Here is a 54,931-nt window from a genome sequence, read left to right as displayed (position 1 = left end):
CGCGGCGAGGGCCACGACGACCGGCACGAGCTCGCCGGCCTCGTGCAGGTCGACGTCGACGCCGTAGAGGTCGCCGCCGCGCACGACGAGGCCCTCGCGGTCGAGGGAGACCTCGGCCCCCATCTCGTCGAGGAGGTCGCGCAGGACGTCCCCCGCCTGCGTCGTGTGCTGCGGCCACCCGAGCACCCGCACGCGGCCGCCGGTGACCGCCGCCGCCGCGAGGAAGGGCGCGGCGCTGGACAGGTCGGGCTCGACCTGCACGTCGAGGGCGGAGATCGGGCCGGGCGAGACGGCCCACGTGTCCGGCTCGGAGTCGTCGACGACGACGCCGACGTCGCGCAGGTTCTCCACGGTCATGGCGACGTGGGGCTGGCTCGGCAGCGGCGGACCGACGTGGCGCACGACCAGCCCCTCGGCGAAGCGCGGCGCGGCCAGGAGCAGACCGGAGACGAACTGGCTCGAGGCCGCCGCGTCGATCGTCACCGAGCCGCCGCGGACGGCCCCCCGCCCGCGCACGACGAGTGGCAGGGCGCCCCGACCGGCGTCGTCGACGTCGACGCCCAAGGCGCGCAGGGCGTCGACGACGGGAGCCATGGGGCGCTCGCGGGCCCGGGGGTCCCCGTCCAGCCGCACGTCGCCGTCCGCCAGCGCGGCGACCGGAGGGACGAAGCGCATGACCGTCCCGGCCAGGCCGACGTCGACCGCCCCGCCGCGGAGCACCTCGGCGGGGGTGACGTGCCAGTCCGGCTCCGGGCCTGCGCCGTCGACGTCCTCGACGCGCGCCCCGAGGGCCTCCAGCGCCGCCGCCATCAGCCGCGTGTCGCGCGAGCGCAGCGGGGCGCGCAGCCGGGACGGGCGGTCGGCGAGGGCTGCCAGGACGAGGTAGCGGTTGGTCAGCGACTTCGACCCGGGCAGCGAGACGACGGCGTCGACGGGTGCGGACGCCGTCGGCGCGGGCCACCGGGAGAGCTCCATGCCTCCAGCGTAGGCAGCGCGCGCCCCCGGCGGTCGAGCCGCCGCGCGCCGGTGCGGTCGCCGGCGGCCGCGCGCGGGCCCGGGACGACGACGGCCCGGCCCCCTGCAGGGGGCCGGGCCGCGCGGAGCCGGTGGTGCGGGGGAGCTGTCAGGCGCCGACCTTGCTGCCCACGCGGTGGCCGGCGAGGCGCGCCTCGCGCCCGACCGAGTGCGCGGCGTGCTGGGCCTCGCGGCGCGCGAGGCGCGCGGCGCGCGAGGCGTCCTTGGCGGCGCGGCGCCCGCGCCAGGTGAGGCCGGGGCGCCCCTCGGTGTCGACCACGGAGACCAGCGCCGCGCCGACCAGCCCGAGGTCCTTGAGGAAGAGGGTGCGCTGGGTCTTGCGCTCCTCGCCCTGGACCTTCCAGAAGGCGTGCTCGGCCACCGTGGAGGGGGCCATGCTGAGGGCCATCACGAGCGCGGAGGCGCGGGGCAGGCGGCCGAGGCCGAAGAGGAGGCCGGAGACGGCCATCGCGGCGCCGTCGACGCGCACGAGCTGGGCGGCGTCGCGGTCGCCGAGGCTGAGGGGCTCGCGCACCTTGTCCAGGACCGGGGTCCACGCCTGGGCGTGGTCGGGAGCGCGCCGGGCGAGCTGGACCCCCTGGTCGACGAAGGCGGCGGCGAGCAGCGGGCGGGCGAGTCGTCGCATGATCGTCATGGCGATGGTCTACCGCATCGGGGCTCTCGTGGCCACGCGGGAGCAGGGGGCCGGAGAGCGGCCGGGACGCGGGGCGGGGGCGCCGTCGCAGCCGGTCGGCGGGAACACTCCCGGCGCTGCCGCGTGTTGACGCCCGTGACACCGAGGGGCCCGGGCCCGCGCACCGACGCGGGAGACCGAGAGGCCCCCGAGGTCGCCGACGAGGAGGGACATGCTGGTCGTCCTGGAGATCCAGAGCAGCCGCGAGGCGCCGCTGCGCGCCGCCGCGGCGGGCGCTGCGACGCGACGCGGACTAGGCTCGCGCGCGATGGCAGACGAGAGCACCGCACCGACCGCCGGGGTCGTCCCCGGCCAGATCGACGACGCCCCCGAGGTCGAGGTCGGCGAGGGCACCGGCGAGGACTCCTCCCGGGTGCCCGAGGAGGAGACGCAGCAGCAGCGCGTGGCCCGCTTCGAGGCCGAGGCGCTGCAGCACCTGGACCAGCTCTACTCGGCGGCCATGCGCATGACGCGCAACCCCGCGGACGCCGAGGACCTGGTGCAGGAGGCCTTCACCAAGGCCTTCGCGTCGTTCCACCAGTACCGCCCGGGCACGAACCTCAAGGCCTGGCTGTACCGGATCCTCACCAACACCTACATCAACACCTACCGCAAGAAGCAGCGGCAGCCGCAGCAGTCCCACTCCGAGGACGTCGAGGACTGGCAGCTCGCGCGGGCGGAGTCGCACACCTCGAGCGGACTGCGCTCCGCGGAGACGGACGCCCTGGACCACCTGCCGGACTCCGACGTGAAGGAGGCCCTCCAGCAGATCCCGGAGGACTTCCGCATCGCGGTGTACCTCGCGGACGTGGAGGGCTTCGCCTACAAGGAGATCGCCGAGATCATGGGCACGCCCATCGGCACCGTGATGTCGCGGCTGCACCGGGGCCGCCGCCAGCTGCGGGAGCTCCTCTCCGACTACGCCCGCGACCGCGGCGTCTCCGCGGCGCGGCAGGGGGCCGACGCATGAGCGCGCCGGGCCGCGACGCGGCGGGCCGCAGCGGCGGGCGCGAGACGGACTGCGAGGACGTCGTGGACCGCCTCTACGCGTTCCTCGACCACGAGCTCTCGACGGCCGACGACATCGACGTCGGCCGCATCCAGCGGCACCTGGACGAGTGCGCCCCGTGCCTGCGGGAGCGCGACGTGGAGGTCGTCGTCCGCGAGGTGGTGCGGCGGGCCTGCGCCAGCGACTCCGCCCCCGACACGCTGCGCGTGCGCATCCTCACGCAGATCACGCAGGTGCGCTCCTGACCCGGAGCCTCCCGCACGACGACGGGCCCCGCACCACCTGAGGTGGTGCGGGGCCCGTCGTCGCGAACGGCTGCTCGGGGCTCCGGAGCCCTGAGGTCAGCTGTTCGGGCGGTTGCCGTGGTTGGCGCTGCTCTTCTTGCGCGAGCGGCGCTTGCGGGCGCGCTTGCTCATGCCGCCTCCTCGTCGTCGTCCGTCCCCGCGGGGTCGCGGGCCGCTCGATGGTCCCACAGCCCCCGCGGCGCGGTCCGCGCGTCCGCGGCGGGGAACCGGGACCGCGTCTCGGGGCCACCGGAGACCGGGCCACCGGAGACCGGGCCACCGCGGACCGGGCGACCGGAGCGGGCACCGGGCGAGGTGCGGCCCGTCGCCGTCCGGTCGGGCGCGCGCGTGGTTCGATCAGCGGCGTGGAGAGCGTCCGGGCGGAGATGGTGGCAGGGGTGCTCAGCCTCGCGGTGGGGGTCGGCGACGACGTCGAGGCGGGGCAGACCCTCCTCCTGCTCGAGTCGATGAAGATGGAGATCCCCGTGGTCCCCGAGGGGCCCGGACGCGTCGTGCGCATCGCGGTGGGTCCCGGGGACGTCGTGCAGGAGGGTGACCTCCTCGTGGTCCTCGGGGAGGCGTAGCGCGCCGCAGCCCCTCCGCGCCGGCCCTCCAGGCGGGGCGCTCCCGTGCCGATGCTGCGGGCGTGACGATCTCCGCCGAGACCCCGGAGACCGCGGCCGAGGACCTCTCCGTGTGGCCCTTCCTGCGTGCGCTGTGCGACCTGCAGGGGTCGGACCTGCACTGCAAGGTCGGGTCGCCGCCGAGGGTTCGCATCGACGGGCGCCTGCGCCGGCTGCAGTTCCGCGACCTCACCTTCGCGGACATGGAGGGGCTGCTGCGCCAGGTGATGCGCGAGGACGCCCGGGAGCGCTTCGCGCAGGCCCTCGAGTCGGACTTCGCCTACTCGGTGCCCGGCCTGGGGCGCTTCCGGGTCAACGCCTTCCGCGCGCGCGGCTCCGTGGGGCTCGTCATCCGGCGGGTCTCGGTCGGCGCCGTGCCGCTCGCCGACCTCGGGCTCCCCGCGGTCGTGGGCACCCTGGCGCTCGAGCCGCGCGGCCTCGTGCTCGTCACCGGTCCCACCGGGTCCGGCAAGACCACCACGCTGGCCGGGATGGTCGACCACGTCAACACCCACCGCGAGGTGCACCTGCTGACGATCGAGGACCCCATCGAGGTCCTCCACCAGGACAAGCTCGCGATGATCAACCAGCGCGAGCTCGGCCTGGACACGCCCAGCTTCGCCAGCGCGCTGCGCGCCGCGATGCGCCAGGACCCCGACGTCGTGCTCGTCGGCGAGATGCGCGACGCCGACACGGTCCGCGCGGCGCTGGCGGCCGCCGAGACGGGGCACTTCGTCCTGAGCACCCTGCACACGACGGACGCCACCGAGACGGTCGCCCGCATCATCGACTTCTTCCCCCACCACGAGCAGCAGCAGGTGCGCCTGTCGCTCGCCGGCTCGCTGCGCGGCATCGTCTGCCAGCGGCTCGTGCCGCGCGCCGACGGGCAGGGCCGCGCCGTCACCGTCGAGGTCTGCGTGGGGACCGGCCGGGTGGCCGACGCCGTCGCCGACCCGGAGAAGACGGCGACGATCGCGGACCTCGTCTCGGACGGGGGCTTCTACGGCATGCAGTCCTTCGACCAGCACCTCGTGCAGCTCTACCGCGAGGGCGTCGTCGGGCTCGAGGACGCCATGGCCGCGGCGACCCGGCCGCACGACCTCACGGTCGAGCTCCGCCGCCTCGGCCTCGTGGCCTGAGGCCGGCCGGCCCGGGAGTGACGGGGGAGGTCCTGCGGCGCGCTCCCGCCGTGACAGGCTCCTGGCCGTGAGCGCAGCCGCCGACCGTCGCCCGGGCGGCGAGCTCGCCCGCCGGGAGGTCCTGCGACGCCTGCCCCGGCGCACGCGCTCGCTCCTGCGGCGCCGCGAGCTCCCGCTGACGGCGGCGGGCCTGACCTTCTACGGAGCGCTCGCCGCGGTGCCGTCGGTGCTCATCGCCGTCCGCGTGGCCGGCTGGCTCGTCGGCGACCAGCGCGTGCTCGGGCTGGGGGACTCCCTCGAGGCCGCCCTGCCCTCCGCGATGTCGGCCGACGTGGTCGCCCGCTCGGTCGTCGTCTACGGCCTGGGCGTCTCGTGGCCGGTCGTCCTCTTCAGCCTCTTCCCGGCGAGCCTCTACGGCGAGGGCCTGCGCCGCGCCTACCAGGCGCTCGGCGACGGCGCCCCCGCCGGCGGGGCTCGCGCGGAGGACGGCGAGCGGGAGCCGGCGGGACGTCAGGACGGACGGCCCAGGCGGTGGCTGCGCCGGCTGGGTCCGGGCTGGCGCGCGCGGGGAGCGGTGCTGCCGGTGCTCGCCGCGGCCCCCCTGCTGCTGCTCGTGGTCCTCGGGGTGAGCCCCCTCGTGGCCGACCTCTTCGCCCGCGGCGCCGGGGGCACGGCGCTCGGGGTCTACGTGTCCCTCAACGTCGACTGGGTCGTCATCTCGCTGCCGCTGGCCTGGTCCTTCCGCACGGTCGCGACCCAGCACCTGTCGTGGCGGGCCGCCCTCGCCGGAGGGTTCGCCACCGGGGCCTTCGTCGCCGGCTTCGTCCAGGGCATCGTCCTGTTCGTCGCCCTGCCCGTGGACATCGGCGCGCCCTTCGGGGGGTCGCAGGCGGTCGGCGGCGTCGTGGCGGCCCTGCTCTGGCTGTGGCTGCTGCACGTGGTGGTGCTCGTCGGCTTCGCCGCGACGCTCTCCGCCGTGCGCCTGCGCCACGGGCTCTGACCCGGCCCGTCCCTCCTCGGCGCCGCCGCCGGGCGCGTCAGCTCCCGGGGCGGGTCAGCTCCCGGGGCGGGTCAGCGGGCGGGGCGGGTCAGCGGGCGGGGCGGGTCAGCGGGCGGGGCGGGTCAGCGGGCGTCGGTGGGCGGAGCCGCTGCGCTGCTCGGCCGCCGGGGAGCGGGCACGGGCACCCGCCCCTCCACCCAGCCGAGCATGCGGTCGGGGCGGTTGGTGATGATCCCGTCGACGCCCTCTGCCTCCAGCCGCGCCCAGCGGGCGGCGTCGTCCACGGTCCAGACCCAGACCGCCGCGCCGAGCCGGTGGAGCCGCTCCACCAGGGACGGGTCCGCCAGGACCTCGTCGACGCCGGGGTTGACGGCCGACAGGCCGAGGTCGCGGACGAGCCGGGTCACCTCGGCGGTGTCCGCGGGGTCGACGGCGCCCCGCGCGCGGAGCAGGAGCCCCAGCGCGAGGTCGGGGGCGACGGCGGCGCAGGCGGCGACCGTCAGGGGGTCGAAGGACTGCAGGACGACGCGCTCGCCGAGGGCGAGGTCGCGCACCGCCGCGGCGACGTCCCCGGCCTCCGCAGCCGACCAGCGCCCCTTCAGCTCCAGCAGCAGGTGGGTCTCGGGGTGGGTGGCCGCCCACTCCAGGAGCTCGCCCAGCCGCGGCACGCGGGCTCCGCAGAAGCCGGGGGAGAACCAGGAGCCCGCGTCGAGGGCGGCGACGTCGGCGGCCGAGGAGACGGCGAGCGCCCCGGCGCCGTCGGTGGTGCGCTCGAGCCCCTCGTCGTGCAGGACGACGGCCACCCCGTCGCGGGTGCGCCGCAGGTCCGTCTCGATCCAGGGGGCGCCGGCGCGGCGCGCGGCCTCGAAGGCGGCGAGCGTGTTCTCCGGCGCGGTGGAGGAGCTGCCGCGGTGGGCCACGACGGCCGGCGGCGCCCCGGGAGCCCTGCGCAGCAGCGGGAGCGGGCCCCGGGCGGCGCGGCCGCCGGACGCCCCCGGGAGGGCGGTCGGCGGGAGGCCGACCTCGGCCGGCACCACGTCGAGGCCGCCCGGTGCGCGGCTGTCCTGCTCGCGCGTCGGGTCGGGCGCGTCGAGGCTGGCGGTGAGTGGTGCGGGACTGCGACGTCGCGTCGTCATCCTCAGGCTCCCGGCCGGGGTCGCCCGCCGGAGCGGACGCTGTCGGAGCACGACGGTAGGCGCTCATCCCGGCCGCGCCCAGCCGACATCCCGTCCAGCGCCAGTCCTCCCAGGACCTTCACCGGAACGCCACCGGCAGGACGCCCCCCGGTCGTCGGGGCAGCGGCTGGGGCCCTCGCGCGGCGGCCGTCGCGGCAGGATGTCCGCGCCGGGTCCCCGCGCCGCGCGTCCGACCGGACGCCCGCCGCCCGGTGCCGCAGGAGGAGGTGCGCATGACCGTCGCACGACCGGACCGCGAGGACGTCTCGGCGCAGGAGGAGGCGCTGGCGGGTGCCCGAGCAGCGCTCGCGTCCGCGGTCGAGCACCTGGCCGCCGTCTCGCGCACCGAGGCGCGGGGCCGCGCCGACGACCGCCTCGACGCCGTCGCGGCGGAGGCCGACGCGCTGCGCCGGACCCTGCGCTCCCGGGCGCGCCGCCCGCCGGCGCCGGACACGGCGCCCCTCGCCGGGGCGGTCTCCTCGGCCGAGAGGCGGGCCGCGCGCTCGGACGAGTGGGACGACGCCGTGCGCGCCGTGCGCGGGGCCGAGGCGGACCTGGACGTCGCCGCCGTGGACCTCGCCGCGGCCCGGGGCGAGGACGTCTGACCGCACCGGGCGGCGGCCGGCACCTCGCCGGAGGCGGTGCGGTGGGAGCTCGGTGGGCCTAGCGTGCGGACGTGCTGGCCGCCTTCGTGACGCAGACGTCCCCGACCGACCCCCTGTCCTGCCTGCAGGTGGGGGAGCGGCCCCGCCCCGAGGCGCCCGAGGGGTGGGTGCGCGTGCGGCTGGAGGCCGCGAGCCTGAACCACCACGACCTCTGGAGCCTGCGCGGCGTCGGCCTGCCCGACGAGCGGCTCCCCATGGTCCTCGGCTGCGACGGCGCCGGCGTCGACGAGGACGGCCGCGACGTGCTCGTGCACGCGGTCGTCACGACGCCGGGCTGGACGGGCGACGAGACGCTCGACCCGGGGCGCTCGCTGCTGTCCGAGCGGTACGCCGGGACGCTCGCCGAGGAGGTGGTCGTGCCGGCGCGCAACGTGGTGCCGCGCCCGCCCGAGCTGTCCGCCGTCGAGGCCGCGTGCCTGCCCACCGCGTGGCTGACCGCCTACCGCATGCTCGTCACGCAGTCCGGCGCCGCCCCCGGGTCGACGGTGCTGGTGCAGGGCGCCGGCGGAGGGGTCGCCACGGCCCTGGTCGTGCTCGGTCGTGCCGCGGGCTACCGCGTGTGGGTGACCAGCCGCAGCGAGGCCAAGCGCGAGCGCGCCCTCGCGCTCGGGGCGCACGCCGCCTTCGCGGCGGGGGAGCGGCTGCCGGGCAAGGTCGACGCGGTGATGGAGACGGTCGGCGAGGCCACCTGGGCGCACTCCCTGCGGGCGCTGCGCCCGGGCGGCACGGTCGTCGTGGCCGGCGCGACGTCCGGCCCGGCCCCGAGCGCCGAGCTCCAGCGCGTCTTCTTCCTCGGCCTGCGCGTCGTCGGCACGACCATGGGCACCCGGGACGAGCTCGTCCGCCTCCTGGACCTGCTCGTGGCCACCGGCGCGCGCCCGGTCGTGGACCGGGAGCTGCCGCTGGAGCGGGCGGCCGAGGGCCTGGCCGCCATGGAGGCGGGCGAGCTGTTCGGCAAGGTCGTCCTGCGCCCGGCGGGCTGACACCGCTCCTCGCGCCGAGCGGACCCACCACCAGGTTCGGCCCTGCCCCTCCTCGAGCAGGGGCAGGGCCGTCCGTCGTCCGGGGCGACCGGGCGCCGCGGGTCAGCTCTCGTCGGGCAGGCCGAGCCAGGGGCGCCAGCCCCCGTGCAGCACCAGCCACGCGAGCAGGCCGTAGCCGGCCTGGCCCGGGTGCACGCCGTCCCCGGCGGCGAGGTCGGCGTGCCACTGCTCGTGCTGCACCAGCGGGTCGAAGCAGTCGACGTAGCGCACGGCTCGGCGGGAGCAGACGTCGGCGAAGGCGTCGGCGAGCTCGGCGACGTCGTCGTTGCGCGCGGAGTCGAGCCCCGGGGGCGGTCCGACGACGAGGACGGGCAGGCCCCGGGAGGCGGCCTCGTCGACCACGTTGGCGAGGTTGAGGCGGCTGCGCGCCATCGTGAGCCCCGCCTCGAGGTCCGCGCTGCCGAGGCCGACGACGAGGCGGTTCTCCGCGCCGGGGGCGAAGCGCCGCGAGCTCTCCGCGACCCAGCGCTCGAGCAGCCCCGAGGTGCCCTCGTCGGGCACGCCGAGGGGGAAGACGGTGGTGGGCCCGTCGTCGTCGGGCGTGCGGGCGGCGACGCGACCCGTCCAGCCCATGGCGCGGGGGTCGCCGACCCCGGCGACGAGCGCGTCTCCGAGGACGCAGACGCGGCGACCCGGCGGCAGGCCCTGGTGCTCGGGGGGTGCGGTGCTCACGCGTCCTCGCTGTCGTCGGTCTCGTCGCGGTCGTGGTCGAGGCGCGCCGGCCGGGTGGCCGGGCGCTCGACCGGGGTCTCGTGCTCGGGGTGGACGTCCGCGGACGTCCGGAGCTGCTCGGCGGGCCGGGCGAGGCCAGTCCGCTCCTCGTCCCGCCGCCCCACCGGCTGCTGGGTGCCGCGGTCGGTGGGGTGCATCCCCCCATCGAAGTGCATGCGGGGACCTCCGCGCACCAGCCCCCACCGCGCGGGCGGCGGCTGGTGCGCGGGCGTCGTCAGCGCGCGAAGGCGCGCTCGACGAGGTCGGCCTGCTCGGCCGCGTGCTTGCGGCTCGAGCCGGTGGAGGGGGCGGCCGACGCGGGCCGGGTCACCGGCCGGATGCTCCGGCTCAGCTTCGGCGCCACGTCGAGGGCCACGAAGGGCCACGCACCCTGGTTGGCGGGCTCCTCCTGGACCCACACGACCTCCGCGTCGCCGAAGGGCTCCAGCGCGGCGCGGTAGGCGTCCACGTCCACGGGGTGGAGCTGCTCGACCCGCACGATCGCGACCCGGGCGTCCTCGCGCTTGGCGCGGGCGGCCTCCAGGTCCCAGGAGACCTTGCCGCTGCACAGCAGCACGCGGTCCACCTGCTCGGGCGAGCCGAGCAGGCCGCCGTCGGGGACCACGGGCAGGAACGAGCCCTGCGTGAAGTCCTCCACCGAGCTGGCCGCCGCCTTGAGCCGCAGCATCGACTTCGGGGTGAAGACGACGAGCGGCCGCCGGGGGCGGGCGTAGGCCTGCCGGCGCAGCAGGTGGAAGTAGGACGCCGGCGACGACGGGACGGCGACCGTCATGTTGTCCTGCGCGCACATCTGCAGGAAGCGCTCGATGCGACCGGAGGAGTGGTCCGGCCCCTGGCCCTCGTAGCCGTGGGGGAGCAGCAGCACGACCGACGAGCGCTGGCCCCACTTCTGCTCGGAGCAGGAGATGAACTCGTCGACGATCGACTGCGCCCCGTTCGCGAAGTCGCCGAACTGCGCCTCCCACAGCACCAGGGCGTCCGGGCGCTCGACGGAGTACCCGTACTCGAAGCCCATCGCCGCGAACTCGCTGAGCAGGGAGTCGTAGACCCAGAACCGCGCCTGGTCCTCCGTGAGGTTGGACAGCGGCGTCCACTCGCGACCGGTCTCCCGGTCGTGGAGGACGGCGTGGCGCTGGGTGAACGTGCCGCGGCGGGAGTCCTGGCCGGCCAGGCGGACGGGGACGCCCTCCATCAGCAGGGAGCCGAAGGCGAGCAGCTCGCCGTAGCCCCAGTCGACGCCGCCCTCGCGGGACATCTGCTCGCGCTTGTCGAGCAGCGCGCGCAGCTTCGGGTGGACGGTGAAGCCCTCGGGCGGGCTGGTGTGGACCGCGCCGATGTGCGCCAGCACGGAGGCGTCCACGGCGGTGGAGTCGGCCGTGACCACCCGGTCGTCCTGCTGGGCGGCGGGACGCTCGAGGCCGCCCGGGCCGTCGTGGCCGTCGTCGGCGCGGCTGCCGCCCTCGGACGGCGTCTCCTTGGTCTCGGCGAACGCCCGCTCGAGCTCGCCCTGGTAGTCCCGCGCGGCCTGGTCGACGTCCTCGACCGTGATGTCGCCGCGACCGATCAGGCCCTCGGTGTACAGCTTGCGGACGCTGCGCTTGGCCTCGATCAGGCTGTACATCAGCGGCTGCGTCATCGAGGGGTCGTCGCCCTCGTTGTGACCGCGACGCCGGTAGCAGACCAGGTCGATGACGACGTCCTTCTCGAACTCCTCCCGGAAGGCGAAGGCCAGCCGGGCGGCGCGCACGCACGCCTCGGGGTCGTCGCCGTTCACGTGCAGGATCGGCGCCTGGATCATGCGCCCGACGTCGGTCGAGTAGTACGAGGAGCGCGAGCTCGCCGGCGCCGTGGTGAAGCCGACCTGGTTGTTGATGACGACGTGGACGGTGCCGCCCGTCCGGTAGCCCCGCAGCTGCGAGAGGTTGAGCGTCTCGGCGACGACGCCCTGGCCCGCGAACGCCGCGTCGCCGTGCAGGAGCACGGGCAGGACGGGGAAGGCCTTGCCGCCCAGGTCGATCCGGTCCTGCTTGGCGCGGGCGATGCCCTCCAGGACGGGGTCGACGGCCTCCAGGTGCGAGGGGTTCGCCGCGAGGTAGACCTTCGTCGAGGCGCCCGTGGCCGCGGTGAAGCGCCCCTCGGTGCCCAGGTGGTACTTCACGTCGCCCGAGCCCTGCACGCTGCCCGGGACGGCGCTGCCCTCGAACTCCCGGAACACCTGCCCGTAGCTCTTGCCGGCGATGTTGGTCAGCACGTTGAGCCGGCCGCGGTGGGACATGCCGATGCACACCTCGTCGTGGCCGGCCTCGGCGGCGTCCGACAGCAGCGCGTCGAGCAGCGGGATGACCGACTCACCGCCCTCGAGGCTGAAGCGCTTCTGGCCGACGAACTTCGTCTGCAGGAAGGTCTCGAAGGCCTCGGCGGCGTTGAGGCGGCCGAGGATGCGCAGCTGCACCTCGCGGTCGGGCTTGGCGTACGGCTTCTCGACGTGGTCCTGGATCCAGGCCCGCTGCTCGGGGTCCTGGATGTGCATGTACTCGATGCCCGTGGTGCGGCAGTAGGAGTCGCGCAGGACGCCGAGGATGTTGCGCAGCTTCATGGGCTGGCCGTCGCCGAAGCCCCCCGTGGGGAACTCGCGGTCCAGGTCCCACAGCGTCAGGCCGTGCGTCTGCACGTCCAGGTCCGGGTGCCGGCGCTGGCGGTACTCCAGCGGGTCGGTGTCGGCCATGAGGTGGCCGCGCACGCGGTAGGCGTGGATGAGCTCGACGACCCGGCTGACGCGCCCGACGTCGTCCTGGCCCCGGATCGAGGTGTCCTGGACCCAGCGGACGGGCTCGTAGGGGATGTGCAGCGCGGAGAAGACGCGGTCGTAGAAGCCGTCCAGCCCGAGCAGCTTCTGGTGGACCACGCGGAGGAACTCCCCGGACTGCGCGCCCTGGATGATCCGGTGGTCGTAGGTCGAGGTCAGCGTCATGACCTTGCTGACGCCGAGCCGGGCGATCGTGTCCTCCGAGGCGCCCTGGTACTCGGCCGGGTAGTCCATCGCGCCGACGCCGATGATGGCGCCCTGGCCCTTGACCAGCCGGGGCACCGAGTGGACGGTCCCGATGGTGCCGGGGTTGGTGAGCGTCATGGTGACCCCGGCGAAGTCCTTGACGCCCAGCTTCCCCTGGCGCGCGCGGCGGACGACGTCCTCGTAGGCGGCCCAGAACTGCGCGAAGTCCATGGTCTCGGCCGGGGCGACCGCGGGGACCATGAGCTGGCGCGTGCCGTCGTCCTTGGGCAGGTCGATGGCGATGCCCAGGCCCACGTGCGCGGGGCTGACGACGGCCGGCTTGCCGTCCTCGACGGTGTAGGCGGCGTTCATCGCCGGCATCTCGGCCAGCGCCTCGACGAGCGCGTAGCCGATGAGGTGGGTGAAGGAGACCTTGCCGCCGCGGGCGCGGGCGAGGTTGGAGTTGATGACGATGCGGTTGTCGATGAGCGCCTTGGCGGGCACGGCGCGCACGCTCGTGGCCGTGGGGACCTCGAGGCTGGCCTCCATGTTGGCGACCACGCGCGCGGCCGGGCCGCGCAGCCGAACGACCTCGTCCTCGCGCTCGGCGTCCGCGGCGGGGCTCAGGGGCTTCGTCGCGGGCGCGCCGCGGCCGTCGCGCGTCTCGCGCGAGGACGGCGTCGTGCCCGGCTCGGAGGCGGGGGTCGCGCGCCGGCGCGCAGGAGCCGACCCCTCGGCGGGGGCCTGCTCGGCGGCGCGCTCGGGGGCGGCGGGCGCCGAGGCCGACGGGCGGTGGCGCTCGGGGGAGCGGGTCGAGGGCTCCTCGGCGGAGGCGCCCGGCGTCGCGGGGGCGGGCCCGGGGGCGTCGGCGCCCGCCGCCTCCTCGGCGGCCGAGGGAGCCGCGGACGGGGAGGGGGCCGGGGCGGAGGACGGGCCGGCGTCCTCGCCGCGGTCGGCCCCCTGGGCCCCACCGGCTGCCGCGCCGTCGCTCCGGGCGCCGTCGCCCCCGGTCGCCCCGTCGGGCTCCGGGGAGGCGCCGGGGGTGTAGTCCTCGAAGAAGTCCCGCCAGGCCGGGTCCACGGACTCGCGGTCCTCCAGGTAGCGCTCGTGCAGCTCGTCGACCAGCCAGGCGTTGGGGCCGAAGCCGGAGGCGCTGCCCGGGATGGCGTCGGGGCCCTCGTCGCCGGGCCCTGCGGAGCCTCGTCCTGCGCTGGTCGTCTCCTGCTGGGACACGGTCGGGATCGCCCTCTTCCACGGGTGGGTGCGCGGGTGTCGCGCGCAGCGCCGGGACCCCCGGTGCCGCGCGGACCTGCGCGTGCGTCGGCAGGGGAAGCGTAGTGCCTGCCCCCTGCGCCGCCGCTCGTCGGCGCGGGCCCGGCGCGGCCCGTGAGACCTGCGTCACACGGCTGGCGGGCGGCCGTCGCGGGCTGCGCGCGGGCGTCGGCGCGGCGCGGCGCGGCGCCGTAGGCTCGCCGCCCGTGCGCTTCCTCGACGGCTCGGCTCCCGGTCACGACCTGACCTACAACGACGTCTTCCTCGTCCCGGCCCGGTCGGGGGTGGCCTCGCGGACCGAGGTCGACCTGCGCACCGACGACGGCGTCGGGACGACGATCCCGGTCGTCGTGGCCAACATGACGGCCGTCTCCGGCCGCCGCATGGCCGAGACGGTGGCTCGGCGCGGCGGCCTGTCCGTCATCCCCCAGGACGTGCCGCTCGACGTCGTGGCGGACGTCGTCTCCTGGGTGAAGGCGCGCAGCACCGTGCTCGAGACGCCCATCGTCGCGGCACCGGGGGACCGGGTCGTCGACGCGCTGCACCTGCTGCCCAAGCGCGCGCACGGCGCCCTCGTCGTGGTCGACGCCGAGCGCCGCCCGGTCGGCGTGGTGACCGCCTCCGACTGCGAGGGCGTCGACCGGTTCACCTCGCTGTCCGCGGTGATGACGACCTCCCCGCTGGTGCTCGACGCCGACGAGGTCGAGGCCCCGGGCGGCCTGGACCGCGCCTTCGAGGTGCTCGACGGCGCGCGCCGCTGGTTCGCGCCCGTGGTGCGCGACGGCGTCCTCGCCGGGGCGATGACCCGCCTGGGGTGCATCCGCTCGGCCCTCTACGCGCCGGCGGTCGACGACGGCGGCCGGCTGCGCGTCGGCGCCGCCGTGGGCGTCACCGGGGACGTCGCGGGCAGCGCCGCGTCGCTGCTGGCCGCGGGCGTCGACGTCCTCGTCGTCGACACCGCGCACGGGCACCAGGAGCGGATGGTCGACGCGCTGCGGGCCGTGCGGGCGCTCGACCCCCGGGTGCCGGTCGTCGCGGGCAACGTGGTCACCGCCGAGGGCGTGCGCGACCTCGTCGAGGCGGGCGCCGACGTCGTCAAGGTGGGCGTCGGGCCGGGCGCCATGTGCACGACGCGGATGATGACCGGCGTCGGCCGGCCCCAGTTCTCCGCCGTCCTGGAGTGCGCGGCGGCGGCCCGCGAGCTCGGGGCCTCGGTGTGGGCCGACGGCGGCGTGCGCCACCCGCGCGACCTCGCCCTGGCGCTCGCCGCCGGCGCCAGCTCGGTGATGGTCGGCTCCTGGTTCGCGGGGACGCACGAGAGCCCCGGCGACCTGCTCGTCGACGAGCGGGGACGCAGCTACAAGGAGAGCTTCGGCATGGCCTCCAAGCGCGCCGTCGCCCACCGGACCCGCGAGGAGTCCTCGCTGGACCGCGCGCGCAAGGCCCTGTTCGAGGAGGGCATCTCCAGCTCGCGGATGCTGCTGGACCCCGCGCGCCCGGGCGTGGAGGACCTGCTCGACTCGATCACGTCGGGCATCCGCAGCGCGTGCACCTACGCGGGGGCCCGCACCCTGCCCGAGCTGCACGAGCGGGCCGTGGTCGGCGTCCAGTCGCCGTCCGGCTACGAGGAGGGCCGCCCGCTGCCGTCGGGCTGGTGATGCGCCCCCCGGGGGCGGCGGCGTCCGCCCCGCCGCCCCGGGTGGGGTAGTCTCGCCGCCGTTCCCAGGGTCCACGAGGCCCCCGTAGCTCAGGGGATAGAGCACCGCCCTCCGGAGGCGGGGGCGCAGGTTCGAATCCTGCCGGGGGCACCACGCCAGAGCCGCACCTGCACCTGCAGGTGCGGCTCTCGTCGTCCCGCCCCCTGGCCGTGCGGGAGTCCCGCTCCTCGGGCGCCGTCCGGCCGCCGGGGCGGGGACGGACCGACGGGCCCGGCTCTCCTAGACTCCTCCGCCGTGACTCCCGCCGAGCTGTCCGCCGCGATCCGCCGCTGCCTCGTCGAGGCGGTCGAGTCCGGTGAGCCGGCGCTGGGCTCGCTGGGCGTCGCCGACCTCCCCGACGACGTGCGCGTCGAGCGCCCCCGCAGCCGCGAGCACGGGGACTGGGCGACCAACGTGGCGCTGCAGCTGGCGAAGCCCGCCGGTGCGCGCCCCCGCGACCTCGCCACCGCTCTCGCCGCCCGCCTGGGTCGGGTCGACGGCGTCAGCGCGGTCGACGTGGCGGGTCCGGGCTTCCTCAACGTGACCCTGGACGCCTCGGCGGCGGGCGTGCTCGCCCGCACCGTGGTCGAGGCCGGCGCCGCATACGGCACGAGCGACCGGCGGGCCGGCCAGCGCGTCAACCTGGAGTTCGTCTCGGCCAACCCGACCGGGCCCATCCACCTCGGCGGCACGCGCTGGGCCGCCGTCGGCGACGCGCTGGCCCGGGTGCTGCAGGCGACGGGCGCCGAGGTCGTGCGCGAGTACTACTTCAACGACCACGGCGCCCAGATCGACCGCTTCGCCCGCAGCCTGATGGCCCGCGCGGCCGGCCGGCCGGCGCCGGAGGACGGCTACGGCGGCGCGTACGTCGGGGAGATCGCCGAGCGCGTCCTCGCCGACGCCGCGGCCCGGGGCCAGGACGTCATGGCGCTGCCCGAGGCGCAGGCGCAGGAGGTCTTCCGCCACGACGGCGTCGAGCTGATGTTCGCCGAGATCCGCCGGGACCTGCAGGAGTTCGGCGTCGAGTTCGACGTCTGGTTCCACGAGGACTCCCTGCACGCCTCCGGCGCCGTGACGGCGGCCGTGGAGGAGCTGCGCGCCTCGGGGAGCCTCTACGAGGCCGACGGCGCCTGGTGGCTGCGCTCGACCGACCACGGCGACGACAAGGACCGCGTGGTCATCAAGTCGGACGGCCAGCCGGCCTACATCGCCGGCGACCTCGCCTACTTCAAGGACAAGCGCGCCCGCGGCGCGGACCTGTGCGTCTACATGCTCGGCGCCGACCACCACGGCTACGTCGCGCGCCTGAAGGCGGCGGCGGCGGCGTTCGGCGACGACCCGGCGTCCGTCGAGGTGCTCATCGGGCAGATGGTGAACCTCGTCCGCGACGGCCAGCCGCTGCGCATGAGCAAGCGCAACGGCACGGTCGTGACCATGCAGGACCTGGTGGAGGCCGTGGGCGTGGACGCCGCGCGGTACTCGCTGAGCCGCAGCCCGATCGACTCGATGATCGACATCGACCTCGACGTGCTGACCCGGCGCACCACCGAGAACCCGGTCTTCTACGTGCAGTACGCCCACGCCCGCACGTGCGGCGTCGCCCGCAACGCCGAGGCGGCCGGGGTGCGCCGCGAGGACGGCTTCGACCCCTCGCTGCTGACCCACCCGACCGAGTCGGCGGTCCTCGCCGCGCTGGGGGAGCACCCGCGGGTGGTCGAGCAGGCCGCCGAGCTGCGCGAGCCGCACCGGGTGGCCCGCCACCTGGAGGTCCTCGCCGGCACCTTCCACAAGTGGTACGACGAGTGCCGCGTGGCGCCGCTGGGCGAGGAGCCGGTGGAGGACGTCCACCGCACGCGCCTGTGGCTGGCCGAGGCCGTCCGCACCGTCCTGGCGTCGGGTCTCGACCTGGTGGGCGTGAGCGCCCCGGAGCGGATGTGAGCCCCCGGCTGCACGCCCACGAGGCCGGCTCGCTGCACGCGGAGGGCTACGGCGGCCCGGGGTGGCTGGCGGTGCCCGAGGACGTCAACGACCTCGTGGAGCCGCTGTGGGCCCGCACGGTCCGCCGCGACGACGACGGCGTCCTCGAGGTCGGCGGCGTCTCGGTGACGCAGCTGGCCGCCCAGCACGGCACGCCCGCCTACGTCGTCGACGAGGCCGACCTGCGCGCGCGGGCCCGCGAGTGGGTCGCCGCCTTCGACGAGGCCTTCGCCGACCTGTGCGGCGGGGCGGACGTCTACTACGCCGGCAAGGCCTTCCTCTGCACGGCGGTCGCCCGCTGGACGGCCGAGGAGGGGATGCTGCTGGAGACCTGCACCGGCGGCGAGATGGCCGTCGGCCTGCGCGCGGGCGTGGAGCCGGCCCGGATGGCGCTGCACGGCAACAACAAGTCCGACGCCGAGCTCGAGCGCGCCCTGCGAGAGGGCCTCGGGCGCGTCGTCGTGGACTCCCTCCAGGAGGTGGACCGGCTCGCCGACGTCGCGGGCCGTCTCGGCGTGCGCGCCCCCGTGCTCGTGCGCGTGACCGTCGGCGTCGAGGCGCACACGCACTCCTACATCGCCACGGCCCACGAGGACCAGAAGTTCGGGGTGCCGCTCAGCACGGGCGAGGCGGCGCGCGCCGCCGCCGCGGTGCTGGCGCGGCCCGAGCTCGAGCTGCGGGGCCTGCACTCCCACATCGGGTCGCAGATCTTCGACGTCGAGGGCTTCGAGGTCGCCGCGCGGCGCCTGGTGGGGCTGCACGCGCAGGTCCAGCGCGAGCACGGCGTCGTGCTGCCCGAGATGGACCTCGGCGGGGGCTTCGGCATCGCCTACACCACGCAGCACGACCCGATGCCGCCGCGGGAGCTGGCCCGGGGGATGGCGCGCGTCGTGGCCGCGGCCTGCGCGGGCGAGGGCGTCGACGTCCCGCGCATCTCCGTGGAGCCCGGGCGCGCGGTCGTCGGGCCGAGCACCTTCACCCTGTACACCGCCGGGACGACCAAGGACGTCGTGCTCGACGGCGGGGGGGCGCGCCGGTACGTGGCCGTCGACGGCGGCATGAGCGACAACGTGCGCACGGCCCTGTACTCGGCCGACTACTCCGCGACGCTGGCCTCGCGACGGTCCGACGCCACGCCCCTGCTGACCCGAGTGGTCGGGAAGCACTGCGAGAGCGGGGACATCGTCGTGATGGACGAGTTCATGCCCGGCGACCTCGGCTTCGGCGACCTCGTGGCCGTGCCGGGCACGGGCGCGTACTGCCGGTCGCTGGCGAGCCAGTACAACCACGTCCCCCGGCCGCCCGTCGTAGCCGTGGCGGGCGGCGCCTCGCGCCTCCTGCTGCGCCGCGAGACCGAGGACGACCTGCTGGCCCTCGACCTCGGCTGAGACCGCGGCCGCAGGGCAGCCGCGACCGCGGCGGACGACGAGCGACAACCGGACGACCGGACGACCAGGAGCCATGACCGCCGACCCGAGCCCCGCCCAGACCCGCCCCGGCGACGAGCCGGCCCCCGCGCCGGACGCGACGGACGCCCGCGCGCAGCAGGTCGCGGCCGAGCAGGACGCCGCCGACGAGCGCTACGACCGCCTGGACGACCTCCGGCGCCGCACGGCCGCCGAGCTCGCCGCGGTGCGGCGCTCGGAGACCACCGGCACCCACCAGAACCGCTCGGAGCGCGACTCCTTCGCCGCCCTGCACGAGGGGCGCCTGGCGCAGCTGGACGCCGTGGAGGACCGGCTCGTCTTCGGCCGGCTCGACCTGCGGGACGGCGAGACCCGCTACGTCGGCCGCCTCGGCCTGGCCGACGAGGCCCAGCGCCGGCTGCTGGTGGACTGGCGCGCGCCGGCCTCCGAGCCCTTCTACCAGGCGACCGCGGCCCGGCCGGCCGGCGTGGTCCGGCGCCGGCACCTGTCCCTGCGCGGGCGGACGGTGGCGGGCCTGGAGGACGACGTGCTCGACGTCGACGGGCTCGCCGAGCAGATGCTCGTGGCCCTCGGCGGCGAGGGCGCGCTGATGGCCGCCCTCGGCGCCCAGCGCACGGGGCGGATGGGCGACATCGTCGCGACCATCCAGGCCGAGCAGGACGCCGTCATCCGCTCGGACGCCCGCGGCGTCCTCGTCGTCCAGGGGGGACCGGGCACGGGCAAGACGGCGGTGGCCCTGCACCGCGCCGCCTACCTGCTCTACGCCCACCGCGAGAGGCTCGCCCGCAGCGGCGTCCTCGTCGTCGGGCCGAGCCCCGTCTTCCTGCGCTACATCGAGCAGGTGCTCCCCTCGCTGGGCGAGAACGGCGTCCTCACGGCGACGGCGGGCCAGCTCTACCCGGGCGTGGACGCCCGCGAGGCGGACCGGCCGGCCGTCGCCCGGCTCAAGGGGGACGCGCGCTGGCTCGAGGTGCTCGCCCGCGCCGTCGCCGCCCGGCAGCGGGTCCCCGCCGAGCCGCAGCGCCTCGACGTCGAGGGGACGACGGTCGTGCTGGCGCCGCGCGCCGTCGAGCGGGCCCGCGCGCGGGCCCGGGCCACCGGCCAGGCGCACAACGACGCGCGCGAGGGCTTCGTGCGCGAGCTGCTGCTGCACCTGGCCGACCTCGTCGGCCGGGCGCAGGGCAACCGCCTCGAGCCCGAGGACCGCCCCGCCGTGGTGGCCGACCTGCGGGCCTCCCGCGACGTGCGGGTGGCGCTCAACCTCGCCTGGATGCCGATGTCGCCGCAGAAGCTGCTCGGGGACCTTCTCACCCGGCCCCACCGGCTCGCGGAGGCCGCCGAGGGCCTCTTCGACGCGCGCGAGCAGGCGCTGCTGCAGCGCGCCGCCGACGCGCCGTGGACGGTGGACGACGTGCCGCTGCTCGACGAGGCCGCCGAGCTGCTCGGCGCCGACGAGGGCGCCGAGGCCGCGCACGCGCGGCGCGACGCCGAGCGCCGCCGCGCCGAGGAGGTGGCCTTCGCCCGGGACGTGCTCGACTCGGGAGCCGGGGGCGGCATCGTCTCCGCGGAGGACCTCGCGGAGCGCTTCGGCGACAGCGCCCCGACCCTGACGGTCGCCGAGCGTGCTGGGGGAGACCGCACCTGGGTCTTCGGTCACGTCGTCGTCGACGAGGCGCAGGAGCTCTCGCCGATGATGTGGCGCCTGCTCGTGCGCCGCTGCCCCAGCCGGTCCATGACGGTCGTGGGTGACCTGGCCCAGACCCGATCTGCGGCAGGCGCTTCCGCCTGGGGCGAGGTCCTGGACCCCTTCGCCGAGGGGCGCTGGCGCCTGGTGGAGCTGACGGTCAACTACCGCACGCCGCAGCAGGTGATGGACGCCGCGGCCGCCGTCCTCGCGCTCAGCGGCGCGCCGGGTCGCACGCCGACGTCGGTGCGCGAGGGGGAGGGCCCGCCCGAGCTCACCGAGCTCCCCGCGCTCGGGGAGGAGCGCGCCGAGGCGCTGCGCGAGGTCGTCGCCGCCGAGGCGGGGCGGACCGCCGGTGGTCGCCTCGCGGTGCTGTGCCCGCCGGCGCGGCTGGCGGAGACGGCGTCGGCGCTGGTGGGCCGCCTCCGGTCGCCGGACGGCGCCCGGGTGCCGGTCGCCACCGGGCCGGGCGCCCTCGAGAACCCGGTCGCGGTCATGACGGTCGCCGACTCCAAGGGCCTGGAGTTCGACGCCGTCGTGCTGGTGGAGCCCGCCGAGGTCCTCGGCGGGCCGGACGCCGAGGACCCCCGCGCCGGCGCCCACGACCTCTACGTGGCCATGACGCGGCCGACGCAGCGGCTGCACGTGCTCACCTCCCCGGGGCTCGACCCCGCGCTCGCCCGGGCTCTCGTGGGCGGCTGACCAGCTCGGCCCAGGGGCCCTCGGCGCGGCAGCGGCTGCCGCCGCCGGTGGTGTCGCGCACCACGCGCGGGAGGACCTCCCCGCGTCGGCCCGTGGCGGTCCTGGAGGTGCGCGGGGCGCTGCAGACGCTCGCTAGGGTCGCGAGATGCTGCGACGAGGGAACCCGTACGTCTACGCGGCCGTGGCGATCGCGCTCGTCGTCGTGATGCCGGCTGTGGACAGCACCGGTCTCAGGGTCCTGCTCGCGGCGCTGGCGGTGGCAGCTGCTGCGGCGTCCGTGCTGGTGCTCGTGCGGCGGAGTCGGGACCCGAACGGCCCTGCCGGACAGCACTGACGGCCGTCACGCAGGGACGAGACCAGCCCGCCGGCCGTCCACGGCGCGCCACCGGAGCAGCGCGGGTGCGCACACCGGCCTCGGGTGCTCGGTGACGACGTCACTCGTGCCGGGGGTGCGCGGGGCGTTCCGGTCGGCGACGCCGAGCGGGACGGCGGCGGGGTGGCGGCAGCCACGCACGAGGGGTCAGCACGGCCGTCGGTGAGGCGATCGTCCAGGTCGCTGATCGTGGCGGGCGAGCCAGCTTCGCCGAGGCCCGGGTCATCGCCTGCTGGCGCTGAGGCCGGAGCTCTGACGCGCGAGCAGGAGCCCGGATCGGCGGTGCTGTGGTCGCACGTGCTCGAGCCGGGCACCCGCGCCACCCACGTTCTGACGGCGATGGGTGTGAGCCCCGATCGCCTGCGCGACGTCGTGCTGTCGATGATCGCGCGCCCTGGGCAACCGGCACCCACCTGGCCGTCGACGACCCGACCGGGCGTGGCGTGGCGTGGCGGACGCGGTCCTGCGTCGGCTCAGCGCTCGATGAAGGCGGGGAACGGTCGATGATCGACGTCTGAGCCGGTCGGCGGTCGGCTGCGGGACGTCTCGTCGCCAGGAGGCGGCGGGGCGTTCAGCCGTCCTCGTCCGTGCTCGACCAGGTGTCGGTCCGCACGTCAGCGAGTCCGCGGAGCTCGGCGGCGAGGTGTCGCGCCAGCCGGTCCAGGTCGCGCTGACGGCCCGGGGCGTTGCTCCCGCTGCGGTAGCGCTCCGGGTCGCCGCGCTCCTGCTCCCAGCGCGCCTGCCACTCGCGGAGGTCGGTGACGAGCCGTGGCGAGAACCTCTCGGGATCGGTGAGGTCGTCCGGTCCCCAGACCGGCCACTCGGCGCCGTAGTCGGGGAAGACCCGGACCAGCGCCCGCTCCGGCTGATCCTCCACGACCGACGACGGTACGACGCCGAGGGCACGGGTCGCTGGTCCTCGCGCAGACGCCACCCGACCGCCTCGCACGGTGCGGCGCCGGAGGACGTCGACGGCTGGATGTCCCCCGGTCGACGACCTCCTGAGACCGCCATCCGCTGTCGGACCGCCGGAGGCCGGCCGTCAGCCCGGTCCGAGTGCGATGGGGGCTGTCCCTGGCCTCTCGTCCGGGTGGAGCGGGCTCGCCGTGGACGGGGCGGGGAGGCGGGGCGCGGGGGACGCCTCTTCGGCTGCCTCCCGGTTCGACGCGCCGGGGGGTGGAGGTCGGGTGTCCCACCAGGTGAGCACGCGCAGCGCGTGGAAGGTCAGCCACCGCGAGGCCTCGCCGGGGCTGGCGTCGACGTCGAACCAGGTGCGGCCCTCGTGCCGCAGCTGCTGGTGCCAGGTGCCGTCGGCGTCGCGGGCCTCGCGCACGAGCTCGACGGCCTCGGCCATGCGCTCGTCGGGGGGCCGGTCATCGTGCAGGGCCGCGGCGCGGAGGTAGTCCAGCGCGCGCAGGGTGCTGTAGTACCACCGGTAGGGGTAGGCCAGGTGGGTGGCCCACGGCGCGTGGACCTGCCCCGTGCTCGACCGTCGCACCAGACCCCGCTGGAGGAGGTAGCCCTCCCCGTCGTGGCGCGCCTGGCGCAGCGCCGGCGAGCCGCCCGTGCGCGCCTCGTGGTCGAGGAGGCCGACCAGGGAGTTCAGGGTGGAGTGGAAGGAGGAGCGGGTCGACCCCTCCACCCACTCGCAGTTCCACCCCCCGTCGGCCAGGCGGTGGTCGAGGAACCAGTCGGCGATCGCTGTCACGTCGGCGCCCAGCCACGCCCCGTCGGCCAGGGTGCAGCCGTTGACGCAGGCGTCGACCTCACCGCCCCAGTAGGGCAGGTCGTCGTACTCCCACCGGGCGTTGCGCGCCAGCAGCCCCGCGGTGTCGGGGCGCAGCGCCGAGGGCTCGACGCCCCACTCGCGCAGCGCGCCCAAGGACCAGGTCGTCGCCGTCCAGGGCTGTCCCGCCTCCTCCTCGCTCGCGTCGGCGGGGAAGTAGGCGCCGCCGGCCCACCGGCCGTCCTCGTCCTGGAGGGAGAGCAGCCGGGCCCCGAAGCCCTCGGTGGCCACGCTGGCGCGCGTGGCCGACCAGACGTCCTCCGGCTCGTCGGCGAGGTCGCGCTGGACCTGCCAGCGCAAGCTCGGGTCGGACTCCAGGAGCCAGGCCAGCAGGGCGCGGTCCACCATGACGAGAAGGTAGTGCGCCGGGCCCGGCCCAGCGCCTGTGCGAGGTCGTGGTGGTGGATGAGCACCTCGTGCAGCTGGCGCCGCGCCCACCAGGCGGTGACGCCCGGTCCCACGAGGGTCGGGCACGGCCTCGCCGGGTCCGCCAGGGCGCGACGGAGGGCTGCCGCGGCCCGCACGTCGTCGTCGGCGCGGGCGGCCTGCTCGTAGGGGCCGTCGTCGAGCAGGCCTGCAGCAGGAGGGAGGGCGGTGACAGCTGCCGCCCACCGGTGGACGCCCGCGGTGCGCGCCACCAGCGCGTCGACGGTCCAGGGCTGCCACGGGGGCACCGGCAGGTCCGGGTCGGCCACCGCGGCGACGGCGTCCTGCTCTGCCTCGAGGGCTCCGGCGTGCACGAGCGAGGAGCCTGGCCACCCGGCACCGCGACCACGCGCCGCTCGTCTGGGGCGAGGTGGGTGGTCGTGCGTCTCAGGCGCGGGCCACCGAGCAGGTCCTCGCCCAGCGCCCTCAGGGGCAGCCGCGCCCCGCGGTCGTCCTGCTGACCGCCTTCGACGCCGACGAGCACGTCCTGCGAGCCTGCGCGCCGGGGCCGACGGGTTCCTGCTCGAGGACATCCCGCCCGCCCAGATCGTCAAGGCCGTCCGCACCGCAGCGGCCGGCGCCCCGCGCTGTCGCCGTCCGTGGCCCGCCTGCTCATCGCCCGCGCGACGCAGGACACCGGTGACGACCGCGCCCGCGCTCTCGTGGAGGGCCTCAGCGACCGGGAGCGGTCCGTCGTCGCCGGCGTCGGGCGGGGGCTGTCCAACGCCGAGATCGGCGGTGCGCTGCACCTGTCACCGGCCACCGTCCAGGCGCACGTCTCGCGCCTCCTGACCCGCGTGGACCTCGAGGGCCGCGTCCAGCTCGCCGTCCTCGCCCGGGACGCCGGACTGCTCCGAGGCTGACCGGACGGGGGAGGGGCTGCTCGACGAGGGGCCGCGCACCCTCGGCGCTCGGGCGACGCACCAGGGGTGGACGACCGGAGGTGAGCTGCAGCGGTGACAGATGTCACGGGTCGCCCGTGCGAGACGCACCTCGACCGGTGACGCCGCGCACCGCCCGCGGCCCCGAGCAGGCCGCAGGGTTGAGCCATGCCCACCACCGCCCAGCACGTCCCCTCCCGGCAGCCCTCCGCGTCGCAGGAGACCCCGGCCGTCCGGGTGCGCGGTCTGCGCCGCACCTACGGCAGGGGCGCCGACGCGTTCGACGCCGTCCGCGGCATCGACCTCGACGTCGCGCGCGGCAGCATCACCGCCCTGCTGGGCACCAACGGCGCGGGCAAGACGTCGACGCTGGAGGTCCTCGAGGGCATCAACCGCCCCGACGGCGGCACGGTGGAGGTCCTCGGCCTGGACCCCGTCGGCGACCGGGCGCGGGTCCGGCGCCGGATCGGGGTGCTGCTGCAGACCAGCGGCTTCTCCGGCGACCTGACCGTCGAGGAGACGCTGCGGATGTGGGCGGCGACGGTGACCGGCGCACGTCCGGTCGCCGAGGCGCTCGAGATGCTCGACCTGACGGGGCGCGCCGCGACCCGGGTGCGCTCGCTGTCCGGCGGCGAGGTCCGCCGCCTCGACCTGGCGTGCACCCTGCTCGGCCACCCGGAGCTCGTCATGCTCGACGAGCCGACCACGGGGCTGGACCCCGAGAGCCGGCGCGAGGTGTGGCGCCTGGTGCGCCGGCTGCGGGAGGACGGCTGCACCGTGCTGCTCACCACGCACTACCTGGAGGAGGCCGAGGCCCTCGCCGACCGGCTCGAGGTCATGCACGCGGGTCTGCTCGTCCGCTCCGGTACGCCCGCCGAGATCGCGGCCGGCCACCGCTCGACCATCTCCTTCCGCAGCCTCGACCCCGCGCTCGGCGACCGGCTCGCAGCCGACCTGCGGCTGCCGGCGCGCGACGTCGAGGTCGGCGCGGAGGCCGGCACCACCTCGCTGCGCACACCGGACCTGCAGCCCGTCCTGACCGACCTGCTCACCTGGTGCCGCGAGCACGACGTCCACCTCGAGGGCCTGGACGCGCGCACCGCGAGCCTGGAGCAGGTCTTCCTCGCGATCGCCGACGGCAGCGCCCCGGCATGAGCGCCCCCACCCAGCAGCCCGGTCCCGACGCCCGACGGAGGCACCCCGACATGAGCACCACCACCCGCACCACCCCCCGGGCGTCCGTCCCCGACGCCCGACGGGTCGGCGGCCTGGCCGCGGCCAACGCCCGGCTGCTGGTCCGCAACCGGCTGACCCTCGTCGACGGCGTGCTCCTCCCGCTGGCGCCGCTGGTGATGCTCGCCGTCACCGCGGACGAGCCCGCCGCCGGTGCCTCGACCGTCTCGCTCGCCCTGCTGTTCGCCTACCTGTTCCCCGTCTTCTACAACCTGCTCTCGGTGGTCGTGACCCGGCGCGACGAGCTCGTCCTCAAGCGGCTGCGCACCGGCGAGACCACCGACGCCGAGCTCGTCCTCGCCCTCGCCCTGCCGGGGGTGGTGGTGGCCGTCCTGGTCGCCGCGGTCGTCGTCCCGGTCGCCGTCGCCCTCGGGATGCCGTGGCCGGCGGACCTGGCGCTGTACGCGCTCATGGTGGTGACGGCCTGCGTGATGTTCGTGGCGTTCGCGCTGTGGACGGCGTCCTGGACCCGCAACGCCGAGGCCGCCCAGCTGACCAGCGCCCCGGTCCTCCTGCTCGCCGTCGCCGGCTCGGTCGTCGCCCTCGTCCCCGAGGGCGTCGCCGAGGTCCTGCAGCGCACGCCCGGCGGGGCCCTGGACACCCTCGTCCAGCTCGCCTGGCTCGGCGGTGGGGCGGACGGCACCTGGGCGCAGGCCCTGCAGCCGCTGCTCGTCCTGCTCGCCTGGACGGCCCTGGCCCTGCTGCTGGCCCAGCGCTCGATGCGGTGGGAACCTCGGGCATGACCCGAGGCGGACGCGCCGCACGCCGCCCGCGCACGCAGGTCGAGTGGGTCGAGCTCTACACCGACCAGTCGCTGCACGTGCTGCTCTGGTTCATGCCGGTGGTGTTCCTGACGCAGCTGCTCCGCCAGGAGCGGCCGGAGCAGGAGGTCGCCGTCCTGCTGGTCGCGGCGGTGGTGCTGCTGGGGCTGGCGGCGACGACCGCCCTGCGGGCCGGCCTGCGGCTGCACCCGGCCGACGGGCCGACGCCGTGGCCGCAGCTGCTGCCCCTGCTGGTCGGCTCGGGCCTGGCCACGGCCGGGGTGCTGCTCCTGCCCTACGGGCTGCGGCTCGGCGCCGCCCTGCTGGTGTGGTTCCCGCTCGTGTGGTCGCTGTCCGCGCTCCGGGCCCGCCCGTGGGCCGTGGCCGTCGTGCTGGCCAGCGCCGCCGTGCCCGCGACCAGCGGCCGGCCGTCGCTCGTCGCGATCTGCGTGCTGGGCGGGGTGTTCGTCCTCTTCACGATCCGCGTCTCGCTGTGGCTCAAGGACGTCGTCCGCCAGCTCGACCGGGCCCGTGGCACCCGCGCCGCCCTCGCCGTGGCCGAGGAGCGGCTGCGCTTCTCCCGGGACGTCCACGACGTGATGGGCCGGCGGCTGGCGACGATCGCCGTCCAGTCCGAGCTCGCGTCCACGCTGGCCGCGCGCGGCGACGCGCGGGCGGCGGAGAGCATGCTCGAGGTCCGCGGCGTCGCCCACGCGACGCTCAAGGAGGTGCGGGAGCTGGCGCGGGGCTACCGGGCCAGCGACCTGGCGACGGAGCTGGACGGCGCCGCGTCGCTGCTGAGCTCGGCCGGCATCGAGCTGGTCGTGGAGGTCGACGTGGACGACGTCCCGCCGGAGCGCAGGGAGCCGGCCGCGTGGGTCGTGCGCGAGGCGGTGACCAACGTGCTCCGGCACTCCCGCGCCGGACGGGTCGTCGTGACGTGGGACGGTGGCGCGGTGGTGGTCCTCAACGACGGCGTGCTCGCCGAGCCCGGCGGCGACGGCCCCGAACCGCGCTCCGGGGCGGGCGGGGGGAACGGCCTGGTCGGGCTGCGGGAGCGGCTCGCGCCGCTGGGCGGCGACGTCACGGCGGACCGCGACGGCGACGCCTTCGTGCTGCGGGCCGACCTGGGCAGGCGGGCGGCGGTGAGCGGATGAGCGGGGCGACGCCCCCCGTCCGCGTCCTGCTCGCCGACGACGAGAACCTGATCCGCTCGGCGCTCGCGCAGATGCTCGACCTGGAGGAGGACCTGGACGTGGTCGCCGAGGCGGCCTCGGGCCCCGAGGCGCTGGCGCGCGCGGTCAAGGAGGGCGTCGACGTCGCGGTCCTGGACCTGCAGATGCCCGGCCTCGACGGCATCACCGTCGCCGAGCGGCTGCTGGAGGCGCTGCCCGGCTGCGGCTCGGTCATCGTCACCAGCCACGGCCGTCCCGGGCACCTCAAGCGGGCGCTGGCGGCGGGCGTGCGCGGGTTCCTCCCCAAGACGACCTCGTCGGCCACGCTCGCCCACGTCGTCCGCACGGTGCACGCGGGCGGCCGCTACGTCGACCCGGAGCTGGCGGCCGAGGCCATCAGCGCCGGCGACAGCCCCCTCACCCCCCGAGAGGCCGACGTGCTCGACCTGGCGGCCGACGGCGCACCGGTCGCGGAGATCGCCGAGCGGGCCGCGCTGTCCCCGGGCACCGTCCGCAACTACCCCTCCAGCGCCGCGGCGAAGCTGGGGGCCGCGAACCGGCACGACGCCTGCACCAGGGCCCGCCGGCTGGGCTGGATCTGACCGCACCGCGGCCCTGGCGCTCGGTCACCTCGCGCGGGCCCACGGCCGGCCGTCGCCGAAGCGGGTCACCCGCTCGTCGGCCGCCAGGGTGGTGGAGAGGTCGCCGTCGGACCCCTGGGCGGCCCTCGGCGGGAGCGTCGGGACGGTCATCTCGTCCGCTCTCCCGGTGCCGGTGGACCGGCTCGACCGCTGCGAGACCCGGGCGAGCCGACGGCAGCGACCCACCGAGACGGCGCCAGGCTCCCGGAGCCGGGCGAGCCCGCGACGGTCGTCGCGAGCGCCATGTCCTCGGAGGCCGTCGCGGTGCCCGGACGCCGTCAGCCGACGAGCTCGACGCCCGCCGCGCGCATCTGCTCCAGCGCCGCCTCCGTGCTCGCGGGGCTGGTCCCCGCGACGAGGGGCAGGAGCACCCGGACGCGGAAGCCCTCGGCGGCGGCGTCGAGGGCGGTGGCGCGCACGCAGTGGTCGGTGGCGATGCCGACGACGTCCAGGTCGGTGACCGCCTTGCGGCGCAGCCACTCCGCGAGGCCGGTGCCGTCCTCGGCTCCGCCCTCGAAGCCGGAGTAGCCGTGCGAGTACTGGCCCTTGCGGAAGACCTCCTCGGCCAGCGACAGGTCGAAGGCGGGCTGCGCCCGCGCCCCGGGGCTCCCGGCCACGCAGTGCACCGGCCAGCTCGTGGCGAAGTCGGGGTCGTCGCTGAAGTGCTCGCCCGGGTCGACGTGCCAGTCCTGCGTGGCGACGACGGCGGCGTAGTCGTCGGCGCGCTCGCCGACGTGCCGGGTGATGCCCGCGGCCACCGCCGCACCGCCCTCGACGGCCAGCGAGCCGCCCTCGCAGAAGTCCACCTGCACGTCCACGACGACGAGCGCCCGCGCGTGGGCGCTCGGTGGCGCGCCGTCGGCCCGGTCCGGTGCCGTGCCCTGCTCCTGGGCGGCCGTCGGCCGTCCCGGTCCTGCGTCCTGCTGGGCGTCCACGCGTCCTCCTCCGTCGTGCGGGTCCCCAGCCTCGCCCGGGCTCGGGCGGCCGTCCAGCGGCGGCGGCCCGGTCAGTCGCGGGCGCTGACGACCCGGGTCGGCAGGCACGGCTCGCCGCGCTGGAGCCGGCGCGCCGTGGCGGGCAGCTCGGCGCGCGACTCCGCGTGCCGGTCCGCCGCGGCCCGCACGCCAGCGGCGCCCGTGGCGCCCTCGGCGACGACGCGGCCGCCCTCCAGCAGCGCCACCTGCAGGGGGCGCGCGTCCGGCACGGGGCTGCCGCCCCCGCCGTCGGCCCCCTCGACGACGAGGACCTCCGCGCTCGCCACCCCGGAGGACAGCTCGCGCCAGGCCCGCTTGGCCCCCGCGACGCCCTCCTTGTGCTGGCTGGCCTTGGCGACGCCCACCATCTGCCCGGAGGAGTCCTCGCGCGCGACCATCTTGTAGACGAGGCCCGCCGTCGGCTGGCCGCTGCCCGTCACCAGGCTGGTGCCGACGCCGTAGCGGTCCACCGGGGCCGAGGCGAGCGCCGCGATGGCGTGCTCGTCGAGGTCGCTCGTCACGACGATCCGCGTGCCGGTGGCGCCGAGGCGGTCCAGCTGGCGGCGGACGTCGGACGCCAGCTCGCCGAGGTCCCCGGAGTCCAGGCGCACGGCGCCGAGCTCCGTCCCCGCCAGGGCGACGGCCCGCTCGACCGCGGCGGCGACGTCGTAGGTGTCGACGAGCAGGGTCGTCGACGGGCCCAGCGCGGCCACCTGGGCGGCGAAGGCGGCGTCCTCGTCGTCGTGCAGCAGCGTGAAGGCGTGGGCCGAGGTCCCGATGGTCGCGATCCCGTAGCGCCGGCCCGCGGCGAGGTTGGAGGTGCCGGCGAACCCGGCGACGGCGGCGGCCCGGGCCGCCGCGACGGCGGCCTCCTCGTGCGTGCGGCGCGAGCCCATCTCCAGGCACGGCCGGCCGTCGGCGGCGGCGGTCATCCGGGAGGCGGCGGCGGCGACGGCGCTGTCGTGGTTGAGCACGGACAGGACGAGGGTCTCCAGCACGACCGCCTCGGCGAAGGTGGCGCGCACGGTCAGCAGCGGGGAGCCGGGGACGTACACCTCTCCCTCGGGGTAGCCGGCGACGTCACCGCGGAAGCGCCACCCCGCCAGGTGCTCGAGGGTCGGGTCGTCCACGACGCCCTCGCGCTCCAGCCACGCGAGGTCGTCGTCGTCGAAGCGCAGGTCGGGCAGCACCTCGAGCAGGCGCCCCGTGCCGGCGACCACCCCGTAGCGGCGACCGTGCGGCAGGCGCCGCGCGAAGACCTCGAACACGCAGCGGCGGCCGGCGGTGCCGTCGGCGAGCGCGGCCCGCAGCATCGTCAGCTCGTAGCGGTCGGTCAGCAGCGCAGCGGTGCTCACCGGCAGACCGTAGCCCCCGCCTACAGTGGGGGCCGTGAGCGCGCTGACGACGCCGGCCCCGCCGCTGGTGGGGACGCCGCGGGGCTCCACGTGGGAGGTCACGGCAGCTCCCGCGGAGGCGGAGCAGGCCGTGCCCGCCGAGGCCGCGGAGACCGACGCGCCCTGGGTCACGATCGTGTGGAACGACCCCGTGAACCTCATGTCCTACGTCACGTACGTCTTCCAGAGCTACTTCGGCTACTCGCGCGCCGAGGCGGAGCAGCTCATGAGCGACGTCCACGGCAAGGGCCGCGCCGTCGTCTCCACCGGCTCGCTCGAGGAGATGGAGCGCGACGTCGAGGCCATGCACGGCTTCGGGCTCTGGGCGACGTTCTCGCACGACACCTGACGCACGAGACCCCGACCCCGATGCCGCCCCGAGCCCGCCCGGCGAGCTCGGCGGCACGGCGCCCGGCCGCACCGCGGGCCGGCGCCCGCGAGAACCAGGAGACCCGATGGCCCGCCGCTTCCGGCGCACCCGCCGCGGCATCACCGCCGGCTTCGAGCCCCAGGAGGCCGAGCTCGTCGCCGGCCTGCTCGAGGACGTCGCGCGCCTGCTGGCCGGTCCGGCGGGGGCGGCGGACGCCCCGGGGCAGGACGCGCCGCTCGACCCGGCCGCGACGGGGGAGGAGGCGACCCTCGCCGCGCTCGCGCGGCAGCTGGACGGCGGACCCGTCGAGGCGCCGCACGACCCGGCCCTCGCGCGGCTGCTGCCCACGGCCAGCGACGACGACGACGCGGCGGCGGAGTTCCGCCGCTTCGCGCAGGAGGGGCTCGCCGACCGCAAGCGCTCGACGCTGCTGACGGCCGCCGCGACGCTGCGCCGCCCGGCGCCGCTGCTGCTCACCGACGACGAGGCGCGGGCGTGGCTCACGGCCCTGACGGACCTGCGCCTGGTCCTCGCCCAGCGCCTCGGCCTGGAGACCGACGACGACGCCGCGCTCGTGGCGATGCGCGCCGCCGAGGCCGACGAGGACGACCCCGCGTCGTGGACGGCGAACATCTACGACTTCCTCACGTGGCTCCAGGAGGGCCTGGCCGACGTGCTGCTGGGCGACCTGCCCGACGCCGGCGGTCCCCCCCGCCGCTGACGCGCCGCGGCCGGACGACAGCACGCCGAGCGCGTCCGCCGAGCGGGGCTCGCCGGCGCCGGCGCCTACGCTGCTGGGCGTGGCGGACGAACCCATCGGCATCTTCGACTCCGGGTTCGGCGGCCTGACCGTCGCCCGCGCGGTGCTCGACCAGCTCCCCGACGAGTCGGTCCTCTACGTCGGGGACACCGCCCGCCAGCCCTACGGGCCACGCCCCATCGCCGAGGTGCGCCGCTACGCGCTGGAGTGCCTCGACGAGATGGTCGAGCGCGGCGTCAAGCTCCTCGTCATCGCCTGCAACTCCGCCAGCGCCGCCGTCCTGCACGACGCGCGCGAGCGGTACGACGTGCCCGTCGTCGAGGTCATCCGCCCCGCGGTCCGCCGGGCGTCGGCCGTCACGCGGACGGGGCGGATCGGGGTCATCTGCACCCGTGCGACGGCGACCTCGCGGGCGTACGAGGACGCGTTCGCCGCGGCGCCGCTGCTGCAGGTCACCACCCGCGCCGTCCCCCGCTTCGTGGAGTTCGTCGAGGCCGGCGTGACCACCGGCCCCGAGCTCATGGACGAGGCGCGCCGGGCGCTGGCGCCGCTGCAGGAGGCGGGCGTGGACGTGCTCGTGCTCGGCTGCACGCACTACCCGCTGCTCACGGGCGTGCTCTCCCTGGTCATGGGGCCCGGCGTCAGCCTGGTCAGCAGCGCCGAGGAGACGGCGCAGGAGGTGTACCGGGCGCTCGTCGAGAACGGCCTCGAGCGCCCACCGGGCGGCCCGGCGCCCGTGCACCGCTTCCTGACCACCGGTGACCCGGAGACCTTCACCGAGCTGGCGCGGCGCTTCCTCGGGCCCGAGGTGGCGCTCGCGGAGAGCGCCGGGCTGCTCGCGCCGGTTGCGCGCTCGTGACCGGCGCGCCGAGGACCCCCTGCACCGGCTGGTCCTCGGCGCGCGCGACGGCGTCGGGGAGCGCACCGGTGCGCCCGGCCGTGGTCGGCTGCTCGGGCTCGCCGCCCGGGCCGTCTGCGGCCGCCTCCTGATCCCTGCTCGAGGCCGGTGCCGCGCCTGGCCCTGACGGTGGCGATCCCCGGCGCCGGCGCGTGCTGCCGTCGAGGCGGCGCGCCGGCTCCCGCGCGTAGGGTCGCCGACCATGACGAGCGCCTCTGGACCCGCCACCCGCCACGACGGCCGCACGCCCGACGCGCTGCGCCCCGTCCGCCTCACGCGCCGCTGGCAGCAGGCCGGCGAGGGCAGCGTCCTCGTCGAGTTCGGCCAGACCCGGGTGCTGTGCACCGCCTCCCTCACCGAGGGGGTCCCGCGCTGGCGCAAGGGCTCCGGCGAGGGCTGGGTCACCGCCGAGTACGCGATGCTGCCGCGCGCCACGGACAGCCGCAGCGACCGGGAGTCGGTGCGGGGCAAGGTCGGTGGGCGCACGCACGAGATCTCCCGCCTGATCGGCCGGGCGCTGCGCGCCGTCGTCGACACCCGGGCGCTGGGGGAGAACACCCTGGTCCTGGACTGCGACGTCCTGCAGGCCGACGGCGGCACCCGCACGGCGGCCGTCACCGGCGCCTGGACGGCGCTCGCCGAGGCCGTCCAGTGGGCGCGCGGGGAGGGGCTGGTCAAGCGCGACCCCCTGCGCGGCAGCGTGTCCGCGGTCAGCGTCGGCATCAGCGGCGGTCGGCCCGTCCTCGACCTCGACTACGTCGAGGACTCCGCCGCCGGCACCGACATGAACGTCGTCGCCACCGGCGACGGGCGCTTCGTGGAGGTCCAGGGCACGGCCGAGGGCACGCCCTTCGACCGCGCCGAGCTCGACGCCCTGCTCGAGCTGGCCCTCGGCGGGTGCGCCACGCTGACGCGGCTCCAGCAGGCGGCCCTGGCCGCCGCGCCGGGCACCCCCGTGACGACCGCCGACCTCGCCCCCGGCGCCAGCGCGTGAGCGGCGCCCCGCGCGCCGTCCTCGCGACGCGCAACGCGCACAAGGTCGGTGAGATCGCCGCGCTGCTGGCCGGGCCGCTGCCCTCGCTGGAGCTGCTGGCGCTCGACGCCGAGGGCCTGCCCGCGGTGCCCGACGTCGTCGAGAGCGGCACGACGTTCGCGGCCAACTCCCTGCTCAAGGCCCGCGCCGCCTGCGCGGCCACGGGCCTGCCGGCCCTCGCGGACGACTCGGGCCTGTGCGTCGACGTCCTCGGGGGCGCACCGGGGGTCTTCAGCGCGCGGTGGTCCGGGCGGCACGGGGACGACGCGGCCAACCTCTCCCTCCTGCTCGCCCAGCTGGCCGACGTGCCCGACGAGGAGCGGGGGGCGTCGTTCGTGTGCGCGGCGGCCCTGGTGCTCCCCGGAGGGCACGAGGAGGTCCGCTCCGGACGCCTCGCCGGCTCGCTCGCCCGGGCGCCGCGCGGCGCCGGCGGCTTCGGCTACGACCCCGCCGTGGTGCCCGAGGGCGAGCACCGGACCCTCGGCGAGATGAGCGCGGCGGAGAAGAACGCGATCTCCCACCGCGCGCGCGCCTTCGCGGCGCTCGCGGGCTCGCTGCCCCGCCTGCTCGGCTGAGCCGGCCGGCGGGTCACCCGTCCGGCGCACCGGGGCGACGTCCGGCCCTCCGCCGGTCCGCCCGTGCAGCCCCGGGTGGCATCCGGGGAGTGCGCGGGGCCGAACATGGGGCATGACCACGACCGCCCCCGCCCAGCCCGGCGCGCGCCCGCGGGAGCGCCGCGCGTCCCCGGGCGCCACGGCGCTGGCCGCCCTCGCGGGCGTGCTGGCCGCCGCCCTGACGCTGGGGGTCGCCGAGGTCCTCGCCGCTGTCCTGGCGCCGACGTCCGCGCCCGTCCTCGCCGTGGGCGACGCCTTCGTCGACCTGACGCCGGCGTGGCTCAAGGACTTCGCCATCGCCACGTTCGGCACGGCCGACAAGACGGCCCTGCTGGTGGGGACCGGTCTCGTGCTGACGCTCCTCGCCGCCCTCGCGGGCGTCCTCGGCCGGCGTCGCCGGGTCCTGGGGGACGTGGTCGTCATCGTGCTGGGCGTCGTCGGAGCGGTGGCGGCGGCCACGCGCCCCGACGCCGTGCTGCTGTCGCCCCTGCCGAGCCTGCTGGGGGCCGTGGCGGGGCTCCTGGCGCTGCACTGGATGCTCGACCGCCTGCCCGCGCCCGGGCGCGCCGGCGCCGACGCGGAGGCGGACGGGGCCTCCCGCCGCGGCTTCCTCGTCAGCGCCGGCGTCACGGGAGCCCTGGCCGCCGCCTCGTTCGCCGGCGGGCGCGCCCTGGGGGCGGCCAGCCGCGGCGTCTCCTCGGTCCGCGCCGCCCTGCGGCTGCCCGCGCCGGCCGTCGCGGCGCCGCCCGTGCCGGAGGCCGTCGACGTCGGCGTGGAGGGCGTCGTGCCGTGGCAGACGCCGAACCAGGACTTCTACCGGATCGACACGGCACTGACCGTGCCCCGCGTGGACCCGGCGACCTGGACGCTGCGCGTCCACGGCATGGTCGAGGAGGAGGTCGAGATCTCCTTCGAGGAGCTGCTCGGCTCCGAGCTCCTCGAGACCTGGGTCACCCTCGCCTGCGTCTCCAACGAGGTGGGCGGGGACCTCATCAGCAACGCGCGGTGGCTCGGCCTGCCGATCCGCGAGGTGCTGGCGCGGGCGCGCCCCACCGCGGACGCCGACATGGTCCTGTCCACCAGCGTCGACGGGTGGACGGCGTCCACGCCGCTGGAGGTCCTCGTCGACGACGAGGTGGACGCGATCCTCGCCGTCGCCATGAACGGCGAGCCGCTGCCCACCGAGCACGGCTTCCCCGTCCGCATGGTCGTGCCCGGCCTGTACGGCTTCGTCTCGGCCACCAAGTGGGTCGTCGACCTCGAGGTCACCCGCTTCGCGGACAGGACGGCGTACTGGACCGACCGCGGGTGGTCCGAGCGCGGTCCCGTCAGGACCCAGAGCCGCATCGAGGTGCCGGAGCCGCTGTCGCGCCGGCCCGCGGGGGAGGCCGTGGCCGCCGGGACCGCCTGGGCGCAGGGTCGCGGCGTGGCCCGCGTGGAGCTGCGCCTGGACGACGGCCCGTGGCGGGACGCCGAGCTCGCGGCGGTCTACAACGACCGGACCTGGGTGCAGTGGCGCTTCCCCTACGAGCTGCCCGAGGGCTCGCACACGCTCGAGGTGCGGGCCACCGACGAGACGGGGGCGACCCAGCCCGAGGAGCGCGTCCCGCCGGTCCCCGACGGCGCCACGGGCTGGCACTCCGTCACGGTCACGGGCACCACCGACGCCTGAGGCGTCGCCGGGCGGGGCGCGCGCGAGGCTCGCGCCGCTCACCCGTCCGGCCCACCGGGCCGCGCCGCGGCTCCCGCCGCCGTGCGGCCCGCGGCCGGGCACGGCACAGTCGTGCTCAGCGGATGAACCGGACGTCACGGCCGGATCACGATCTGCCGCAGAGCGATCCGCGAGGCCCGGAGGGTCCGAACACCCCTCGACCGCCCACCAGGGCTCACCCCCGATGGAAGGACCCCCATGAAGCGCTCCAGGACCCTCGCCGCCACCGCCGGCGCCGCGGCACTCGCCCTCTCGCTGGTCGCGTGCGGCTCGGACGAGCCCGTGGGCGGCACCGAGGACGCCGTCCCCGACCCCTCCCTGTCCGCCCCCACGGCGACCCCGAGCGAGGGCATGTCCGGCGGCATGGAGACAGGCGGCATGGAGACGGGCGGCATGGAGACCGGCGGGATGTCCGGCGACATGGACCCGGCCGCGATGCTGGTGGGCCCGGGCTGCGGCGACTACGCCGAGGCGAACCCCGAGGGCGCCGGCTCGGTCGACGGGATGGCGCAGGACCCGGTGGCCACCGCCGCCGGCAACAACCCGCTGCTGACCCAGCTCACGGCGGCCGTCTCGGGCCAGCTCAACCCCGAGGTGGACCTCGTCGACGACCTCAACGGAGCCGAGGACATCACCGTCTTCGCGCCCGTCGACGAGGCGTTCGCGGCCCTCGACCAGGCGACCCTGGACACCCTCGGCTCGCCCGAGGGCGCCCAGACGCTCACCGACGTGCTGACCTACCACGTCGTCACGACGCCGGTGGACCCGCAGGCGCCGGAGGGCGACTACGACACCCTCGTGGGGGAGCAGCTCTCGGTGACCGGCAGCGGTGACGACATCACCGTGGACGCCGACGGGGAGAACCCCGCCTCGGTCGTCTGCGGCGGCGTCCAGACCGCCAACGCCACGGTCTACCTCGTCGACGCGGTGCTCATGCCGTCGGGCACGTGACCTGAGACCTCGCAGCAGCGGCGCCGCCCCACCCCGGGCGGCGCCGCTGCTGCGTCCGGGCCCGCCGCGGCGCGCTCGGGGCTGGGTGCGGACGGCGGGGCTCGAACCCGCACACCCCTTCCGGGGCACGAGGACCTAAACCTCGCGTGTCTGCCAGTTCCACCACGTCCGCGAGCGCCCGGCGCAGGAGCCGGGCGACGGTGCGAGCGTAGGCGCCGTCGAGGTCCTCAGGCCTCGACGCCGAGCGTGCGGCGCAGCCGCGCCACGTGGTCCTTGGCCTTGACGCCGTAGGAGGCGTGCACGACGCGCCCGTCCGGGCCGACGACGACCGTCGAGCGGATGACGCCCACCGACAGGCGCCCGTACGTCGACTTCTCGCCCCAGGCGCCGTAGGCCTCCAGCACCGCGTGGTCGGGGTCCGAGGCGAGGGGGAAGCTGAGCTCGTCGCGGTCGGCGAACTGCTGCAGCCGCTCCGGGGAGTCGGGGGAGACGCCCACCACGTCGAAGCCGGCCTCCCGCAGCTCCTCGAGGCTGTCGCGGAAGTCCACCGCCTGGGTCGTGCAGCCGGGGGTCATGGCCGAGGGGTAGAAGTAGACGACCACCGAGCGCCCGGCGTAGGAGGCCAGCGAGACCTCGCCGCCGTCGGCCGTGGCCAGGGTGAAGGGCGGGGCGACGTCGCCCTCCTGCAGGCGCCGGCCGGTGGACGTCGTCGTGGGGGGCGGGGTGGCCCCGGCCCCGGTGCGCTCGCTCATGCGGGCGAGGCTAGCCAGGTCGCGGCCCGGTCGCGGCGGCCCCGGTGGCGCGCCGCCGCGGTCCCGCCCGGCCCAGCGCCTTGACCGCGGCCGCTTCTGGACCTGCCGCGCGACGGAGCCCGCGATAGCGTCGCCGCCGACGATCTCCGCCGGCGCCACGGTGCCGAGCACCAACCGCCAGGAGGACCCATGAGCTTCCCCGCCAGCCCGGCCCGCGACCAGCGGGCCAGCCAGGCGCCCGCCCGCCGGCAGCCGCGCACCCAGCCGCTGCCCTCGGACCCCGCCGAGCTCGAGAAGGTCATCCGCGGTCAGCAGAACCAGCTCGCCTCGGACGTCGACGCGCTGGTGGACCTGGTGTCGCCGAAGAACGTCATCGCGCGCCTGAAGGCCGACCTGACGAAGCGCGGCCGCGACGCCGTCCTCACCCCGGACGGCCAGCCGCGCACCGAGCGCCTGGCCGCCGGGGGCGCCGGGGTGCTCGGGGTGCTGGCGCTCGCCGTCCTGCGGGCCGTGCGCAAGCGCCGTCGCAAGCACGCGCGCCGCGAGATCGAGAAGGCGGTCACCCGCGGCCAGAAGCGCGGCGGGCGCGACGCCACGGTGCGTCGTCGCCGCGACGACGACGACTGACGCTCGGAGAGCCCACCGCCGGCCCGCCCGTCCCCGTCCAGGGGCGAGCGGGCCGCCGTGCGTCCGGGCCCGGGCGCCGCGCCGACCCCGTCCGGGCGCCCGGGATAGCGTCGGCGGCATGACCGCCGACGAGAGCGCCGCCAGGCGCACCGGGTCCTCGGACCCCGACCGGCCCGCCCCCGGGGACCTCGGCGTGCGCATGCTGCACGACCGGGTGCTGGTCTCCACCGCCGAGGCCGGCGGTGAGCGCCGCTCCTCCGCGGGCATCGTCATCCCCGCCACGGCGGCCGTCGGGAAGCGCCTGGTGTGGGCCGTCGTCATGGCTGTGGGCCAGCACGTGCGCCAGGTGCAGCTCGGCGACCGCGTGCTCTTCGACCCCGAGGACCGCGGTGAGGTCGAGCTGGCCGGGCGCGAGTACGTGCTCCTGCGCGAGCGCGACCTGCACGCGGTGGCCGAGGCCGCCGCGGAGCAGGGGCGGACGGGGCTGTACCTCTGAGCGTCGAGGAGGGCCCGGGACCGGTGACCGGCCCGACGCCCGTCCCGACCGCTCCGCAGAGGTCCCGGGCCAACGCCCGGTACACGCCCGTCGACGCCGACGGACCGCTGCCGCACCACATGGTCGCGGCCGTGCCGCGGATCCGCGCCGACCCGCTGGCCTTCCTCGCCTCCGTGCACGAGCGCTGGGGCGACCTGGTGGCCTTCCCGATGCCCCGCCTGCCCGTCGTCCTGGTCACCTCGCCGACGGCGGCGCGGCGGATCCTCGTGGACAACCACCGCGGCTGGTCCAAGCGCACCGCCCAGTACGGCGCGCTGTCCGCCGTGACGGGCTCCGGCCTCCTCACGAGCGAGGGCGAGGTCTGGCGGGAGCGGCGCCGCGCGGCGCAGCCCGCCTTCCACCCCGGCGGCCTGTCCGCCGTCGCCGAGCAGTCCGTCGCGGCGGCGCAGCGGATGCGGGCGGCCTGGCCGCAGGGCGGCGGCGTCGTGGACGTCGACGCCGGCGGCCTGCAGGCCACCCTCGAGGTGGTGGGGCGCACGCTCTTCGGCGCCGACGTCGCCGAGGACGGCGAGCGCCTCGTCGCGGCGGTCCTGGAGGCCCTCGAGGTCGTCGTGGGCCGCGTGCGCACCCCGCTGCCGCTGTGGCTCCCCACGCCCGCGCGCCGGCGCCTGCGCCGTGCGGTCGCCGCCCTGGACGCGTCCGCCGGCGCCGTGGTCGCACGGCGCCGGGCTCAGGGCGCGGACGGAGACGACGGCGACCTGCTGGCGCTGCTGCTGCGCGCGGTCGACAGCGGCGACCTCGCGCCCGAGGGGCTGCGCGACGAGCTCGTGACGATGGTCATCGCCGGCCACGAGACGGTCGCCTCCGCGCTGACGTGGACGCTGCACCTGCTCTCGCGGGAGCAGGAGGCGCAGGGCCGCGTGGCCGAGGAGCTGGACGCCGTGCTCGGGGGCGGCGACGCCCGCGGTGGGCGTCCGCCGACCTGGGACGACCTGCGCTCGCTGCCGCGCACGCGCGCTGCGGTGGAGGAGTCCCTGCGCCTGTTCCCGCCGGCCTGGGTGCTCAGCCGGCGGGCGGTGGCCGAGGACGTCCTGGACGGCGTGGCCGTGCCCGCCGGCACGACCGCGATCGTCAGCCCCTGGCTGCTGCACCGCCGCCCCGAGCTCTTCCCCGACCCGGAGGCCTACCGCCCCGAGCGCTTCGAGGAGGGCGGCCTCGGGCGCGAGGCGCGCGCCGCGTACGTGCCCTTCGGCGCCGGGCCGCGCCTGTGCATCGGTCGCGACTTCGCCCTCGTCGAGGCGACGCTGGTCCTGGCCGAGCTGCTCCGCGGCGCCTCGGTGCACCCGGCCCCCGGCGAGCGGGTGCGCGTCGAGGCCCTCGTGACGATGCGACCCCGCGACGGGCTCCGGCTGGAGGTGCGCCCGCGCTGACGGCCGCCGGCGGCCTGGGGTGTCGTCGACGACGTCGGGTGCAGGGGCTCTGGTGCCGGGAGTCGTCGACGACGTCGGGTGCGGGGACCGGCGACGGCTGCCTGCCGAGGGCGAGGCGTCAGCCGGTGGCCTCGACGAGCGCACCGCCCTCGCCCAGCTGGACCCGCGCGTCGCGGGCGCCGTCGAGGTCGGCGTCGGCCACGAAGACCACCTCGCCCTCGTCGCCGGGGCCCACGACGCCGTCGGAGCTCGCCGTGAGCTCGACCGCGCGCGTCGCGGCGGCGTCGTCGTCCGGGCGCAGGTCCGCCCACGCGGCCAGGGCCTCGGAGGCGCGCTGGAGGCGCACGCGCTGCCCGTCGGCGGCGACGACCTCCACGCGGGGCAGGTCCACGACCTCGTCGCCGCGGGAGTTGTCCACGGCCACGACGACCCAGCAGACCGGAGCAGCGCCGGCGTCGGCGCGGTAGTCCTCGAGGTCTCCGACGGCGTCCCCGTCTGCCTCGGCCGGCACCACGACCTCCACCTCGGCCCCCGCGGTCGACAGCTGCAGCTCCCGCGCGTCGTCGGGGTCGCCGCAGCGCTCCAGGGAGCCGCCGTCCCCCTCGTCCTCGCGCCGGTCGTCGCGCTCGAGGTAGGGGGTCATGTCGATCGCGTGGTCGGCGTCGCCCCGGTCGTCGCGGACGGCGCCGGCACCCGAGCAGCCCGCGAGGAGGGCGGCGGACAGCGCGAGAGCGAGGGCGGGGCGGTGGCTCACGGCGGCTCCGATCGGCGACGGTACGGACGACCCGACGCTACGGCGCCACCGTCTCCACCGCCCCCGGGCCGCCCGCTCCCCGTGCGGGGGGCGAGCGGCCCAGGGCCCCGGCCGACCGAGGCGGCTCAGGCGGTTCAGGCGGCTCCGGCGTCCAGGGTCAGGCGGACGGTGACGAAGCTGTGCGCCGGGACGTGGACGCGCAGCACCGAGCCGTCGAGGGCGGCCTCGTGCGGCGCCGGGGCGACGGCGTCCGGGTGCTCCGCGGTGTTGTGGGTCGACGTCGCGGGGGCGGTGAGGACGGTCGCCTCCGGGGCTCCCGGGGTGCCGCCGCGCAGGTCGAGCTCGACGTCGACGCCCGCGGACGCGTCGAGGTTGGTGAGGGAGACCAGGACGGCCCCGTCCTTCGTGCTCGCGGTCGCCGAGAGGGTGCTCAGCTCGCCGTCGCCGACGGCGCGCGAGGGCTCGGGGGAGCGCCACGCGAGCGGGAGGCGGGCGGCGTCGTGGTGCCCCCGGTTCATCACGAAGGCGTGGTAGGTCGGCGTCAGGACCATGGCCTCGCCGTCGGTGAGCACCATCGCCTGCAGCACGTTGACCGTCTGGGCGATGTTCGCCATCACGAGGCGCTCGGCGTGCCGGTGGAAGGCGTCGAAGTGCACGCCGGCCAGGAGCGCGTCGCGAAGGGTGTTCTGCTGGAACAGGAAGCCGGGGTTCGTGCCCGGCTCGACGTCGTACCAGGCGCCCCACTCGTCGAGGACGAGACCGACGCGGTGCTCGGGGTCGTAGGCGTCCATGACGGCGGAGTGGCCCGCGAGGATCCCCTCGAGCCGTCGCGCCTCGACCATCGTGCGGTAGTACTCCTCCTCGTCGAAGTCGGTGGCGCTGCCCTTGTGCTCCCACGGGCCCGGGACGGTGTAGTAGTGGAACGAGATGGCCTGGTAGGTGCCGGTGCCGTGGCCGGTCCTGCGGGTGCCGCCGATCTCGTGGCCGAGGGCGCGCATGAGCACCTCGGTCCAGCGGTAGTCGGCGTCGGAGGCCCCCGCGGCGATGCGGTAGAGCTCGTTGCCGCCGTGGTCCCGGCTGTACGTGCCGAAGGTGCGCGCCAGGTCCGCGTACGCCTCGGCGCGCATGCCGCCGCCGCAGCCCCACGGCTCGTTGCCCAGGCCCCAGAAGCGCACGTCCCACGGCTCGTCGCGCCCGTTCTCGCGGCGCAGCGCCGCCATCGGGCTGTCGTCGGCGCGCGTGAGGTACTCGACCCAGTCGGCGTTCTCGCGGACGGTGCCCGAGCCGACGTTGGCGGAGACGTAGGGCTCGGCGCCGAGCATCTCGCACAGCGCCATGAACTCGTGGGTCCCGAAGCTGTTGTCCTCGACCACGTCTCCCCAGTGGCTGTTGACCATGCGCGGGCGCTGCTCGCGCGGGCCGACGCCGTCGCGCCAGTGGTACTCGTCGGCGAAGCACCCTCCCGGCCACCGCAGGTTCGGGATGCCGGCCGCGCGCAGGGCCTCGACGACGTCGAGGCGGATGCCGCCCTCGTTCGGGACGTCGGAGTCCTCGCCGACGAAGAAGCCGTCGTAGATGCAGCGACCGAGGTGCTCGGCGAAGTGGCCGTAGAGGTGGCGGCTGATCTGGGGCCCCGGCAGGTCGATGTCGACGACGCCGGAGGCGCGGGTCGCGGTGGTGGGGGTGTCGTCGTCGCTGCGGGCGGTCGTCGTCATCGTCGGCTCCGAGAGGTGGGGGGGAAGGGCGGGGCCCCGTCGTCCGGCTGTTGTATCGATAAACCGACCTCGTGTCCACGGTGCTCGGCACGCGTGGTGGTGGCTGGGGGCGCTGCTAGGTTCCGGCGGACGTGCGCCAGCGGGCGCCCCGTCCGTCCCGGAGGTCCGGCTCTGGTCACCATGCGCGACGTCGCCGCGGCGGCCGGGGTCTCGACGATGACGGTCTCGAACGTCCTCTCGGGCCGCCGTCCGGTCAGCGAGGAGACCCGCGCGGCGGTCCTGGGCGCGGTCGAGCGCCTCGGCTACCAGGTGAACGTGGCAGCGCGCAGCCTGCGGCGCGGGCGCACGGGCGTGGTGGGGCTGGCGGTGCCGGCCCTCGACAGCCCCTACTTCAGCCAGCTGGCCGGCCGGCTCGTGGAGCGCCTGGCGCGGGAGGGCCTGCGCGTCGTCGTCGAGCAGACGGGCGCCAGCCGCGAGGGCGAGGCCGCGGCGGTGCGGGACTCCCGGGTGAACGCGTACGACGGCCTGGTCCTGTCGGCCGTCGGGCTCGGCGCGGGGGACGTCCGCGCCCTCGCCGGCGACCTCCCGGTCGTGGCCCTGGGGGAGCGGCAGGACCTCCGGCGCGTGGACCACGTGGGCATGGCCAACGTCGAGGGCGCGCGGGCGGCCGCGGGGCTGCTGCTCGAGCGCGGGTGCCGTCGGCTGGCCGTCGTGGGCAGCCCGCCCTGGGACCGCCTGGACGAGCCGGGCGACCACGGGGGCGACGCGTTCCGGCTGCGGGCGCTCGGCGCCCGTGAGGCGGTGCGGGCCGTCCCCGCGGCGTCGGCCCGGGCGCTGGCGCCCGGCACCCTGCTCGAGGACGGCGTCCGCTGCGGGCGCGAGCTCGCCCTCGCGGCGGACCCCGTCGACGGAGTGGTGGCGCTGACCGACACCCTCGCGCTCGGCGTGCTGCGGGGCCTGGCGGACGCGGGCCTGCGGGTGCCCGACGACGTGCTCGTCGTCGGCTTCGACGACGTCCGGGAGGCGAGCGCGAGCGTCCCGTCGCTCTCGACCGTCTCCCCCGGGCACGACGAGATGGTCGAGGCGGTCGTGCGACTCCTCCTGCGCCGGATGGCCGACCCCGCGGCGGAGCCGGAGGAGGTCTTCGGTCCCTTCGTCCTGCTCGAGCGTGAGTCGACGCGACCGGCCGGGAGGAGCCTCGCCCCGGGGCGCTGAGCCTCGCGCGTCCCGGACGCGCGCGCTCGCGGCGGGTGCCGGGCGCCTCGACGGGAGGGGCCGGGCCCGCCCGCGCGTCAGGCGGCGCCGGGGGTGCAGTCGATGTGGCCGACGCCCTTGCCGTTCACGCGGAGGATCCCTGCGCTGTAGTCGTAGCCCTCCTCGTCCAGCGCGCAGATGAGCTCCTTCGTGTACCCCTTCCTGGTCAGGGTGAAGTCGACGCCGAAGTCGTTCTGGTCCGGGGTGACGCGCTTCGGGAAGCTCTTGACCAGGCACTTGAAGCCGACGACCCGGCCGTGCTGGCGCTGGACGTTCTGCAGCCGCCCCGTCACCTCGACACCGATCCCGGAGCCGTTCGCGCCGACGTAGCAGGCGGAGTGCTTCGTCGTCAGCGACGCGACGCCGGCGGCGTGGTCGGCGCTCGCAGGGCCTGCGACGCCGAGGGCGAGGGCGGCAGCGGCTGCGGCGGACAGGAGCAGTCTGGACGTGCGCATGGGGACTCCCCGAGGTGGTCGACCGTCACGGCGACCGCTGGGCCGCCGGGCGCGAGGGTGGCACCTCGTCGGGCGTCGTGCAGGGGAACCGCTCAAGACGGAGGCCCGGGCCGCCGATGCCGCCCGTGGCCGCCCGCCGGTCGGGGCCGGGGTGACGCCGCCGTCCGGCTCGGAGCCCGTGCGGCTGCCGGCGGGGAGCGGGGCGTCTGGAGCCCGGGGTCTGGAGCGCTCGGGACTCGGGGAGCTCGCGGTCACACCGTGTCGAAGGAGCACTCCAGGTACCCGGTGCCGTTGCCCGCGATGCGCAGGACGCCGTCCTCGGTGAACGTGTCGTCGTCGAGCGCGCAGATGACCGACCGGGTCATCCCGCGCCGCGGCAGGGTGAAGTCGACCTCGTACTCGTTCTCCTCGGGGGTGACCCGCCGCGGGAAGTCCGTGATGCGGCACGTGTAGCCGGTGACCCGGCCGTCGGTGCGGTGGACCGTCTTCAGCCGGCCGGTCACCTCGACGCCGGTGCCGGAGGCCAGCCCGCCGATGAAGCACGTCGCCGGCTTGGTGAGCGAGGTGACGCCGGCGAGGCTGTCGGCGCTCGCCGGGACGGCGACGCCGAGGGTGAGGGCAGCGACGGCCGCGGCGGACAGGGCGAGTCGGGACGTGCGCATGGAGGGCTCCCGGGACGAGGGCTGACGACGCCGGCGCGAGCTGCGCCGTCGGGTCGAGACTGACACTCGGTCCGGACGAACTGGAGCGAACCAGTGGAGCTCGCCGAGCGGTGCACTCGTTCGGCCCATCCGCCGCTCCGTCTGCAGGAGACCAGGTTCCGCGCCTGGTCACCCAGAGAGCGCACGTGGGTCCGCCGTCGTGCGCGAAGGCCGGACGGGAACGGTCGAGCGGGTCGCGACGCCCGCGGGTGCCGTCGTGAGGGGGCGCTCAGGACTCGCGCGGGGAGCGGCGGCGGTCGGGTCGGGCCTGCTGGCTGGCTGCGCGTGCGGCGAGCCCTTCGGGGCGGACGCGGCGGTGCAGGACCAGGCGCCACGCGGCCTCGGCGGTGAGGAAGCCGGCGCCCGCGACCGCGGCCCAGTCCCACCGGGTGAGGTCGGTGCCCGCGACCACGTCGCAGCCGGTGGAGGTGGCGAGGACCGCGCCGACCACGAGCTGCCAGCGGAGGTGGCGCGCGTCGCTCGGCGCCAGCCGCCTCCACGTCGGGACCGCCTCGGGCACCCGCAGAGCATGGTGCGCCCGCAGCGGGTGCGCCGGGTCCCGGGGAACCGTCACCCGGTCGGGGGAGGCGCGGCGTCGCCCGGCGCTGGCAGACCGCGCCGGCGACCCAGGAGGTGGAGAGCGGGCCGAGAGCTCGGTGCCGCTGGTCGGCGTCCAGTGACCGCTCGACGACGGTGACGTCGTCCTCGCTGCGGGCGCGCGGGCGCGCGGGCGCCGACTCGGCCCGGGAGGGACGTCGGGTGTTCCCTGGCGGCGAGCGCAGTCGTCCGGGGGTGGCGAGCGCCGCCCCGCGGGAGGAGCTCCCGCGCGGCCGCAGCATCGCTCGGGCCCGGGGAGGGGCGGGTGCACCCGAGTCGTGGCTCGGGGCGCACGAGGACGGCCCTCGTGCGACGGGTGTCGGCCGAGGGCCGCGAGGTGGTGCACCGCCTGGGAGCCGGGCGACGTCCCCGTCCGGATGGGGCGCCACCAGGTCCGCTGGTGCGTCTCAGCGTGGTGCCCGAGTCGCCCCAGGGGAGGGCTCGAGGTCACGACGGCGCAGCGGGAGCAGGCCGACGGCTGGGCGTGCGGCGCACGCCCCACCTGCCGCCTCCGGGGAGGTCGTGCAGGTGGGGCGCTGGCGCCGGGTCAGAGGGCCCGGGTGGTGGTGGTGCGGTCCCAGATGCGGGTGGTGGGCTGCACGACGGCGCGCCAGGTGGCCTTGCCGGCGGTCTGGCGGTACGTGGCCTTGCCGGCCTCGTCGGAGTCGACGCGGCCCATGGTCTTCCAGCCCTGCGGGGTCTTGACCTGGAAGGACACGCGGGCGCCCTTGAAGGGCTCGTAGCGGTCGGCGCCGACGTTGTAGTACGTCGCCGCCGTCGACAGGGTCACGGTCCGACCCGACCGAGAGGCCGACAGCGAGGCCTTCGACTGCGCCTTCACCGTGACGGTGAAGGAGTTCTGCGGGACCTCGAGGTCCGTCGTGCTGCTGTAGGCGAAGTCCGGCCGGACGGTGTAGCCGCCGAGGGTCTCGAAGGAGTAGAAGTCCACGCTCGTGCGGCTCGTGCCGTCGAAGACGAGGCTGTTGGTGTACCCCTCGCGCTGGTGCATCAGGTCCCAGGCGGCGAAGTCCACGCCCGCCTGGGCGCAGTCGCCCTTCAGCGCGGCGGGGAACTCCTCGTAGGGCGCGTCCACGGCGAGCTTCGGGCCGAAGGCCACCGAGCAGGAGCCGCTGGCCGCCTGCGCCGGGCCGGCCGGGGAGAGCAGGGACGCGGTCAGGGCCGAGAGGGCTGCGGCGGTCGCGAGCGCGCGCTTCTTCATGGTGTGCGGGTCTCCTTCGAGCGGTCGGGGCGCTCGAGGTGGTGAGCGCGCGACCGCATCATCGGAACGCCCGCCGGCCTCCGTCGGGGGAGTGGCCCAACTGTGACCGGGGGTCATCCGGTCGGTGGGCAGACGACCGTCGCCGGCGTCGCCCGCGGCCTCGGCGCAGGGGCAGGAGGTCTGGCCGACGTCCGTCGCCTCACCGGCGAGGCCGGCGACGACGACGGCGGAGCGCCCCCGTCCGGCCGGAGCCGAGCGGGGGCGCTGTCGTGCGTCGGAGGGGTGGGTCAGCTGACGAGCACCCTCACGAGCGCGCGGCCGAGCAGGTGCGCACCCGGGCCGCGGTCAAGCCCGGTCGACCGGCTGGAAGGTGCACTCGAGGAAGCCCTTGCCGTTCCCGTTCACGCGCAGCGAGCCGATGCCGATGTTGTCGAGGCCCTGCTCGGCGACGCAGATGATGCCGTCGCTGCGGTACCCCCGCTTGGAGAGGGTGAAGCCGATGCCGTAGGGGTTGGTCTCGGCGTCGACGAGCTCGGGGAAGTCGCGGATCTGGCACCGGAAGCTCTTCGGCTGCCCGTCGGCGTACCTCTTCGAGGACACGAGGCGGCCATGGACGTGCTCGCCGGTGCCTGAGGCGAGCTCGCCGATGTAGCACTCCTGCGGCTTGTCGAAGGACGCGACGCCCGCGAGGTGGTCTGCGCTGGCCGGCGCGGCCACCGCCAGCGTCAGGCCGAGTGCGGCAGCGATGGACATGGACACGGTCGACGTGCGCATGGGAACTCCCCCGTGAGTGACCTGCGTGGCCGAGAGCCACCCTGCCCCCGACCGTCGCAGCGTGTCACCGGGAGCTCGGGCCGCGCAGCCGTTCCGAGGAGCTGCTCGTCGCAGACGGTGCCCGCCGCCCTCGGCGCAGCAGGCCGCGGCGCTGCTGCACGTAGCGAACCGCACTGCGCGACCGGTCGGTGAGCTCGGCGTCCTCCGCAGCGAGCGCCCTGCGGCGCACTCCTCGAGCACGGACGTGACGCGCTGGCCGTCGGCGCCGCCCGTGCCGGCGAAGCGCGCCCGAGGCGTGCAGCACGGCCTGCTGGGCCAGGGCGCGGCCCGGCTGCGCTGGAGTCAGCTGTCGGGACCGAGGCGCGCGACGGCCACCTGCCGGGCCTCGGGGACCGCGTCGATCCACATCTCGACGTCCAGGGGGGTGTCGGTAGCCTTCCCGAAGGCCACCTCGTCGCGCACCTTCATGGTGGGGGTGCCGGGCGCGTCGGCGGTGAAGAGGTACTTGTTCCCCCGCCGCAGGACCAGGGTGTCGACCCCCTGGTTGTAGTAGGACGCCGCGATGACCGCCCGGTCCGACGGCTCACCGAAGGTGCTGGTGCGGACGCCCCCGCCGCCGGGCACGTTGTCGGTGGCGAAGAAGTACTGGTTGCCGCGCTTGACGGCGATCTCGTCGACCGAGTCGCCGTCCCAGTCGCCGAGGAGGGGCGTGTCGGTCGGCTTGCCGAAGGGCACGGCCCTGACGTCGAGGCCGACCTGGATGTAGAAGACGCCCTGACGCCACACGACGTAGCGGTCCTGCTCCCACATCGACTTGTCCGCCGGCGTCGTCTGCCCGCAGAAGGGGGTGTCGCCGGCGCGCCCGAAGTGCTCGGTGGTGTAGGGCGTCGCGCCGCTGCCGGTGTCCGGGAGGTTGTGCACCCAGTAGCCATCGCGGAAGCTCGCCGGCATCGCGGGGTGCAGGCGCTCGTACACGCAGAGCAGGGGCTTGTCCGCGGGGTACACCTCCCAGTCCGGGGACAGCAGCCGCTCGGTGACCAAGGGCCCGTTCTCGAAGACCCGCTTCGAGTGGAACGTGAAGTCCAAGCCGCTGGGCTTGACCACCGGGGGACGGTGCCAGGCCGACGCCGGTGCGACGACAGCGCCCAGCACGGCGGTGACGACAGCGCCCACCGCGAGCGCTCGACGCGCGACCTCGGACTTCTTCACGAGCTCCTCCTACGGGCAGCAGCACCGACCGGTTCCGGCCGGAGTCGGTGGACGGTACGAACCACCGCGCCACCGCATGGCCTCGCTCGAGAGGGAGTCACCCGAACGGGTGCAGCGCCGGCCCGCCGTCGGCGACGGCCGGCTCGGCGAGCACCTGGCCGTGCCCGACCCGCCTCGGCGGGGACTGGCGACCGACGCTCGTCGCAGGACAGGTCAGACGGCGGGGCGGTGGCCCCTGCGAAGTACCTCGCGGAGCGGATGCGGAAGGCGCTGCGCGTCCCTGGCGTCAGCGTGCAGGAGATGGCCGAGCACCTCGGCGTGCAGGGCGGAGCGGTGAGCGTCTGGATCGGCGAAGAGATGGCGCGAGCACCCAGACGCCTCGCCTGCCGGCGCCGCGCGCAGGGGTGCCGCACGGCCGTCGCCTCACCGAGGAGGCCGGCGACGACGACGGCCCCCGACCGGAGAACCCGGTCGGGGGCCGTTCAGCGTGCGCCGCCTGGGACTCGAACCCAGAACCCACTGATTAAGAGTCAGTTGCTCTGCCAATTGAGCTAGCAGCGCGTGCGGCGACGAGGTTACCAGCGGCTCGACCCGCCGCGAAATCGAGCGGTCCGGCCGCTGGCGACGTCGTCCGCGCCCCGGCGAGGCTCAGCGGCCGTCGGTCGCCGGCTGGTCCGAGTCGGTGCCGGCGGGCTCGTCGCCGAGGTCCCACCAGCTGTCGGCGGGCAGGCCCTCGTCGTCGTGGATGGTCACGCTGTCGGGCCCCGTGGGTGCCGCCAGGTCGATCAGCAGCGACAGGGGGACGTGGTCGCCGAGCATGCCCAGCACGTGCGTGCTGCCGCTGGTGCTGTCCCCGGTGGTCGCCGCTTCGCCGTCTGCGCGGCTGACCTCGGGGGACGTCGGGTTCTGGGACGTCATGGAAGTGCCTCCTCGTGCGGTCGCCCCTCTGGGAAGAGCTCGACCCCGGGGCGAGTGTGGCAGAGCGTCCGGTTCTGGCATGGGCCGTCTGGGTGGCGTCGTCGCCGGTCGAGCCGCAGAGACCTGTCCCCCCGGCGTTCGCCGGGGGGACAGGGAGAGGGGTGAGTGACGGGACTTGAACCCGCGGCCACCGCGACCACAACGCGGTGCTCTACCAGCTGAGCTACACCCACCATCGCTCCGTCGAGGCTCCGTCATGACGTGCACGGGGCCCAGCGGGCGCGAGAAGCATACCCGCCGTCGTCAGGTGCCTGCGACCCGCGTGGCCGCCGCCCGCGCCGCGGCGGAGTCCGGGCCGGGCGCCGGCACGAAGACCGCCTCCCGGTAGTAGCGGAGCTCCTGGATGCTCTCCCGGATGTCGGCCAGCGCCCGGTGGCCGCCCGCCTTCTCCGGGGAGGCGAAGTAGGCGCGCGGGTACCAGCGGCGCGCGAGCTCCTTGACCGAGGACACGTCGATGATCCGGTAGTGCAGGTGGTCGACGAGGTCCGGCATGTCCCGGGCCAGGAAGCCCCGGTCGGTGCCGACGGAGTTGCCGGCCAGGGGGGCCTTGCCGGCCTCGGGGACGAGCTCGCGCACGTGGTCGAGCACCTGCCGCTGGGCGTCCTCGAGGGTCGTGCCGGCGGCGAGCTCCTCGAGCAGCCCCGAGCTGGTGTGCATGGTGCGCACGACGTCGCGCATCTGCTCCAGCGCCTCGGCCGGGGGCGCGATCACGACGTCGAGGCCCTCGCCGACGACCTGCAGGTCGGAGTCCGTGACGAGCACGGCCACCTCGACGAGCGCGTCGGCGACGAGGTCCAGCCCGGTCATCTCGCAGTCGATCCAGACGATGCGCTGCGAGGAGGTCGAAGAAGCCACCGGGGGACTGTAGGTCCCGGGCCCCGCGCGGGCACGGGGAAGGCGGGCTGCCGGGGCGCTCGTCCACCCGGGCGGACGACGAGGGCGGCGGCGGGTGCCCCGGGCTACCGTGCGCGCCATGACGACGGACGACCGCGGCACCGCCTCCGAGGGGGGCCGGGACGACGGCCCGGACGTCCGTGAGCCGGGCGCCCGCACCGCCGCTCGCTCGTCCCTCGCGGCGAGCCCGTCGCCCGGCGCGCCGGCAGCCGACCGTCCGGCGACCTCGACGGGGCTGCGTCGGGCCCGGGACGTCCTCGTCGCCGCCGTGCTCGCCCTCGTCATGACCGCCGGGCTCCTGCGCGTCCTGACGATCATCCTCGCGGAGAACGGGCCGTCCGCGGTGCTGGTCGGCCTGGCGCTCGCCCTGCTGCCGGTCCTGCTCGTCGGGGCGGCCTTCCTCTGGCTCGACCGCTTCGAGGCCGAGCCCCCGGGCCTGCTGCTGCTCGCGCTCGGCTGGGGCGGGGGCGTCGCGACGGCCATCGCCCTGGCCGTGAACACCCAGGCCTCGCTGCTCCTGGACCCGTCGGGGGTGCCGGGCCCGGTCTCCCTCGGCGTCGTGGCCCCGATGACCGAGGAGCTGGCCAAGGCGCTCGGCGTCGTGGCGGTGCTCGTCCTGCGGCGCCGCGAGTTCGACGGCGTGGTCGACGGCGTCGTCTACGCGGGGATGGTCGGCATCGGGTTCGCCTTCGTCGAGAACGTCCTGTACTTCAGCGGGGCGCTCGTGGCCGGTGGGACGTCGCAGCTGGCCGTCACCTTCGTCCTGCGCGCGGTGGTCTCGCCCTTCGCCCACCCGCTGTTCACGGTGGTGGTGGGCGTGGGGATCGGGCTGGCGGTGTCGCGGCGCGGGCGCGCGCGCTGGCTGCTGCCCGTCGCGGGGCTGCTGGTCGCGGTCGTGCTGCACGGCCTCTGGAACCTCTCGACGTTCGCGCCGCTGGGCTTCCCGCTCGTCTACCTCGTGCTGCAGGTGCCCGTCTTCGCGGGTGTCGTGCTGGTCGCCGTCCTGGCCCGCCGGCGCGAGGGGCGGGTCCTGCGCGAGCAGCTCGACGTCTACGCGCGGGCCGGCTGGGTCACGCCGGCTGAGGCCGCCATGGTCGCCTCGCTGCCCGAGCGCCGGCGCGCGCGGCGCTGGGCCCGGGCGACGGGAGGCGCCCCGGCCGAGGAGGCCATGGAGGAGCTGCAGAACCTGGCCGGCGAGCTGGCCTTCCTGCGGGAGCGCCTGCGGCGGGGCACCGCCCACCGCGGCGCGCAGGCCGAGGAGCAGCAGCTCCTCAGCGCCCTGTGGCTGCTCCGGCAGCAGCTCCTGCCGGCACCTGCCCCCGTGTCCCGCCCGGTCGGGGCGGGGGTGGCCGCGTGAGCGGAGGTCTGCGCGCCCGCCTGGAGGACGAGCGCACCGGCGGCCTGCTCCTCATGCTGGGCGCCGTCGTCGCCGTGGTGTGGGCGAACTCGCCCTGGCGGGAGGCGTACACCGCGCTGTCGGAGACGGTCGTCGGACCCGAGGCCCTGCACCTCGACCTGTCGCTGGCCGAGTGGGCCGGCGACGGGGTCCTCGCGATCTTCTTCTTCGTCGTGGGGCTGGAGATCACGCGCGAGGTCCGCGTGGGCAGCCTGCGCGACCCCAAGCGGGCGGCCCTGCCCGCGCTGGCCGCCGTCGGCGGGATGGCGATGCCCGCGCTGTTCTACGTCGTCGTCGTGCTGGAGCTCGGGGCGGGCGAGGGGCTCTCGGGGTGGGCCGTGCCCACGGCGACCGACATCGCGTTCGCCGTGGCGATCCTCGTCGTCGCCGGCCGCGGGCTCCCGGCGAGCGTGCGCACGTTCCTGCTGACGCTCGCGGTCGTGGACGACCTCCTGGCCATCACCGTGATCGCGATCTTCTACACCGAGGACCTGGCCATCGGGTGGTTCGCCGCCGCGCTCGTGCCGCTGGCCGCCTTCGCGTGGCTGGTCCGGCGACGCCCGTCCTCGTCCGGCGCGCTCCGCGCCGTCATCGCGGGTGCCGTGGTCCTCGCCGTCCTCACCTGGGTCCTCGTGCACAGCTCGGGGATCCACGCCACCGTCGCGGGCGTCCTGCTCGGCGCCGCGGTGCCCGCCAAGCCGCGCAGCGGTGAGACCACCTCGCTCGGCATGCGCGTCGACCACGTCGTCAACCCGATCTCCTCCGGCGTCGCGCTGCCGGTCTTCGCCTTCTTCGCGGCCGGGGTCACGGTCGTCGGCACGGGGGGCCTCGGCTCCGTGCTCGCCCACCCGGTGGCCGTCGGCGTGATGCTCGGGCTGGTCGGGGGCAAGCCGATCGGCGTGCTGCTGACCGTCACCGTCCTCGAGCGGTTCACGCCGCTGCGACTGGCGGAGGACCAGGCGCCCCGCGACCTCTTCGGCGTCGCCGTCCTCGCCGGCATCGGCTTCACCGTCTCGCTCCTGGTGTGCGAGCTGGCCTTCCCGCCCGGCGAGCTGCGCGAGGCGGCGAAGGTCGCGGTGCTCGTGGCCTCCGTCGTCTCCGCGGTCTTGGGCGTCATCGCGCTGCAGCTGCAGAAGAAGCGCCTCGGCATGGACCCCGCGGACCCGGCGGCCATCGGCTGAGCGCTTGCGGCTGCCGGTGTGGGGACTCGGCCGTCGCGCCCCGCCCGACTCACCGCACGCCACGCCGGGCGACCACGCCCGGGCAGCGCTGGGCGCCCTCGACGACCTGGCCGAGAACGGTCCGGTGGCCGTGGTGGCCCACTCGGCGGGTGGTCTCGTGGCGACCGAGCTGTCCGCCCTGGCGCCCGAGCGCATCGGCGCCGTCCTCGGTCTCAGCGCCGTCTTCCCCGAGGACGGGCAGTCCTCCACCTCCTGCCTGCCGGCACCCCAGCGGTGGGTCCTGCCGGTGGTGATGCGCCTGGCCGGGACGCGACCGCCGGAGGCCGCGGTCCGCAGGCACCTGGCAGCCGGTGCGGACGAGGCCGCCGTCCAGCGGCTGCTGGCCGACCTGACGCCGGAGTCCAGGGCCTACCACCGCACGCCCGTCCGCGGGCGGGTGCGGGCGGAGCGGCGGGGCTACGTCTTCAGCGACGACGACAGCGAGCTGCCCGCGGTGCTGCAGCAGCGCTCCGCCGCCCGGCTGCAGCCCGCCGTCACCGAGCACCTGCCCGGCGGGCACCTGCCGATGCTGCTGCACCCCGAGCGGCTGCAGCAGCTCATCACCCGCTTCGTCCAGCGACGCGCGTCCGGGAGCCGTCACGACTGAGGCGTGGAGCTCCACGGGCCCGAGGCCCTCACCGTCCACGTGGTGAGCGACGCGACCCCGCAGGCGTCCCACCGCACCGGGCGGTCGGCGCCGGTAGCCTCGGGCGCACCCGGCGGCGGCCCGACCGCGCCGAGCCCCCGTAGCTCAGCGGACAGAGCAGCAGACTTCTAATCTGACGGTCGCAGGTTCGATCCCTGCCGGGGGCGCCCAGCTGCTCCGCCGCGGCCGTCCCTCCGGTCGGCCCGGCGCCGCGCCGTCGTCGCCGGGCCCTACGCTCCCCGGCCATGGCCGCAGACCCGACGACCCGCGCGTTCGACCGGCTGATGGGCCGCCAGTCCCCGCCCCTGCGGGTCGAGCGCTGCGAGGTACTCGCCGAGCGGGCCGTCGGCGAGGACGAGGACGGCACGTTCCCCGCCGTCGTCGCCCGCGTCGAGGGCGACCTCGTGCGCGTCGTCTACGCCGTCGGCGACGGGGACGCCACGCTCGTCGAGTCGACGCTGCACCTGGACGAGGCCCGCCGGCTCGTCGACTCGTCGTCGCGCTGAGGCACCACCGGCACGTCGTGCTCGCTGCCGCGCTCCGCCGTCAGGGCTCGGCCCAGCCCGGACAGCCAGCACGGCTGCGCCACCCCGGGTGGCGGGGCCGGTCCTGCACCCCGGTGGTCGCCGTGACTGGCACTCTTGCGCCGTGAGCGACGCGGGCGACGGCGGCACCCTCCTGCGAGCTCTCGAGCGCCTCCGGGA

At 76.4% G+C, this 54,931-nt stretch carries 55 protein-coding genes, 5 tRNA genes and 1 pseudogene (2 of these 61 cut by a window edge); 35 read left to right on the top strand and 26 right to left on the bottom strand.

Going from position 1 to position 54,931, the window contains the following annotated elements:
* Nucleotides 1-975 carry the 5' portion of a 3-phosphoshikimate 1-carboxyvinyltransferase gene (gene aroA, locus Q0848_RS05260; RefSeq protein ID WP_299035766.1) on the bottom strand. The gene continues 330 nt to the left of window position 1, outside the view, so 975 of the gene's 1,305 nt are visible here — the first part of the coding sequence; its start codon is at nt 973-975; its stop codon lies beyond the left edge, outside the window.
* A 148-nt stretch (nt 976-1,123) separates the two neighbouring features.
* The gene (locus tag Q0848_RS05255; RefSeq protein ID WP_299035764.1) at nt 1,124-1,669 is read right to left on the bottom strand and encodes a DoxX family protein; all 546 of its coding nucleotides are present in this window, start codon (nt 1,667-1,669) and stop codon (nt 1,124-1,126) included.
* A gap of 307 nt (nt 1,670-1,976) precedes the next feature.
* On the opposite strand from Q0848_RS05255, the gene Q0848_RS05250 reads away from it, so the two are divergent.
* The 5 genes from Q0848_RS05250 to Q0848_RS05230 all read left to right on the top strand — a co-directional run bounded on the left by Q0848_RS05250 (nt 1,977) and on the right by Q0848_RS05230 (nt 5,763).
* Complete coding sequence (locus Q0848_RS05250; RefSeq protein ID WP_299035762.1) at nt 1,977-2,678, top strand: sigma-70 family RNA polymerase sigma factor; 702 nt, start codon at nt 1,977-1,979, stop codon at nt 2,676-2,678.
* Nucleotides 2,675-2,962 carry a mycothiol system anti-sigma-R factor gene (gene rsrA, locus Q0848_RS05245; protein WP_299035761.1) on the top strand — a complete coding sequence of 96 codons (288 nt, stop codon included), beginning with the start codon at nt 2,675-2,677 and terminating at the stop codon, nt 2,960-2,962. The genes Q0848_RS05250 and rsrA overlap by 4 nt, the downstream gene beginning before the upstream one ends.
* A gap of 404 nt (nt 2,963-3,366) precedes the next feature.
* Nucleotides 3,367-3,585, top strand: coding sequence for a biotin/lipoyl-binding carrier protein (locus Q0848_RS05240; protein ID WP_299035760.1), 219 nt, complete (start codon nt 3,367-3,369; stop codon nt 3,583-3,585).
* Between the two features lie 62 nt (nt 3,586-3,647).
* Entirely contained in the window at nt 3,648-4,763 is a 1,116-nt protein-coding gene (locus Q0848_RS05235) for a type IV pilus twitching motility protein PilT (protein ID WP_299035758.1), read from the top strand.
* 67 nt (nt 4,764-4,830) lie between these two features.
* A complete protein-coding gene (locus Q0848_RS05230; RefSeq protein WP_299035756.1) occupies nt 4,831-5,763 on the top strand; it encodes a YhjD/YihY/BrkB family envelope integrity protein in 933 nt (310 codons plus the stop codon).
* A gap of 122 nt (nt 5,764-5,885) precedes the next feature.
* Here Q0848_RS05230 and Q0848_RS05225 read toward each other — a convergent pair whose 3' ends face one another.
* Complete coding sequence (locus tag Q0848_RS05225; protein WP_299035755.1) at nt 5,886-6,899, bottom strand: glycerophosphodiester phosphodiesterase; 1,014 nt, start codon at nt 6,897-6,899, stop codon at nt 5,886-5,888.
* 272 nt (nt 6,900-7,171) lie between these two features.
* Here Q0848_RS05225 and Q0848_RS05220 point away from each other — a divergent pair, with 272 nt between their 5' ends.
* Nucleotides 7,172-7,543 carry a hypothetical protein gene (locus tag Q0848_RS05220; protein ID WP_299035753.1) on the top strand — a complete coding sequence of 124 codons (372 nt, stop codon included), beginning with the start codon at nt 7,172-7,174 and terminating at the stop codon, nt 7,541-7,543.
* 71 nt (nt 7,544-7,614) lie between these two features.
* Complete coding sequence (locus tag Q0848_RS05215; RefSeq protein WP_299035751.1) at nt 7,615-8,586, top strand: zinc-binding dehydrogenase; 972 nt, start codon at nt 7,615-7,617, stop codon at nt 8,584-8,586.
* Between the two features lie 102 nt (nt 8,587-8,688).
* On the opposite strand, the gene Q0848_RS05210 is transcribed toward Q0848_RS05215, so the two are convergent.
* From Q0848_RS05210 to Q0848_RS05200, 3 genes are read right to left on the bottom strand one after another with little or no spacing between them, the layout of a single operon-like run.
* Nucleotides 8,689-9,318 (bottom strand): GDSL-type esterase/lipase family protein, encoded by a 630-nt coding sequence (locus Q0848_RS05210; protein ID WP_299035749.1) that lies wholly within the window; start codon nt 9,316-9,318, stop codon nt 8,689-8,691.
* The gene (locus Q0848_RS05205) at nt 9,315-9,533 is read right to left on the bottom strand and encodes a DUF6104 family protein (protein WP_299035747.1); all 219 of its coding nucleotides are present in this window, start codon (nt 9,531-9,533) and stop codon (nt 9,315-9,317) included. The genes Q0848_RS05210 and Q0848_RS05205 overlap by 4 nt, the downstream gene beginning before the upstream one ends.
* 59 nt (nt 9,534-9,592) lie before the next feature.
* Nucleotides 9,593-13,534, bottom strand: a complete 3,942-nt coding sequence (locus tag Q0848_RS05200; RefSeq protein WP_366146440.1) for a multifunctional oxoglutarate decarboxylase/oxoglutarate dehydrogenase thiamine pyrophosphate-binding subunit/dihydrolipoyllysine-residue succinyltransferase subunit — start codon at nt 13,532-13,534, stop codon at nt 9,593-9,595.
* Between the two features lie 314 nt (nt 13,535-13,848).
* On the opposite strand from Q0848_RS05200, the gene Q0848_RS05195 reads away from it, so the two are divergent.
* The 6 genes from Q0848_RS05195 to Q0848_RS05170 all read left to right on the top strand — a co-directional run bounded on the left by Q0848_RS05195 (nt 13,849) and on the right by Q0848_RS05170 (nt 21,463).
* Entirely contained in the window at nt 13,849-15,300 is a 1,452-nt protein-coding gene (locus Q0848_RS05195) for a GuaB1 family IMP dehydrogenase-related protein (RefSeq protein ID WP_299035744.1), read from the top strand.
* A 78-nt stretch (nt 15,301-15,378) separates the two neighbouring features.
* Nucleotides 15,379-15,453, top strand: a tRNA-Arg gene (locus Q0848_RS05190).
* 141 nt (nt 15,454-15,594) lie between these two features.
* Nucleotides 15,595-17,277 (top strand): arginine--tRNA ligase, encoded by a 1,683-nt coding sequence (argS, locus tag Q0848_RS05185; protein WP_299035742.1) that lies wholly within the window; start codon nt 15,595-15,597, stop codon nt 17,275-17,277.
* 8 nt (nt 17,278-17,285) lie between these two features.
* Complete coding sequence (gene lysA / locus Q0848_RS05180) at nt 17,286-18,704, top strand: diaminopimelate decarboxylase (RefSeq protein ID WP_366146439.1); 1,419 nt, start codon at nt 17,286-17,288, stop codon at nt 18,702-18,704.
* 73 nt (nt 18,705-18,777) lie between these two features.
* Nucleotides 18,778-21,129 carry an AAA family ATPase gene (locus Q0848_RS05175; RefSeq protein ID WP_299035738.1) on the top strand — a complete coding sequence of 784 codons (2,352 nt, stop codon included), beginning with the start codon at nt 18,778-18,780 and terminating at the stop codon, nt 21,127-21,129.
* A gap of 145 nt (nt 21,130-21,274) precedes the next feature.
* Entirely contained in the window at nt 21,275-21,463 is a 189-nt protein-coding gene (locus tag Q0848_RS05170) for a hypothetical protein (protein ID WP_299035736.1), read from the top strand.
* A 610-nt stretch (nt 21,464-22,073) separates the two neighbouring features.
* On the opposite strand, the gene Q0848_RS05165 is transcribed toward Q0848_RS05170, so the two are convergent.
* From Q0848_RS05165 to Q0848_RS18995, 3 genes and pseudogenes are all read right to left on the bottom strand, one after another.
* Nucleotides 22,074-22,379: a hypothetical protein gene (locus Q0848_RS05165; RefSeq protein WP_299035734.1), complete on the bottom strand. Its 306-nt coding sequence runs from the start codon at nt 22,377-22,379 to the stop codon at nt 22,074-22,076.
* 165 nt (nt 22,380-22,544) lie between these two features.
* On the bottom strand, nt 22,545-23,636 hold the full coding sequence (locus Q0848_RS05160) for a squalene cyclase (protein ID WP_299035732.1): 1,092 nt from the start codon (nt 23,634-23,636) through the stop codon (nt 22,545-22,547).
* 50 nt (nt 23,637-23,686) lie between these two features.
* Nucleotides 23,687-24,247, bottom strand: a pseudogene (locus Q0848_RS18995) (maleylpyruvate isomerase N-terminal domain-containing protein); the annotation flags it as partial.
* Between the two features lie 66 nt (nt 24,248-24,313).
* On the opposite strand from Q0848_RS18995, the gene Q0848_RS05155 reads away from it, so the two are divergent.
* The 5 genes from Q0848_RS05155 (at nt 24,314) to Q0848_RS05135 (ending at nt 28,366) form a co-directional block, all read left to right on the top strand.
* The gene (locus Q0848_RS05155; RefSeq protein ID WP_299035730.1) at nt 24,314-24,577 is read left to right on the top strand and encodes a response regulator transcription factor; all 264 of its coding nucleotides are present in this window, start codon (nt 24,314-24,316) and stop codon (nt 24,575-24,577) included.
* A 186-nt stretch (nt 24,578-24,763) separates the two neighbouring features.
* The gene (locus Q0848_RS05150; RefSeq protein ID WP_299035728.1) at nt 24,764-25,750 is read left to right on the top strand and encodes an ABC transporter ATP-binding protein; all 987 of its coding nucleotides are present in this window, start codon (nt 24,764-24,766) and stop codon (nt 25,748-25,750) included.
* On the top strand, nt 25,747-26,571 hold the full coding sequence (locus tag Q0848_RS05145) for an ABC transporter permease (protein WP_299035726.1): 825 nt from the start codon (nt 25,747-25,749) through the stop codon (nt 26,569-26,571). Before Q0848_RS05150 ends, Q0848_RS05145 begins: the two co-directional genes overlap by 4 nt.
* Complete coding sequence (locus tag Q0848_RS05140; RefSeq protein WP_299035724.1) at nt 26,568-27,746, top strand: sensor histidine kinase; 1,179 nt, start codon at nt 26,568-26,570, stop codon at nt 27,744-27,746. The genes Q0848_RS05145 and Q0848_RS05140 overlap by 4 nt, the downstream gene beginning before the upstream one ends.
* Nucleotides 27,743-28,366, top strand: coding sequence for a response regulator transcription factor (locus tag Q0848_RS05135; protein ID WP_299035722.1), 624 nt, complete (start codon nt 27,743-27,745; stop codon nt 28,364-28,366). Before Q0848_RS05140 ends, Q0848_RS05135 begins: the two co-directional genes overlap by 4 nt.
* 24 nt (nt 28,367-28,390) lie before the next feature.
* Here Q0848_RS05135 and Q0848_RS05130 read toward each other — a convergent pair whose 3' ends face one another.
* The 3 genes from Q0848_RS05130 to Q0848_RS05120 form a co-directional block, all read right to left on the bottom strand.
* Nucleotides 28,391-28,516, bottom strand: coding sequence for a hypothetical protein (locus Q0848_RS05130; RefSeq protein ID WP_299035720.1), 126 nt, complete (start codon nt 28,514-28,516; stop codon nt 28,391-28,393).
* 167 nt (nt 28,517-28,683) lie between these two features.
* A complete protein-coding gene (locus Q0848_RS05125) occupies nt 28,684-29,223 on the bottom strand; it encodes an isochorismatase family protein (protein ID WP_366146438.1) in 540 nt (179 codons plus the stop codon).
* A gap of 188 nt (nt 29,224-29,411) precedes the next feature.
* A complete protein-coding gene (locus Q0848_RS05120) occupies nt 29,412-30,692 on the bottom strand; it encodes a nicotinate phosphoribosyltransferase (RefSeq protein WP_366146437.1) in 1,281 nt (426 codons plus the stop codon).
* 172 nt (nt 30,693-30,864) lie between these two features.
* Between Q0848_RS05120 and clpS the strand changes: the two genes are divergently transcribed.
* The 7 genes from clpS to Q0848_RS05085 all read left to right on the top strand — a co-directional run bounded on the left by clpS (nt 30,865) and on the right by Q0848_RS05085 (nt 37,110).
* A complete protein-coding gene (gene clpS / locus Q0848_RS05115; protein WP_366146436.1) occupies nt 30,865-31,122 on the top strand; it encodes an ATP-dependent Clp protease adapter ClpS in 258 nt (85 codons plus the stop codon).
* Between the two features lie 106 nt (nt 31,123-31,228).
* Nucleotides 31,229-31,864, top strand: coding sequence for a DUF2017 family protein (locus tag Q0848_RS05110; protein WP_299035712.1), 636 nt, complete (start codon nt 31,229-31,231; stop codon nt 31,862-31,864).
* 79 nt (nt 31,865-31,943) lie between these two features.
* Nucleotides 31,944-32,762, top strand: coding sequence for a glutamate racemase (murI, locus tag Q0848_RS05105; protein ID WP_299035710.1), 819 nt, complete (start codon nt 31,944-31,946; stop codon nt 32,760-32,762).
* A gap of 241 nt (nt 32,763-33,003) precedes the next feature.
* Nucleotides 33,004-33,795, top strand: coding sequence for a ribonuclease PH (gene rph / locus Q0848_RS05100; RefSeq protein ID WP_299035708.1), 792 nt, complete (start codon nt 33,004-33,006; stop codon nt 33,793-33,795).
* Nucleotides 33,792-34,409 (top strand): RdgB/HAM1 family non-canonical purine NTP pyrophosphatase, encoded by a 618-nt coding sequence (gene rdgB, locus Q0848_RS05095; RefSeq protein ID WP_299035706.1) that lies wholly within the window; start codon nt 33,792-33,794, stop codon nt 34,407-34,409. The genes rph and rdgB overlap by 4 nt, the downstream gene beginning before the upstream one ends.
* Before the next feature lie 112 nt (nt 34,410-34,521).
* The gene (locus Q0848_RS05090; RefSeq protein WP_299035704.1) at nt 34,522-36,120 is read left to right on the top strand and encodes a molybdopterin-dependent oxidoreductase; all 1,599 of its coding nucleotides are present in this window, start codon (nt 34,522-34,524) and stop codon (nt 36,118-36,120) included.
* A gap of 237 nt (nt 36,121-36,357) precedes the next feature.
* Nucleotides 36,358-37,110 (top strand): fasciclin domain-containing protein, encoded by a 753-nt coding sequence (locus Q0848_RS05085; protein ID WP_299035702.1) that lies wholly within the window; start codon nt 36,358-36,360, stop codon nt 37,108-37,110.
* A gap of 86 nt (nt 37,111-37,196) precedes the next feature.
* Here the strand turns inward: Q0848_RS05085 and Q0848_RS05080 are convergent.
* Nucleotides 37,197-37,282, bottom strand: a tRNA-Leu gene (locus Q0848_RS05080).
* A 55-nt stretch (nt 37,283-37,337) separates the two neighbouring features.
* Nucleotides 37,338-37,862 (bottom strand): thioredoxin-dependent thiol peroxidase, encoded by a 525-nt coding sequence (bcp, locus tag Q0848_RS05075; RefSeq protein ID WP_299035700.1) that lies wholly within the window; start codon nt 37,860-37,862, stop codon nt 37,338-37,340.
* 189 nt (nt 37,863-38,051) lie between these two features.
* On the opposite strand from bcp, the gene Q0848_RS05070 reads away from it, so the two are divergent.
* The 3 genes from Q0848_RS05070 to Q0848_RS05060 all read left to right on the top strand — a co-directional run bounded on the left by Q0848_RS05070 (nt 38,052) and on the right by Q0848_RS05060 (nt 40,415).
* Entirely contained in the window at nt 38,052-38,489 is a 438-nt protein-coding gene (locus tag Q0848_RS05070; protein WP_299035698.1) for a DUF3618 domain-containing protein, read from the top strand.
* Nucleotides 38,490-38,607: 118 nt separating this feature from the next.
* Nucleotides 38,608-38,985 (top strand): co-chaperone GroES, encoded by a 378-nt coding sequence (locus tag Q0848_RS05065; protein WP_299035696.1) that lies wholly within the window; start codon nt 38,608-38,610, stop codon nt 38,983-38,985.
* A 23-nt stretch (nt 38,986-39,008) separates the two neighbouring features.
* Nucleotides 39,009-40,415: a cytochrome P450 gene (locus Q0848_RS05060; RefSeq protein WP_299035694.1), complete on the top strand. Its 1,407-nt coding sequence runs from the start codon at nt 39,009-39,011 to the stop codon at nt 40,413-40,415.
* A gap of 118 nt (nt 40,416-40,533) precedes the next feature.
* Here the strand turns inward: Q0848_RS05060 and Q0848_RS05055 are convergent, their stop codons facing one another.
* Both Q0848_RS05055 and Q0848_RS05050 read right to left on the bottom strand, forming a co-directional pair.
* Nucleotides 40,534-41,169, bottom strand: coding sequence for a hypothetical protein (locus tag Q0848_RS05055; RefSeq protein WP_299035692.1), 636 nt, complete (start codon nt 41,167-41,169; stop codon nt 40,534-40,536).
* A 134-nt stretch (nt 41,170-41,303) separates the two neighbouring features.
* A complete protein-coding gene (locus Q0848_RS05050; protein WP_299035689.1) occupies nt 41,304-42,884 on the bottom strand; it encodes an alpha-N-arabinofuranosidase in 1,581 nt (526 codons plus the stop codon).
* A gap of 180 nt (nt 42,885-43,064) precedes the next feature.
* On the opposite strand from Q0848_RS05050, the gene Q0848_RS05045 reads away from it, so the two are divergent.
* Nucleotides 43,065-44,099 (top strand): LacI family DNA-binding transcriptional regulator, encoded by a 1,035-nt coding sequence (locus tag Q0848_RS05045; protein WP_299035688.1) that lies wholly within the window; start codon nt 43,065-43,067, stop codon nt 44,097-44,099.
* A gap of 77 nt (nt 44,100-44,176) precedes the next feature.
* Here Q0848_RS05045 and Q0848_RS05040 read toward each other — a convergent pair whose 3' ends face one another.
* The 10 genes from Q0848_RS05040 to orn all read right to left on the bottom strand — a co-directional run bounded on the left by Q0848_RS05040 (nt 44,177) and on the right by orn (nt 50,926).
* Entirely contained in the window at nt 44,177-44,593 is a 417-nt protein-coding gene (locus tag Q0848_RS05040) for a hypothetical protein (protein ID WP_299035686.1), read from the bottom strand.
* Nucleotides 44,594-44,844: 251 nt separating this feature from the next.
* Nucleotides 44,845-45,255: a hypothetical protein gene (locus tag Q0848_RS05035; RefSeq protein WP_299035683.1), complete on the bottom strand. Its 411-nt coding sequence runs from the start codon at nt 45,253-45,255 to the stop codon at nt 44,845-44,847.
* Between the two features lie 268 nt (nt 45,256-45,523).
* Nucleotides 45,524-45,814, bottom strand: coding sequence for a hypothetical protein (locus Q0848_RS05030; RefSeq protein ID WP_299035680.1), 291 nt, complete (start codon nt 45,812-45,814; stop codon nt 45,524-45,526).
* A 624-nt stretch (nt 45,815-46,438) separates the two neighbouring features.
* On the bottom strand, nt 46,439-47,110 hold the full coding sequence (locus tag Q0848_RS05025) for a hypothetical protein (protein ID WP_299035676.1): 672 nt from the start codon (nt 47,108-47,110) through the stop codon (nt 46,439-46,441).
* Between the two features lie 345 nt (nt 47,111-47,455).
* A complete protein-coding gene (locus tag Q0848_RS05020; protein ID WP_299035673.1) occupies nt 47,456-47,884 on the bottom strand; it encodes a hypothetical protein in 429 nt (142 codons plus the stop codon).
* Between the two features lie 342 nt (nt 47,885-48,226).
* Nucleotides 48,227-49,093 carry a hypothetical protein gene (locus Q0848_RS05015; RefSeq protein WP_299035672.1) on the bottom strand — a complete coding sequence of 289 codons (867 nt, stop codon included), beginning with the start codon at nt 49,091-49,093 and terminating at the stop codon, nt 48,227-48,229.
* A 488-nt stretch (nt 49,094-49,581) separates the two neighbouring features.
* Nucleotides 49,582-49,654: transfer RNA gene (locus Q0848_RS05010), tRNA-Lys, on the bottom strand.
* An 87-nt stretch (nt 49,655-49,741) separates the two neighbouring features.
* A complete protein-coding gene (locus Q0848_RS05005; RefSeq protein WP_299035671.1) occupies nt 49,742-50,011 on the bottom strand; it encodes a hypothetical protein in 270 nt (89 codons plus the stop codon).
* 160 nt (nt 50,012-50,171) lie between these two features.
* Nucleotides 50,172-50,244, bottom strand: a tRNA-His gene (locus Q0848_RS05000).
* 70 nt (nt 50,245-50,314) lie between these two features.
* The gene (gene orn, locus Q0848_RS04995) at nt 50,315-50,926 is read right to left on the bottom strand and encodes an oligoribonuclease (protein ID WP_299035670.1); all 612 of its coding nucleotides are present in this window, start codon (nt 50,924-50,926) and stop codon (nt 50,315-50,317) included.
* Between the two features lie 118 nt (nt 50,927-51,044).
* Between orn and Q0848_RS04990 the strand changes: the two genes are divergently transcribed.
* From Q0848_RS04990 to Q0848_RS04965, 6 genes are all read left to right on the top strand, one after another.
* Nucleotides 51,045-52,322, top strand: coding sequence for a PrsW family intramembrane metalloprotease (locus tag Q0848_RS04990; RefSeq protein ID WP_299035668.1), 1,278 nt, complete (start codon nt 51,045-51,047; stop codon nt 52,320-52,322).
* Nucleotides 52,319-53,542, top strand: coding sequence for a Na+/H+ antiporter NhaA (gene nhaA, locus Q0848_RS04985; protein ID WP_299035666.1), 1,224 nt, complete (start codon nt 52,319-52,321; stop codon nt 53,540-53,542). Before Q0848_RS04990 ends, nhaA begins: the two co-directional genes overlap by 4 nt.
* Before the next feature lie 4 nt (nt 53,543-53,546).
* Nucleotides 53,547-54,188 carry an alpha/beta fold hydrolase gene (locus Q0848_RS04980; RefSeq protein WP_299035663.1) on the top strand — a complete coding sequence of 214 codons (642 nt, stop codon included), beginning with the start codon at nt 53,547-53,549 and terminating at the stop codon, nt 54,186-54,188.
* A gap of 133 nt (nt 54,189-54,321) precedes the next feature.
* Nucleotides 54,322-54,394, top strand: a tRNA-Arg gene (locus Q0848_RS04975).
* A 78-nt stretch (nt 54,395-54,472) separates the two neighbouring features.
* Nucleotides 54,473-54,733, top strand: coding sequence for a hypothetical protein (locus tag Q0848_RS04970; RefSeq protein ID WP_299035660.1), 261 nt, complete (start codon nt 54,473-54,475; stop codon nt 54,731-54,733).
* 142 nt (nt 54,734-54,875) lie between these two features.
* Nucleotides 54,876-54,931, top strand: the start of a protein-coding gene (locus tag Q0848_RS04965) for a GTPase domain-containing protein (protein ID WP_299035657.1). 1,705 nt of this gene lie beyond the right edge of the window; only the first 56 of its 1,761 coding nucleotides appear in the window; its start codon is at nt 54,876-54,878; the stop codon falls past the right edge of the window.

The sequence above is a fragment of the uncultured Pseudokineococcus sp. genome, assembly GCF_947495735.1.
In the GTDB taxonomy this organism is placed as follows: Bacteria; Actinomycetota; Actinomycetes; order Actinomycetales; family Quadrisphaeraceae; genus Pseudokineococcus.
The sequence above is the reverse complement of the archived record's forward strand: the minus strand, read 5'-3'. Positions and strand labels throughout refer to the sequence as shown.

Bases quoted from the DNA above. Each gene is read 5' to 3' on its own strand.
- Q0848_RS05255 (WP_299035764.1), bottom strand. From the start codon at position 1,669: ATGACGATCATGCGACGACTCGCCCGCCCGCTGCTCGCCGCCGCCTTC.
- Q0848_RS05250 (WP_299035762.1), top strand. From the start codon at position 1,977: ATGGCAGACGAGAGCACCGCACCGACCGCCGGGGTCGTCCCCGGCCAG.
- rsrA (WP_299035761.1), top strand. From the start codon at position 2,675: ATGAGCGCGCCGGGCCGCGACGCGGCGGGCCGCAGCGGCGGGCGCGAG.
- Q0848_RS05225 (WP_299035755.1), bottom strand. From the start codon at position 6,899: ATGACGACGCGACGTCGCAGTCCCGCACCACTCACCGCCAGCCTCGAC.
- Q0848_RS05220 (WP_299035753.1), top strand. From the start codon at position 7,172: ATGACCGTCGCACGACCGGACCGCGAGGACGTCTCGGCGCAGGAGGAG.
- Q0848_RS05205 (WP_299035747.1), bottom strand. From the start codon at position 9,533: ATGCACTTCGATGGGGGGATGCACCCCACCGACCGCGGCACCCAGCAG.
- Q0848_RS05175 (WP_299035738.1), top strand. From the start codon at position 18,778: ATGACCGCCGACCCGAGCCCCGCCCAGACCCGCCCCGGCGACGAGCCG.
- Q0848_RS05170 (WP_299035736.1), top strand. From the start codon at position 21,275: ATGCTGCGACGAGGGAACCCGTACGTCTACGCGGCCGTGGCGATCGCG.
- Q0848_RS05160 (WP_299035732.1), bottom strand. From the start codon at position 23,636: ATGGTGGACCGCGCCCTGCTGGCCTGGCTCCTGGAGTCCGACCCGAGC.
- Q0848_RS05150 (WP_299035728.1), top strand. From the start codon at position 24,764: ATGCCCACCACCGCCCAGCACGTCCCCTCCCGGCAGCCCTCCGCGTCG.
- Q0848_RS05145 (WP_299035726.1), top strand. From the start codon at position 25,747: ATGAGCGCCCCCACCCAGCAGCCCGGTCCCGACGCCCGACGGAGGCAC.
- Q0848_RS05140 (WP_299035724.1), top strand. From the start codon at position 26,568: ATGACCCGAGGCGGACGCGCCGCACGCCGCCCGCGCACGCAGGTCGAG.
- Q0848_RS05135 (WP_299035722.1), top strand. From the start codon at position 27,743: ATGAGCGGGGCGACGCCCCCCGTCCGCGTCCTGCTCGCCGACGACGAG.
- Q0848_RS05130 (WP_299035720.1), bottom strand. From the start codon at position 28,516: ATGACCGTCCCGACGCTCCCGCCGAGGGCCGCCCAGGGGTCCGACGGC.
- Q0848_RS05120 (WP_366146437.1), bottom strand. From the start codon at position 30,692: ATGCTGCGGGCCGCGCTCGCCGACGGCACCGCCGGCCGCCGCTGCGTG.
- Q0848_RS05110 (WP_299035712.1), top strand. From the start codon at position 31,229: ATGGCCCGCCGCTTCCGGCGCACCCGCCGCGGCATCACCGCCGGCTTC.
- rph (WP_299035708.1), top strand. From the start codon at position 33,004: ATGACGAGCGCCTCTGGACCCGCCACCCGCCACGACGGCCGCACGCCC.
- Q0848_RS05090 (WP_299035704.1), top strand. From the start codon at position 34,522: ATGACCACGACCGCCCCCGCCCAGCCCGGCGCGCGCCCGCGGGAGCGC.
- Q0848_RS05085 (WP_299035702.1), top strand. From the start codon at position 36,358: ATGAAGCGCTCCAGGACCCTCGCCGCCACCGCCGGCGCCGCGGCACTC.
- bcp (WP_299035700.1), bottom strand. From the start codon at position 37,862: ATGAGCGAGCGCACCGGGGCCGGGGCCACCCCGCCCCCCACGACGACG.
- Q0848_RS05070 (WP_299035698.1), top strand. From the start codon at position 38,052: ATGAGCTTCCCCGCCAGCCCGGCCCGCGACCAGCGGGCCAGCCAGGCG.
- Q0848_RS05065 (WP_299035696.1), top strand. From the start codon at position 38,608: ATGACCGCCGACGAGAGCGCCGCCAGGCGCACCGGGTCCTCGGACCCC.
- Q0848_RS05050 (WP_299035689.1), bottom strand. From the start codon at position 42,884: ATGACGACGACCGCCCGCAGCGACGACGACACCCCCACCACCGCGACC.
- Q0848_RS05045 (WP_299035688.1), top strand. From the start codon at position 43,065: ATGCGCGACGTCGCCGCGGCGGCCGGGGTCTCGACGATGACGGTCTCG.
- Q0848_RS05040 (WP_299035686.1), bottom strand. From the start codon at position 44,593: ATGCGCACGTCCAGACTGCTCCTGTCCGCCGCAGCCGCTGCCGCCCTC.
- Q0848_RS05035 (WP_299035683.1), bottom strand. From the start codon at position 45,255: ATGCGCACGTCCCGACTCGCCCTGTCCGCCGCGGCCGTCGCTGCCCTC.
- Q0848_RS05025 (WP_299035676.1), bottom strand. From the start codon at position 47,110: ATGAAGAAGCGCGCGCTCGCGACCGCCGCAGCCCTCTCGGCCCTGACC.
- Q0848_RS05020 (WP_299035673.1), bottom strand. From the start codon at position 47,884: ATGCGCACGTCGACCGTGTCCATGTCCATCGCTGCCGCACTCGGCCTG.
- Q0848_RS05005 (WP_299035671.1), bottom strand. From the start codon at position 50,011: ATGACGTCCCAGAACCCGACGTCCCCCGAGGTCAGCCGCGCAGACGGC.
- Q0848_RS04990 (WP_299035668.1), top strand. From the start codon at position 51,045: ATGACGACGGACGACCGCGGCACCGCCTCCGAGGGGGGCCGGGACGAC.
- Q0848_RS04970 (WP_299035660.1), top strand. From the start codon at position 54,473: ATGGCCGCAGACCCGACGACCCGCGCGTTCGACCGGCTGATGGGCCGC.